We start from the raw sequence: 56,883 nt of genomic DNA on the forward strand, positions 1-56,883 counted from the left end.
CATCCGGGAGCAGGAACAGGTTCATGCCGACCCCTTTCTGGGTCTCCCAGATCGATTCCATGGCCGCGAATTTGGCAGGCTGGGTAACCGCCGTGTTGACCGCATGGGCATCGCCCATCAGGGCTACCAGAACGGCGGAAACAAGGCCGAACAGCGCTGCCTGCCGGAAGGAACGCTTGAAAAAGTCGAGTTCATTGTTCCGGAGCAGATGCCAGGCCGAGACCCCCATCACGAAAAAAGCGGCCACCGTATAGCCGGAGACGATCTGGTGTCCGAATTTTATCAGGCCGGTCGGATTGGTGATCAGGGCCATGAAATCGACCATCTCGGCCCGATTGTTTCGCAGGACGAATCCGACCGGATGCTGCATCCAGCCATTGGCCAGAAGGATCCAGAGGCCGGAGAGGTTGGTGGCGATTGCCACGAGCCAGATCGAGAGCGCATGCACCTTGGGCGAAACCTTTTTCCAGCCGAAGATCCACAGGCCGATGAAGACCGATTCAAGGAAGAAGGCTACCGTGGACTCGATGGCCAGCGGTGCGCCGAAGATGTCCCCCACGTATCGCGAGTACTCGGCCCAGTTCATGCCGAACTGGAATTCCATCGTGATGCCGGTCACGATTCCCAGGGCGAAGTTTATCAGGAACAGCTTGCCCCAGAACTTGGCCATGCGCAGCCACAACTCGTCGCCGCTGATGACGTAGCGCGTCTCCATCCAGGCGATCATGACGGAAATCCCCAGGGTCAGCGGTACGAAAATGAAGTGAAACATGCTGGTGACCGCGAACTGCAGCCGGCTGAGCATCAATGCATCCATACTCCCTCCTTGCTTCGATTGGTGTGGATCTTGAATTCGTGGCAATGGCACGGCTCTGCCTGAAAGGACGGCCGGTTCTGCCGGTCATTCCTTCGCCGGTACCGCGGATTCAGATTTTAGTCAAATAGGATCTTTATTGTCTTCTTTGGTGGCAAAAATTTTTACGCTGCTCCGTTGACTGCCCGGATCGACTACTTGGCAGCCAGATCCTGCAGCGTCACTCCGGCGAGGATATCGCGCACCTGATCCTGCACCTTCATCCAGACCGGGTGCACCTGACAGGTGAAATTACGATTGCAATCGGCTTTGCCGGTTACGCAACGGTTCGGGATAATCGGTCCTTCGACCGCTTCGACCACTTCGAGCAGCGATATTTTTTCGGGAGGCCGGCCAAGCATAAAACCGCCGCCTGTTCCGCGATAGGATCTGACCAGTCCGATCTTGCTGAACTGTTGGAATATTTTGGCGAGAAACGTCTGGGGGACATCTACTGCAACGGCTATTTCACTCAGAAGGCAGACCTGGTCGGAAGGGCGGGAGGCCAGGTACACAATGCCACGAATTGCATATTCACCCTTGCGGGTAAGTTCCATCATGTAAAAACCCCTAAGAGGACTATTTATGTCTTTTTAGGGGTTTTCTATTCATCTGTCAACAAAAATTACGAAAAGGTAACGGATTGTATTCAATTGTCTACATGCACAGCCGGGAAAAATACTGTCGCAGCGTCTTACAGACGCTTTGAACGGTGCGAAATTGAGAGAATCAGCGGCCGAGCATGATGCCCAGGTCTTCGGCCGTCCTGGCGATCTCGCCGTCGGGATCCACCAGATTCAAGTCCCTGGTCGCCTCTTCGATGGGAATCGTGCCGATGGTCCTGCCGCGCAGGCAGGCCATGCGGCCGAATTCGCCCGCAGCGACCATTGCCACCGCCTTTGTGCCAAAGCGGCTTCCCAGGGCGCGGTCAAAGGTCGTGGGCGAACCTCCCCGCTGAAGATGGCCGAGCACCGTCACCCGCACGTCCATGTCCAGACATCCTTCGAACTGTTTGGCAACGTACTGTCCAATGCCTCCCAGGCGCTCGATGGCGTGGCGTTCATCGGCTTCGTGGGCCACCACCCGGCTGCCGCCGGCAGGGTAGGCGCCTTCGGCGGCCACGATGATACTGAAACGGCTGCCCCGTTCCGAGCGCTGCCTGATGGCCGCGCATACCCGCTGAATGTCGAAGGGAATCTCGGGAATCAGGATCACATCGGCACCGCCGGCGATGCCGGACTCCAAGGCTATCCAGCCGGCATAGCGCCCCATCACCTCCAGGATCATCACGCGATGATGGCTTTCGGCGGTGGTGTGCAGCTTGTCCAGCGCATCAGTGGCGGTTTCCAGGGCGGTATTGTAGCCAAAGGTGAAGTCGGTCCCCAACAGGTCGTTGTCGATGGTTTTAGGTACACCTACCACCGGCACCCCCCGTTTCGACAGCTCCAGAGCGATCTTGAGGGAACCCTCGCCCCCTACGGCGACCAGTGCATCCAGGCCGAGCGTGCGGAAGTTTTCCAGCACCCGATCGGAATAATCCACCGTTTTTCCCTCCCGGATCAGGTGGTAGAACAGCGGATTTCCGCGATTGGTGGTGCCGAGGATCGTGCCGCCGCGGGGCAGGATGCCGCGCACGCTCTCCAGTGTCAGCGGCCTGCACCGGTTGAGTTCCAGCAGGCCGTCGAAGCCGTCCTCGATGCCGATCACCTGCCAGCCATGGCGAATGATGGCGCTCTTGACCACGCCCCGGATGACGGCGTTCAACCCGGGGCAGTCGCCGCCGCCGGTAAGGATTCCGATCGTTTTGATGGGACGACCTCCTGGTTTTATGATGCAGGGGCTTCCTGCGCCGCCGGTTTTTTCTTGCCGAAAATGAGCGCGGTCCAGATGCTGATTTCGTACATCAGGTACAGTGGCACCATGATCACGAACATGGTAATCAGATCGGCATGGAAGGCGGCGATGATCGAGCTGGCCAGCAGGGCATACTTGCGTTTGGGGGCCAGCAGGGCGTAGCTGACGATGCCGAATCTCGAGAGGAGCAGTGTCAGTACCGGCAGCTCGAAGATCAGGCCGAAGACCAGGATCAGCCGCAGGCAGAAGTTGATGTAGGCACTGATGTTGAACCAGCTCTGCAGCCCTTCGGCTTCGTAGGAGAGGGAAAAATTAATGATCACCGGCCATATGACGATCAGGAAGAACATGGCTCCGACACAGAAGGTGACCGTGGCGGCCGTGACGAACGGCACCACCATGCGCCGTTCCTTGCGGGTCAGCCCCGGCGCGATGAACAGCCACAACTGATGAAAGACGACCGGCAGAACCAGAATGAAGCCAGCCAGCATGGATATCTTGCACTGGATGAAGAACGGCTCCAACGGGGCGCTGTAGTTGAGGGGACGTCTCTTCTCCGGGGCGTTGATGTCCTGTTCGAGCTTGTACCTGGAATAGAGGGAAGGGGACCAGACCTTGACCTGGGTGTAGATTTTCTTCTTGATGTCGGTCAGGTAGGTTTTGCCGGTGAGCGGTTTCTCGACGAAATTGAGGATGTCGCCGGAGAAGTTCCACGCGACGCCCATGCCGATTACGACGGCGATGACGATGACTACCAGCCGCTTGCGCAGCTCTACCAGGTGTTCGATGAAGGGGAGCACTTTTTCTTCGGTCATGCCTATTCCTATCACAGCGTCGATTGGTTGTGCAACCGCTTTCCGTGCCGGATCAGCTCCGTTTCCTGCCGCCACTCCGTGCCGGTCGCGTACTGCTTTTCCTGGAGGGGGTGCCCGTTCCACGGTCCGGAGATTTTTTCCCGGATCCGCCGGGGCGCTTGCCCCTGATCGGAATCCGTGGATACTCATCAACAGTGCTCTGCACTTCGGCTCCGGCCAGCTGGTGGCGCGTTTCATGGGCGGCCAGTACGAATTCGATCCGGCGGGTAGCCGGGCTGACGGCATCCACCTTGACCCGGGCCGCATCGCCGATGCGATATACCTGCTTGCGGCTGCGGCCGACCAGGGCGTGCTGTTTTTCCTGATAGGTGTACAGATCGTCTCCCAGGCTGGAAACATGCACCAGCCCTTCCACGAAGAGCTCCTCCAACTCCACGAAGAAGCCGAACCCGGTCACACCGGTGATGTAGCCTGCGAATTCTTCGCCCAGGTGCTGCTGCATGAACTGGACCTTGCGCAGATCGATGATATCACGTTCGGCCTCCATGGCAACCCGCTCGCGCCGGCTGGTGTGCTCTGCAATGGCAGGCAGGTTTTCCGTGGCGATCGAGAGTTCCCGTTCGGCCCGGTTGCTGCGCTTGTCCGGGGAGGTGGCCAGCGCTGCTTTCAGGATCCGGTGCACGACAAGGTCGGGATACCGGCGGATCGGGGAGGTGAAATGACAGTAGCAACGGGAGGCGAGACCGAAATGCTGCAGGTTTTCGGCAGCGTAACGGGCCTGCTTCATGCAGCGCAGAAGGGCGAAGTTGAGCATGCGCTCTTCCGGGCGGCCTTCGGCCTGCTTCAGCAGCCGCTGCAGCTCCGCCGGATCGACCCGCTCCCCCTTCAGTTGAAACTCGTAGCCAAAGCCGAAGATGAACTCCTGGAAATCGATCAGCTTGGCAGTGTCCGGGTTTTCGTGCACGCGGAAGAGAAAGGGAAGGCCGCGGCTGGTGATAAACGCGGCCACCGCCTCGTTGGCGGCCAGCATGAACTCTTCGATCAACTGATGGGCAAGGTTCCGCTCGGCCCGGATGATGCTCTCCGTCAGGCCGGTCAGGCCGATGACGATCTCCGGCTCAGGCAGATCGAAGTCGATGCTGCCGCGCGTGCGGCGCATGGCCTGCAGGCACAGGGCCAGTTCCTTCATCTCCAGCAGCATCGGCGTCACCGGCCGGTGTTTGTCTGCCACCTCCTTGTCCAGGTCGACGATGATCCGTTTGACGGTCATGTAGGTCAGGCGTTCGCTGCTTTTGATGATGCTGGGATAGAAGCTGGACTCCAACATCTGCCCGCTCCTGTCGAAAAGCATCTCTGCCGTCACCGTCAGGCGGTCCACTCGTGGGTTCAGGGAACAGATGCCGTTGGAGAGCCGTTCCGGCAGCATGGGGATGCATCGGTCGGGAAAGTACACCGATGTGCCGCGCTGGTAGGCATCGCGGTCCAGGGCGCTGCCCGGTTTGACGTAATGGGAGACGTCGGCGATGGAGACCCACAGGCGGTAGTTGTCCCCTTCCCGGCGGAGCGAGACCGCGTCGTCGAAGTCGCGGGCGGTTTCGCCGTCGATGGTCACCGTCGGCATGCCGCGCAGGTCCACGCGCCCCTTCAATTCCGCTTTGGATACGGTGTCCGAGACAGCCTCCGCCTCGGCCAAGGCATCCGTGCCAAAGACATGGGGCAGATCGAAGCGGCGGATGGCAGACTGCACCTCCACCTCGGGATCGTCCGGCCAGCCGAGCACCTCGACGATGCGTCCCTCTGCCGGCCGCCCCCCAATGGGGTAGGCGGTCAATTCCGCCACCACCTGATGCCCATCCTCTGCTCTGCCGCGCCCCTTGGGCGGAATTGCGACCACCAGGTTGAGACGCTGCTCCTCGGGTATGACGACCCCACCCCGGCGGGTCTCTTCGTACCGCCCCACGATGCGGGTGCTGGCGCGCTCCGTCACTGCCAGGATGCGCCCCTCCCGCCGGTCTCCTCCCATGCGGCTCTGTTCCACCCGTACTTCCACGGTGTCGCCATGCATGGCCCCCTTCACATACCGTTGGGGAATGAAGATGTCTTCACCTCCCCCTTCAGGGGCTACGAAGCCATAGCCGTCACGATGGCTTGACAGTTTTCCGCGGACGGTCGGCGCCGGGGCGTGGGAGGCCAGGGCATAGCTGTTGCCGGGCAGCCGGACCAGTTCTCCGTCGCCGGCCATGTCCTCCAGCATGCGCTTTAGTTCGTGTCTGACATGGCGGCCGCCGAATTCGCGCAGCAGTCCGGCAAAATGGAGCGGTGTTCCGTGTGTCTTGAGAAGCCTGATGATATTCTTCTTGGCCAGTTGCATCGTGGTATCCCGTCACAGTGGTGTTTGGTCGGTGCAGCGGTAATGATAAGTCTTTGGTTTGAATTTTGCGAATTATTTTCAAGGGGGCCGGGCAGGGTGAAACATCTGCCGAGAGGACGGGCGGGGTGATCAAACGGATGGATGGGGGAATGGCAGGGATCTGCCTTTCATGACAGGATTGAAGCGTCCTTCAGTCCCCGGATAATCTCGACCTGACGTTGAAACAGGTATTGTGAGATGATCTGTTCGTCTTTCTTATCCGGAATGAACGACATTCTCAATACCGGGCCATGCTCGCTTTCGTGGATGCCCACATGGCAGGCCGAAAGCCGTATCGCATCGACGGTATTCCTGACAAGATTCGGCAGCATGAACTGGAGCGTGGCTTCGCAGCCGGCTTCGAGAGGCGGCAGGCGGTCCATCCGGATCGCCACTCCCCCCATGGAGATGTTCAGCAGCTTTCCTTTGAACTCCTCGTTCTGGAATGTGACGATTGTCTCCGGGTGGGGGTCCAGGGAAAGACGGACGGTGTTGCGCCTTTCAGCCATGATTTCGGCGAAAAAGAATCTGTCGACGGACACCGCCTGTTTGCGCAGGTTGATGTACCTGACGTGGGCTCCCACGTCGTGTTTGAAGGCGCTGCAGCGAATGAAGGTGAAACGGTCATGGGAGATGGCGACTGCCTGCTGTTGATGGAGGTCCATGTCGAGGGTCGCATGGCTTATGGATACCAGGGTGGCTGGAAAGGCTAGCGGCAGGCCCTGGTAGAAATTGACCAGCTTTACGTTCGTCTTGCCCTGCTTGATGAGATCCTGCAGGGTTTCGACGATTTTGGCGTGGTCTTCGTCATAGGACTTTTCGATCGCTGTATGGTAGAGACTGGAAATATCCATGCGTTTCCTTGTTTACAGGAGATAAGCAGTTCAGCCACCGGGGGATCGGATGGCTCGTTGTAGCACAAACGTTGTTCCCGTCAAAGAAAAATGAGCATACGTTTCGCCTTCTCATTAATATTTCGATCGAAGGGTGCAATCGGCATTCGGGCTCCAAGGTCCGACCGTAGCGTGCAGGCAAAAAGCCGCCGGCCTATGTCCCCGCTTTGCCATCTTGCGCAGCAGCCCGCGATAGGTGGTGGCGTGGCCATTGCCCCAGGAAGAGGTTATCGATAATCCCAGAACCACCAGCTTCATGCTCCCGCCCTCGGGGATGGGTTCGGTGACGCTGACCGCTCAGGCGCAGAATATGGTTTCGAATTGCCGGGCACGGTGGGCGTAGGTATGTTCGGCCCTGACCCGCGCCAGAGCCCTTTTGCCCACCAGGGCCGCCCGTTCAGGCGTCAACCGCTCCAGTATTTCCGCCACCTCGCCCCCTGAACCGGCTACCATGATTTCGCTGTCGGGCTCGAAGAAGTGCTCGATGCCCTCCCAGCGGTCGGTGATGATACAGGCCCCGGCACCAGCCGCTTCGAAGACGCGCGTGGCCGGCGAAAAGCCGTTGTGCGCCATGCTGCTGCGGCTGATGTTGAGGATCGCCCGGGGACTGCAGTTGAAGGCGTTGTGGTCCCGCGTGCCGAGGTGCCCCAGATAGGAGATGTTTTCCCCGCGCCACTTGTCCGCCCAGCCGCTGCCTGCCAGCAGAAATTTCCGGCCGGGCAGGTGTCCGGCCACCGACAGGAAGAAGTCCTCCACGCGGCGCTCGCGGTCCGGAAGACGGTTGCCCAGAAACGAGAGATCGGCGCTGAAGCGCGGATCGGGGGGGACCGGAAAGTGGGTGTCAGGATCGAGCCCGTTGTAAATCGGAACGCAGTCCCTGGCGCCGAAAGACCGGTAGGCGCTGACCACGGGCGCACCGCCGCCGTAGGTCAGGATCATGTCGTAGCGCGGGATCAGGCGTCGGAAGGGATCTTCCCTGTTCGCCGTGATCCGCTCCAGGGTGGCCGGCGCATCCACATCCCAGAAAACCACCCGGGTCGTTCCCCCTTTCAGCAGCACGACCTCCTGTTCGAGCAGTTCGTCAAATACACCGACCCCGCTGGCCTTGATGATCAGGTCCGACCCATGGGCCTGCTCGAGGCAGCGGAACAGCGCCTCTTCCGTGGCGGGGTAGACCACCACCCGGGCCCACTCCGGATCGTCCATGTCGCGGTGCGACTGCCGTTCATAGGCGTCTGGTTCGTAAAACGTTACCCGGTGCCCCTGGCGGTGCAAGGCGCGCACCAGTCCGCGATAATAGGTGGCGGCGCCGTTCCAGTATGAAGAGACAAGGCTTGATCCGAAAAAGCTGATGGAAAGTGCCCCCATGAGTCATTCCTTTCGGAGGTGTCCCGGACCCGCCGGCGCTTCACTGCATCCGGTCTGCCCGCTGATGGCCGCTGCCGGACGGGCATGGATTGCGGTTGTCCCGGGCGCTTCATGCGGCATGCGCGGCAGAGCGGAACCGGCAGCCCGTGCAGAGCCTGAAGCGGAATCGATACCGAGTTCGCGGCAGATGTCCAGTAACTGGTCGATGCGGTGGCCGCAGGTGTGGCGATTCATGATGGTCTCCCTGCCATGGCGGGCCAGTTCCGCAGCCCGGGAGGGCTGATCGAGCAGGGCCAGAGTCAGGCGCTCCATTTCCTGTGAGTTGCGGGCGTAGAGGAAATCCACACCGCCGGAGAACAGTCGCTCGCTGTCGTTCCATGGTGCGGATATCAGCGGAATACCGCAGGCCAGGGCTTCGAAGGGCCTGATGGTGGGGATTCCGGGCAGGGCGGTGGCATAGGGGCGGCGCGGTATATGGACGGTCAGGCGGTATCTGGCAAACACTGCCGGTACTTCGAAGTTGGGCAGCCAGCCGCCATAATGAATGCCGGCCTGTTTCAGCAGTGTCAGGGCCTGGGGGGGATAGCGCACCCCATAGACGGCGGCCCTGAGTCCCAGCCGTTTTACCGGTTCGATCAGGAACTCCCGGATTTCCTCGGTCCGTTCCTCGTCTCCCCAGTTGCCGATCCACACCAGATCACCTTCTTTTTTGACCGCGTTCAGCGGATGGAAAACACGGACATCCGCCGCTTCATGCCAGACCCAGGCTCTGCGTGCCCACCCGCGGGAAAGGTAGATGTCGCGGATCGTGGCGCCGTAAGCCAGCACGCCGTCGAACCCGGACAGGTCATAGACCTGCATGGCAGCGGGGTCCGTGACGGAGCGGTGATGGGTGTCGTGAAACAGCAGGCGGTAGTGTCCGTTTTTCAGACGGTGTCGGCTGAGGCGGCTTACCAGTTCGTGCTCGTTCCATTCGTGGACGATGACGAGATCCGCCCCGGACAGCACGCGATCGAGATCGAGCCGGGAGAGGTCGTACCGGTTGCCCTGCAGTCGGGGGTAAACCCCGCGGAATTTACCGAGGACGATATCCCCCTTTTCGATCATCAGGTTTCTGTAGCTCCAGCCATCCTCAGGCTCGTAGACATCGACGTCATGCCCCCTGGACAACAGCTCGGTCACCACCCCGCGTAGAAAATGGGCATTTCCGTGATTCCAGTCCGAGACGATCGAGTGGTAGAACATGACAATCCGCATCAGGCTTCCTTTCGGGCGGGTCGCTCGGGAACAGCGGCAGAGCCGGTCAACGAGGCATAGGCATCCAGGTATCCTGCAGCCATCTTTTCTACGGAGAAGCTGCGGCTGCGGAAGAAAGCCTTCTCGGCCCACCGCTCCCTCAGCTGCCGGTCCCTGCACAACGCCGTCAGGGTAGCGGCAAGCGCCTCCTGGTCATCCGGAGGGACCAGTATGGCCGCGTCCTGCCACAGCTCCCGCAGGCTGGGAATGTCCCCCAGCACCAGGGCGCATCTCGACATGGCGGCCTCCAGCACCGTCAGGCCAAAGGGCTCGTAACGGGCCGGATGGGCGTAAATGGAGGCGGTTGCGAACCAGGAGGCCAGCCTCGGCGGGGGGAGGTAGCCGAGATGCCTGACGTGGTTGAATCGGACCGGCGAACCCTCCGGATGCTGCTGCTCACCGGCGATGTATATCGGCCAGGGCAGGGAACCGGCCGACTTCGCCACTGCGCCGATGTTTTTGGCCTCGTCCCAGAGACGGCCGACCGTGAGTATGAAATCCGCCTTTTTGCCGGCCTCGAAAAAGCCGCGGCTGCGGCCGTTGTGAATCACCCGGCCCATGGCAGGAGGGCGGTAGAGGGCACCAATGCTCCGCAGCATGGCCGTGGAGGGTGCCGTTACCAGCCCGGCTGCGGTCAATCCCTCGGAAACCCGTTCCCGGTACGTTTTGAAGCTGGACGGCAGTGCCTCTTTCCGTACAGCCTGCCACCAGGAAAGGGCGCATGAGTGGGCGGCCACCAGGCAGGGGCGGCTCCACGGCAGGGCGGCATGGGTAAAGCCGTTGAGATGCACAAGATCCGGGCCAAACCGGTCTGCCAGCGACAGCAGCCAGGTGCCGCTCCGTTCGACATCCTCCCAGGGGTCCTGCATCCATTCCAGTCGAAAGGTGCTTTCATGGAGTGCCAGGGCAGGAATGGCTTGCGCATCGATCCGCTGATTAACAGTGAGCGGTTGCCCCATGGTTGCCAGGACAACCTCGATGCCATGCTCCGAAAGCCCCCGGGCCAGTTCCAGAGCATAGGTCCAGATGCCGCCGATCGCATCGGCCGTCATCAGCACCCGCTGCAGGGATGGAGCGGGTTTCCCGGTTGGAGCGGGGATGGCGGGCTGTACTGTGCAGTGGTCCAGGAAATGCATCGGCCGGTGACCTAACGCCCATATGCGGCGTCAAGGGTAACGGCGACGCCGATCAGGTTCTCTGCCTCCGGATCGAATCTTCCCCCTCCGGTTCTCAGTTGACGGCACCAGGAAACCGCAGCCCGGCCCCCCCAATCATCGGGGGGGACCGCAATGGTTTCGCGGGCAGTCCCTTTGAAGCGTTCCGCAGTGAAATCGTAAAAGGAGCCGTTGACATTCCTGAAGCAGGCGCCCCCCTTTGTGCCGAAGAAGGTCGATTCGATCACTGCATCCTGTCCTGCCGGCAGGTTCCAGGAGCAGGCCAGGCGAACCACGGCGCCGTTTTCCAGGGCCAGCGACACCACGGCATAGTCTTCGACCATCCCTGAAAAACCGTTCAATTGCCGTCCCTGCGCGAATATCGTGCTGGAGACGTTTCTGACAGCAGGGAAATCGAAGAACCACAGGGCAAGATCAACCAGGTGACTGCCGAGGTCCATCAGACACCCCCCGCCGGAGAGTTTCATGTCATAAAGCCAGGGCTTGTCAGGGCCATAGGCATTGTGGAAAACCAGATCGGCCGCGTAGATATCGCCCAGTTCCCCCTTCCGGACCAGGTTGTGCATCTTGCGGATGCCATCCGTAAAACGGTAGGAGTAATCGACAGCCAGCAGGCGGTCGGACCGTCGGGCAGCAGCCACCACCAGCTCGGTTTCACGGGCATTTCTTCCGAGGGGCTTCTGGCAGAACACCGCCAGTCCGTGGTCGAGCGCGCGAATGGCCTCGGAACAGTGACCGGCGCTGGGCGTTGCGATGACGAGGCCATCAAGCTCCATGCCGAGCAGGTCGTCCAGAGTTTCGACTGTCGTGGCAGACGGCACCGTCTTCGCCGCTTCCCGAGCATTTTCGGGCGATATGTCGGCGATGGCGGTAATTTCCGCCTCGCCGGACTGCAGGATGGCGTTCAGGCGATGGCGCCCGATCCAGCCGGTGCCCAGAAAACCCAGCCTGGGGAGTTTTTTTTTGCGGGTCATGGTGCTCCTTTCGAATCGACAGTATTGACGGTCGATCTTCACTGCAGAGCCGAAACATGCAGGTCACGGCATTTTCAGGCCTCGGATAGGACGGCGTTGCTGATTCAGACGATCGGACAGAATCTACTGCGAGGCACTGACTGTGCCCTTCAGGAAACCGTCCGTACATTCGATGAGTGTCCAGTAGGCGGCATTCGTGGCGAAAAAACTCGTCAGACAGGTGTGATCCGAATGAAACCGGCTCCGCCGGTGATTAGAGTTGTGCTGGCCGCATCACGTTCTTTCCCGTATCAAAATTGCTTTGTTTGTATAAAATGCTTTAATTTAAATAACAATTCTAGCAGCGGGTCCGGGGCTGTCAATTGGGTGCCCTAAAAAGAAAGGGGAATGCGAAGCGCCGTAGTGGGGCTCCAATCCCCTTGATCTTATGGTCGATTACTGCCTCCGCAGGTCAGGAGATTCCGTAGTGGTGCTCCGTTTGCGGCAGGAACTCCTGTATCGGGTCCCGAGGATACGGCAAGAGCATATTGAGAGGAGGTTCCATGCGTGTCGAAACCGATCTGAAGCTGGGCTTCCGGAACGTGCTGATCAGGCCGAAGCGTTCCAACCTGAAGAGCCGTTCCCTGGTGGAATTGCAGAGGACCTTTTCCTTTCTTCACAGCCGCCGGGAGTGGAGCGGCATTCCGGTGATCGCCGCCAACATGGACACCATCGGTACCTTCGAGGTTGCCAGGGTTCTCGCTTCCCACGGCCTTCTGACCGCCGTACACAAGCATTACACCTTGGAGCAGTGGGACCGCTTTCTGGAAAGCTGCGACGACGGCATCTACTCCCATATCATGGTCAGCGCCGGCGCCACTGATGACGATTTCAGCAAACTGGGACGGATTCTGGCCGATCATCCCCGGCTGGCCTTCATCTGCCTGGATGTGGCCAACGGCTACACCGAGATCTTTGTCGATTACATCGCCAAGGTGCGCAGCGCCTTTCCGGACAAGACCATCGTGGCGGGCAATGTGGTAACCGGCGAGATGGTGGAGGAGCTGCTGCTTTCGGGTGCGGATATCGTCAAGGTCGGCATCGGCCCCGGTTCGGTCTGCACCACGCGGGTCAAGGCCGGGGTAGGTTATCCGCAGCTCTCGGCGGTAATAGAATGCTCCGATGCGGCACATGGGCTGGGTGGCAGGATCGTGTCAGACGGCGGTTGCATCTGTCCGGGGGACGTGGCCAAAGCCTTTGGCGGCGGCGCCGATTTCGTCATGCTGGGGGGGATGTTCGCCGGTCACGATGAAAGCGCCGGGGACCTGGTTGAAAGGGATGGCCGGCAGTACAAGCTGTTTTACGGTATGAGTTCCGCGACCGCCATGGACAAGCATGCCGGCGGGGTCGCCAATTACCGGGCATCGGAAGGAAAGACGGTGGAGGTTCCCTACCGGGGACCGATCGTCGAAACAGTCAAGGATATCCTGGGAGGAGTGCGTTCCGCCTGCACCTATGTCGGTGCCGCGGCCCTGAAGGAGTTGACCAAGCGGACCACCTTCATCCTGGTGGAGGAACAGGAAAATCAGGCCTTCTCGTGACTTGCGGCTGTAAGGCGACTCTGCTGTCATGAATACCGGATCGCGCCCCCACGAAAAAACCCTCTCCGGCAGGAGAGGGTTTCGGTGCTGATCGGGAAGTCCGCGGCATCAGTACTGGGAAATGGCTTTGAGCTGGGCCGGAGTGAGGGTGTTGAGGAAGCCCATGCCGCCTCTGTTGCCGTTGATGGCATTCTGGATCGAGCTGGCAGAGCTGCCGCGCTTGCTCGCGCCGTGGCATCCGGAACAGTACGTGTTGTAGAGCGAGGCGCCGTCCTGAGCCGATGCCGGTGTTGCTGCCGGTTTCGGTGTGGAGGTCGGCGCTGGGGTCATGGTGGCTTTGGGAATGGTCGAAGGAGTCATGGTCGGTTTAGGAACGGGCGAGGGAGCCCGTAGGGAGCCACCATCGCTCTCGTACGTGCTGCCGCCGGGCGCCGAAGTGTCGCTCTCCGTGGTGGCGGCGACGGCAATGGTTCCGAATTGCACGAGATTGGCGCACATCAGTACCGCAACAAGATTTTTCGCTCTGTTCGACATGCTTCACCTCCATGGTCGTTGACGCCCGGCGAACCGGGCTGTACCCATGCGATTCCGCAACAGGCTTATATCCGCTTTGGAGTTTCATCGGGCCAGCGTCCTTTTCAAAGCTCCTTCCTTGTGGTTGATTAAACAATTGTCATGCTAGAATTTTACTGCCGGGAAGATGGCTGTCAAGCTGACCCCGGGGGTGATGCCGTCGCGGAGCGTCCCATTCTGAGGTATAGTTGCTGGCATGAAGGCGGATGGACGAAAATACGGGCGTCCCGCCGGCGTGCGGACAGCCGCATTGCAGCTGACCAGATTCAACCTGGTCGGAATCGTCAACACCCTCCTGGATTTTGGTCTCTTTTTCCTTCTATCGGGAGCGGGCATGACCTATCTGCTGGCACAGGCATGCTCGTACGGCTGCGGCATCGTCAACAGCTACATGCTCAACAAGTACTGGACCTTTGGGGTGACCGGCACCAGGGTGTCGGAGCTGTTCAGGTTTGTGACTGTCAACCTGTCGGCCCTGGCGGCATCGGTGCTGCTGGTGTATCTCTTTCATTCGCCGCTCCGACTTCCGCTGGTGCATGCCAAGGTGGCCGCGACTCTGCTGACCATGACGATCAGTTTCTGCGGCAGCAAGTTCTGGGTCTTCAGACGGAGCGGACTGACGCTTGAACAGGATAGGGAACGATGAGCGGAGGAAACTGGTCGAGGCCGTTTCGATTCTCCCTGGTGCTGATGCTGCTGATCAGGCTCGTCCTGGCGGTGGTTGTGAAAGGCTACCATACCGATGTGCAGACTTTTCAGGCCTGGGCCCTGCAGGCGGCGGAAAATCTGCCCGGCTTCTACTCGGGCGGAACCTTTGCCGATTACCCCCCCGGCTATATCTATGTGCTCTTTCTGATCGGCACGCTCAAGAAGCTGCTGTTCATCCCCACCGGTTCCCCGGCTTTTCTGGCACTGATAAAGCTGCCGGCGATCATGGCAGACCTGGCGACCGTCATTCTGATCCACCGGCTGGCAGCGGCGCTCAGAGGCGAGCGCTTTGCGCTGGTCATGGCTCTGATGTACGGTTTCAATCCGGCCATTATCGTCAATTCGGCTGCCTGGGGGCAGGTGGATGCGGTCTTTACGCTGTTCATCGCTTCAGCCCTGGTGTGGCTGGTCCAGGACCGGCTCCCGGCTGCCGTTTCAGCCTATTCGGTTGCGCTGCTGATCAAACCTCAGGCACTGATCTTCACGCCGCTGCTGTTGTATGCCCTGGCCGAGCATCTGATGCGTCCCGCGGGCCTGCGGAAGGTGCTGGCAAGCGTTATGTCGGGAATGGGAATCTTCGCAGCCGGCATAGGGTTGTTTGCCCGCAACGGGGGGCCTTTCTGGGTTTTCAGGCACTATGGCACAACCCTGGTTTCCTACCCCTATGCCAGCCTGAATGCCTTCAATCTGTTCGCGCTGACCGGCGGAAATTTCCAGTCTGAAAACGGTGCCTGGCTCCTGTTCTCCTACCGAAGCTGGGGTACCTTCTTCATCGCAGTGACGGCGCTGTCGGCCCTGGCAGTATGCTTCCTGGGACGGGAGAGGTCGAGGGTGCTCTACGCGGGTGCCTTTCTGGCTGCGGCGGTATTCCTGTTTTCGTCCAGAATGCACGAACGGTATCTTTTTCCGGTGCTTGTTCTGATCCTGCTGAACTATCTGTATGCCCGGGATCGCCGATTGCTCGTTCTCTACATCGGTTTCAGCATCACCCACTTCATCAATGTCGCGCAGGTGCTGATCGCCAGCACCGGCGGAGTTTACCATCTGGCGCGCTTCGACCTGGTGCTGCTGTCGGTTTCAGCCGTCAATCTGATGCTCTTCTGTCTGATGGTCGGTCATGGCATCAGGTTTTGGATTCTGCCGGGCCTGCGCGGATACTGTGCCCGCGAAGCCCGTCCGGAGACTGTCGGCGCCGGTGGGGCGGACGTGCGTTGAATCCGGGCGCAGCGCGCCTGCCGCGCGCCTGCCGCCGTTTTCCTCCATGGTAAAGTTCCGCATCTGCCGTACCACGTAGAGTGGCCTGCCCTTGCTCTCGTCATAGATCCGGCCGATGTACTCGCCGGCAATGCCGAGCATCATCAGTACAATCCCGTTGAAAAAAAGGTTGACCATCATGCTGGAGGCCCAGCCGTCGATGATATGGTCGGTGAACAGCTTCCGGTACAGGACGATCAGCAGATAGCTGAAACTGAAAAAGGAGAGCAGTATGCCCAGGTAGGAGGAAAGTTTCAGCGGTTTGAAAGAGAACGAGGTAATGGCATCGAAGGCGAACTTCAGCATTTTCCTGAGCGGATACTTGGTTTCTCCGGCAAAACGTTTTTCCCGGCAGAAATCCACGCCGATCTGTTTGAAGCCGAGCCAGCTTATGATGCCGCGGATGTAGCGGTTTCTCTCCTTGATGGATTTGAGCGCATCACACACCGTCCGGTCGATCAGGCGGAAATCGCCGGTGTCGACCGGGATGTCCACATCGGTCATCTTCTTCATCAGGCGGTAGAAGAAGGATGCGCTGAGTTTCTTGAAAAAGGTCTCACCCTTCCGCTCCCCCCGTTTGCCGTAGACGACGTCATACCCCTCTTCCCAGCGTGCGATCATCTGGGGAATGACCTCAGGCGGGTCCTGGAGATCCGCATCGATTACGATCACGGCCTCTCCCTGCGAATAATCCATCCCTGCCGTTATGGCGGTCTGATGGCCGAAATTCTTGGCAAATTCGATGACTTTTATGGTGCTGTCGCGTCCGCACAGATCGTTCAGGATCGAGAAGGTCCGGTCGGAACTGCCGTCGTTGACGAAGATGATCTCGTAGGTCTGGTGCAGTTTCTCCATCACGGCATGCAGTCTCTGGTACATTTCGACCAGGACCTTTTCTTCGTTGAAGACCGGCACGACAACCGAAAATCGTATGGTTTCCGACATGCTCACCCCCGGTGCTGCTACCCGGCGCCTTCAGATGTACCTGCGGGTTGAAGTCAAAAATTCCAGCTTTTCAGCCACCTCAGTCTGGCTATGGAGGTTTCCGGCGTCTGCATGCCGGACAGAAGCGGGTAGAACAGGACAAAGAGCAGACCGGCCAGTCCCAGGTAGCCATAGACGGCATAGCGCGCCCTGGGCCAGGTCTCGATCGCTTTCTTCATGAGGTAGACCTGGGAGAGGATCACGAACGGCACAACGGAAAAGAAATGGTATATGAACGCCAGCCGCGGAATGACAGCCCAGGGCAGATACTGGCACGCCATCCCGGTAAAGACCACGGTCATCCCCCTGTCCCGCTCCACGGCCGCCAGAACGGCGGCAATGATGACCGCCGGTATGCCGGCCCACCAGATCACCGGATTGCCGAAGCTGGCGATCGTGGATACCTGACCCGGCGGAAGATCGCTTCCCGTGTAAAGCCAGACCGGCCGAATGTCCAGAGGCCATGTCCACCACGGCGACGAGAAGGGATGGATAGCCTTCAGCTGGCTGTGGTAGGCGAACATGTCGCGCTGGTTCCTCAGTACTTCCGACAAGTCGTGGCCCGGGCCCCTGATGAAAAATGGCATATAGGAGAGCAGGTACAATGCTGCCGGCATCACCAGCAGAAACAGCAGGCAATAGCCCGACACCCGCAGCAGGTAGCTTCGCTGATGGTCTCCGGCTGCCTCGTCGTGCGGAGCCGCTTTCACGGTGCGGTGCATGTGCAGGGCCACCAGAAGGGCCAGGCCGACTCCCGCGTACAGGCTGATCCATTTGGAGGCGGCGCCCAGCCCGAAGCAGAGCCCGGTCAGGAACAGCGGAACAACGCATTGTTCCGGATCATCGGAAACGTCCTGCAGGTAGAAATCGCACAAGTAATAAAACATCAGCATCACGAACACTGTCGGGTAGACATCGATGACCGCCAGCCGCGAATGCGTGAAGTGCATGAAATCGACCATCATCAGGAATGCGGCACAGAAGGCGTAGAAACGGGCACCGAACAGCTTCTTGCCGAACAGGTACATGATCGGCAGCATGGCCGCTCCGAAGAGGACCCCCGGCAGGCGCCAGCCGATGGAATTCATCCCGAACAGGGCAATGCCTGCAGCGATCAGCAGCTTCCCCAGGGGGGGGTGCGTCGTCTCATAGGGCTCCATGCCGTGCAGGTATTCGTAGGCTGTGCGGGCGTGGTAGAGCTCGTCGAAATAGAAGCCGCTCCGGAAAGAAGGGACATATTCGAGCGTTTCAGGCTCGTCGAACAGATTCAATGGACTGCCGGCACCGGCGGAACCGTCGGAGATCACTCTGAAATTTCGAAGGGGGGTCCGGCTTCCCCTTTCTATGATGGCAATCTCGTTCAGCGTGCCCCCGGGAGGGTCAGCCACCACTCTCAACCGTGATGTTCTCACCGTCAGTTCGCTGTACCTCCAGATGCCGCACTCCTTCTTCTCGATGTCCGCCAGCGGGAGATAGCTGTCTCCCGTGCGATAGAGGATCAGGAATTTGGCGTTGTCGTAGCGGTTCTCGTTGATGCCGCTGTAATAGTAGATCCGGCTGATGTCTATGTCCCGGCCGAAATCGATCTCGAAGGAGGCTCCGGCCTGCAGCGGCTGCCACGCCGTGGAAGGCACTTTGAAGCTGCCAAGGTCGTAGAGCGCAACCATCAGATACACCAGAGTCATTGCAGCCATGACCAGGATGTCCCACCGGTCGGTCATTGTGGAACAGGGGGCACCGGCGGGTGCTGTCGCGGATTGTGGCGTTGCTTGTGCCATCGAAACCCCGGCGTGACGCACCGGCAAGGAGAGTAGTCTGGTGCTTGCTGCTAAATTCTACCAACTAATCCGATTAAATAAAGCCGGGGCAGCAGCGGAGAAGGGCCGGCAGGTCAATCGCCGGGAGGAGAGGGATGAGGGAAATGTAGAGGGTGCGGCGGCTGGGTGATGATTTGTCACTCCTCCTCAGAGGAGAAACGAAGGGCGCTGAGGCAGGGGATGGGAGAAGCCGGCGCGGTGATCAGGCATCCAGGACGTCCCTCACTGTCCGCAGAAGCGTGTATGGAGCGACAGGCTTGGACAGGAAGTTCAACTGCTGGTCCATAACTCCCCTCCTGTTGAGAACATCGCCCGTGTAGCCGCTGGTAAAGATCGCCTTGACGCCGGGTGCCATCCTGCGGATCTCGTCGAAGGCCTCCTTGCCGTTCTTGCGTGGCATGATCACATCGAGGAGCAGCAGTTGGATCGATTCCCGGAACTCTGCAAAGCGGCTGACAGCCTCGTCGCCGTCCGCCGCTGTCACAATCCGGTAGCCGAATTCCTCCAGGGTCTCCTTGATGGTGCTGCGCACTTCAGGGTTGTCCTCGGCCAGAAGGATGGTTTCGTGTCCTCCACGCGGGATGGGGTTCGATGTGAGGCCGCCATCGCTGATCGCCTCCACGCTGAGCGGCAGATAGATATGGAAGCTGGTTCCCCTGCCCGGTTCGCTGCAGCAGGTGATGTAGCCGTTGTGCTGTTTGACGATGCCGTAGGCCATGGTCAAGCCGAGGCCGGTTCCTTTGCCGATATCCTTGGTGGTGAAAAAGGGCTCGAAGATCCGTGCCATTGTTCCCTGATCCATGCCGATGCCGGTATCGGTAAGGGAAATCAGGGCATACGAACCGGCTTCCCCATAGCCGTGACCGGCAACAAAACTGCCGTCCAGGTCAGTCCGGAAGGTCCTTATGGCCAGCGATCCGCCGTCGGGCATGGCCCCCCTGGCATTGGTGGCGATATTCATCAGCACCTGTTCGATCAGGCCGGCATCCGCCAGGATGGCGAGATCGTCCCCCAGGCCGATGGAGAGTTCAATGTCTTCTCCGATCAGTTTGGGCAGCAGCTGTTCCATTCTTTTTATGATGTCGTTCAAGCTCGTCGGTTTCACCGACATGATCTGCTTGCGGCTGAACGACAGCAGGTTGCGCGTAAGCTTGGTCGCGTTTTCCGCCGACAGAATGATCTGGTCGACATATTTCTTGAGGGGGGAGCCGGGTTCCAGTTTCATTTCCATTATGCCGGCATTGCCGAGCACCCCCATGAGGATGTTGTTGAAATCATGAGCCACGCCCCCGGCGAGCGTTCCGAGCGCTTCCATCTTCTGGGCATGTCTGAGCCTCTCCTCGCTGGCCCTCAGTGCCAGCTCGGCCGCCTGTTTCTCCTCCCGCAGGCGGATGAGCTCAAAGGCCCGTTCCAGAAGCCTCAGCAACTCCACCGGTCTGACAGGCTTGTGCAGGTAATGGAAGGCGCCATTTTCGAGCGCGCTGACCGCCGAATCCACATCAGCGAAGGCCGTGGCTATGATGCAGATGCATTCCGGATCCCGGCGCTTCAATTCGGCCAGCAGCGTTGTACCGAGCCCGTCCGGCAGCTTCTGGTCGATCACCGCGACGGTGGGGCGCTGCTCTTCCGCCAACCGGAGACCTTCGGCATACGAATAGGCCGAACAGGGCTCATACCCGCTGTCTCTGACGATGTCCTCAAGAGAATCGCACAGTGCTGCGTTGTCATCGACAATCAATAATTTTTTATTGGCCATGGTCGTGTCCCGTCAGTGGGTACTCGCGTGCCCGTCGGTGCAGTTGTTTTTCAAAAGCTTCAGCAGTTGAACCATGTCGATCGGCTTTCCCAGGAAACAGAGCGCCTTTTCATCGAGCGCCTGACGTATCAGGATGTCCATTTCCACCGCATAGCCGCTGATGAAAATGGCGACCATGTCCGGCTTGGACCTTTTGATCCGCCGGTAGGCTTCCAGGCCGTTCAGGGCAGGCAGCTTCATGTCGATCAGGAGAACGTCGAACGGGATATTCTCGCCCTGTCTGACCGCTTCTTCGCCGTCATGGGCCGCAACGACCCTGAAGCCTTCCCCGGTCAGCACGTCAACCAGGTTTTCGCAGAAGTCGCAATCGTCGTCCGCCACCAGGATGAGCCCTCCTGTGCCGGTCGTTTTCGCCTTTTCGACGGTAGAGAAGAGCATGCCCATGTTCAGGGGCTTGTTGAGGACAGCGCAGACCCCCTCGTCGATTGCCTGGGTGACCAGCGATGCGACACTGTATGCGGTGACGAGGATCACCCGGAGATCCGGGCGGAGGCGCTTCATTTCGATGAAGCTTTCCACCCCGTTCATCCCGGGCATCTTGATATCCATGATCACCACGTCGAAGGGGGCGCTGACCACCTGGATGAGCGCACCTTCACCGCTCCGGGCCGTGGTGACCTGGTACCCCTCCTCCTCCAGCACATCCTTAGTGCTGTCGAGAAAATCCTCGTTGTCGTCCACCAGCAGAATTCTCGTTCCCATGTATCCCCCGGTTGTGCTCAAAGTGGTCATCACACTCAATTGGTCAGGTTAACCGTGCCATTCGCCTGCAGCTCCCGGGAAGCCATACCGTGGCACGCGTACCGCTGCCGGGCTGGCTGGAGAGAGAGACCGTGCCGTCATGTTCCTCCACGATCTTGCGGACAATGGCAAGGCCGAGGCCGGTGCCGCGGGCCCTCGTCGTAAAAAGCGGTTCAAAGGCGTGGGCTGCCGTTTCTCCATCCATGCCGGTGCCGTTATCCTCCACGACGATCTGCACGCCATCTCCCGTACGCGACGTTGCGATATCCACCCGGGGACGATAGGCCTCCTCCTTTTCCTTCTCCTTCCGCGCAGTCACCGCGTGCAACGCATTCTCCACCAGGTTGGCCACCACGCGGCGCATTTTGTCCCGGTCGAAACGCACCGGGGGAAGCGGAAGGCGGGATTCATGCAGGGTGCAGATCTCCTCGGGAGGCGTCAGTTGCTCCAGCAGCTCCCGCAGCCAGACATTGATGTCCCCCTCGCTCGTGTCGGACAGGCTGCCCCTGGTATACTCCAGCAGGTCTCCCACGATCGAATCGCTCAGGGTTACCTGCTGCTCGATGCGGTGGATATGCTTGTCGACCTTCTCGTCCGTGCCGTGGAGCCGCCGCGCAAGATAAAAGGCGGAAGAACGTATGACTCCGAGCGGATTGCGAAGCTCATGGCTCACGGTTGCGGTCAGCTGGCCCAGGACCGACAGCTTTTCCCTCCTGATGAGTTCTTCTTGCGCCGCTTCGAGGTCTGCGGTACGTTCGCGCACCATTTCTTCGAGGTGTTCGTGCTGTCTGGCCAGTTCCCGCTCGGCCAGGGTGCGTGCCTCTACCTCGGTGACCAGTTCCGCGACTTTTTCGTTAAGTTTCGTCTGGGTGTTCTCAAGATCCCTGTTTTTCGCGTGAAGTTCCTGATAGGAAGTCTTGAGGTCAGAGGCCATCCGGTTGAGGGCCTCTTCGATCATGGACCACTCGTCGCTTCTGCCGAGCCGGATGCGGGTTTCCAGGTTGCCCCCGCTGATGGCTTCAATGCCAGCGCTGATCAGCATCATCGGCTTGCGGATATTGGCGAGAATGAAGAAGACGGTAAATGCAGCCGACAGGAGCACGGCCGCAATCGACAACATCAGGATCAGTCGGCGGGAGGAATGCATGACCGTACGGATTGCATCGCGCATGGTGCTCGTGGAGTAGCTGAGCTGGGCGTCGATCTGCTTCATGCTGTCCATGATGCGCGTCTTCACCTCTTCCAGTTCACGCAGATGCTGCTGCAGTTTGGCGGTTTCCTGGAAAAAAGCGGCCAGCGCATTGCGGTAATGCTTCACTTCAGCGGTCAAGAGCGGACCGTAACCGGCGATGGCCGATTCCGAGGCGGTCAGGGTCTGCATTCTCGGGACCAGTTCGTCCAGACGCGCGATTATCAGCCGTTCGCGTTCTGCCTTGTCGCTGCCGATCTGTTCGGAAGCGGCTTTCGCAAAGAGCAGATTCGTCTCCAGCACCGTCTCGTTGTAGCCGTTGACGAGGTTGCTCAACTGCTCCATGATGGTGGGATCGAACCCCTTCAGGATCAGTTCCATCTTCCTGTCCGATATGGTCTTCTCCAGCTTTTCCAGGGACAGGCGCAGCATTCTGTTATAATCTTCCGTTTGGCGGACGGTCTTGTTGATCCGGGCACACTGGTCGAGAATCGCGCGCAACATGCGGCTGAACTCCGTCAGCGTTTCTGCCAGCCGCTGATCGGTGCTTTGTGCCGCCAACCTGTCCGTTGTTGCGACCAGCTGTTCTCCCTTGGTCTTCAGGTACTCTTCCTTTTTGACAAAAGAGCCGGCCAGCAAGCTGGTATCGCTGAATACGCCGGAGAGTTCGCGCAGCAGTCCTGCATTTTGGAGATTGCGGCTGACGTCGCTGACAACGGTTTTCGTCAGCAGCTCCTCGATGTGGTTGAACGAAAACAGCAGCACCACGCCGATCAGGGCAAACACCACGAGGATCAGCACGTTCATTGCCAGAAGCTTTGCTGTAAGGCCGGTATGACGGAATGTGAATGCGCGGCTCATGTGAACCCCTGCAGGGAGAAAGGCGGTCCGGCAGCTTTGTCTGCCGTGGTGTTTTCGACACATCGACGTTCAGCAGCAGTGCGGGTCGTTATGGATCCGAGGGACCCGAGCATCGAGGTCAGGCACGTGATCTCAGTTTTCCCGTGTCCTTACCAGTTCCACTCCCCGCAAAATTATGGGTTTCGGCTCCATCCCCAGCGATTTCATCACCGTCAGATTGATCATGCGTTTGCCGAAGCGGTTTCGGCCGATGGGGATCTGTCCCGCCGGAGTCCCGGCCATGGCTTTGCGGAGCATGGTTGCGGCGGTGGATCCCTGTTCCTGGCCGGTTTTGATGACGGCGCTCAAAAGGGCGTATTCGACTGCGTAGGCATTGGTGCCGATGGTGGATTTGCCGAACATGCGCGCAATGATGGGCATGACTTCGCGATCCTTCATCGGTTTGCCCTCCTCATCGGTAATGCCCTCCAACGTTTCAACGAATAGGAGATCGCTTTTTCTCCTCAGCTCTGCGGTCATCGTCACTGCCTCTTTCAGGGTAGAGGGGGTTTTGAAGTCGACGACTTTTACTGGATAGCTGTCCGCCTCCTTGCGCACCTGTTGGAATACCAGCGCCGCTACGGGACTTTCCCGCATGATGAAGCCGATCGATTTGATGGAAGGTGCCAACTGACGGGCAAGGGCGATGGATTCGCTGAGGTGGAGGCGTTCAAGTATCCCCGAGACATTGGAGGCGGGATAACCGTACTGTTCCGGTTCGGCATTCACGCCGCAGAACATGACCGGCGTGGAGACCTTGTCCTTGAGATAGGGGACCACGAACATGGATTGGGCATCGTCATCGGCGGCAATTATACCATGGGGTTTGAACTCCTGATAAAGCGCATAGGCTTGCCGCGCTTTATCAGGTCCGCCGGCAAAATTGGTCTTGGTGTTCATGTAAAAATAGCGAATATCGCAGGTGCCCCCCAGTACCGAATCGATACCCTCCTTCTGTTCCCTGACCCACGGGAATGTCTCCTCATAGCTCATGACAACCATTACCCTGCAGTCGGCCGCTTCTCCTATGCCGGCTGCCAGCAACTGGACGAGAACCATGAGCGATAACAGCGTATTGCGAATAATGTTGCCTCGCATGAGGCGCCTCCTCGACATTTTTCTCCGTGTTTACCGGTGCCTTGCCCGGTCGGGGGCCGTGGTGCTGTCCTGGAGCCCGGCTCCAGCGCGGAGTCATGATAACATGTTTTTATTAAAGATAGAGGCAAATTTAATAAAGCTTCGTTACGAAAACGGGAAGAGTGGACCTTCCTTGCCGGGACTCCAGGCGTTTCTCGTGCGGAGGGGTGCCCGGTATGCCACATTTGAATTCGGTGGCAGCCTGGATATACTTCCAGTAGGTCATGGGAAGAGCCGGGTGGCTAAACGAGAGCAGGGAAGGGGGACGAACATGAAGAATCGGGCGTGGTGTGTGCCGGTTGCTATCGCGTTGATTCTGGGAGTGTCAGAACCCGGCAAAGGGCAGGAAGCATTTGTCCAGGCGCCAGGTGGAAACATGGCTGATATGAAATTCACGGCTTTTCCGGGTTTGCCGACCTGCATAATAGGATCGGTCCAGAATGGAGATCCCGCCAAAGGGCCCTCCATCATTCTTGCCAAGGCAGCGGCCGGATGCACGGTTCCATGGCACTGGCACACGCCGAACGAACATATCATGATGGTGTCCGGTGTGGCCAATCTGGAGATGAAGGGTGGACAACCGCTGGCACTTCAGGCGGGAGGCTTTGCGATGATGTCTTCCCGGCATATCCATCAATTCCGCTGCGGAGCGGGGCCATGCGTATTCTACCTTTATACCGATGCTGTCTTTGACATCCATTATGTGGATACGCAGGAGAAGGAAATCACGCCGGACCTGGCGCTGCGGACAGTTGGGGAGACGGTGGTGAAGGAGATGAACAAGGTGCCGTGAGGCTAGACAGGGTGGAGCTGGTCGTTCCCGGATGGCACAAATGCAAAAGGGTCAGCTCTTTATTGGCTGACCCTTGTTCTTCTTTTGGAGGCGGCGAGCGGATTTGAACCGCTGAATAAAGGTTTTGCAGACCTCTGCCTTACCACTTGGCTACGCCGCCATGCATGACGTGAATAGCATTTATATAAAACTTATCATGGTGCTGTCAATCCTTATTTGAACTTTATGGCAGTGCCGGTGGCGCGATACTCGGTGGAGGGCAGGATCAGGTAGGTGGTCGTCGTGCCCGTAACCTCAGACTCAATGACGGCGTCAGCCCCCATCTTCTCAGCCTCGGCCCGGAGGGCGTCCAAGCCCCATTCGCGGATGTCGGGTTTCACCTCGTAATCGAGGATTCCATAAACCTCCCGGGTAACCTGAATGTGTCCCAGCTGCACATAGGGGCGGATCAACTCGTCATGTGACAGAAGCGGGGGCTGCTCACGTGATGGAGCGGGTTTCCCCGTGCTGCAACCGGTCGGCAACACTGTCAGGAGTATCAGAAGGCAGAGAAGGGCTTTGCTTCGTGAGATTTGCATGGCAGTTTCATCCTTTGCGCGGCGAATTTCCCTCTGGACAGCCAGTTGGTGTCCATGCTAATATCTGCCGCTTTTTAAGGCAATAGAAAACATATTTTTTCGAGCTAAAACCTTAGGTCAAGGAGCAAGAAAATGTCAGGCCATAATAAATGGAGCACGATCAAGCATAAGAAGGGTGCTGCTGATGCCAAGCGTGGCAAGATTTTCACCAAGCTGATCAAAGAGATCTCGGTTGCTGCCAAGCTGGGGGGAGGAGACCCGAACGGCAATCCGCGCCTGCGCACGGCGGTCGACAAGGCCAAGGCCGAGAACATGCCCAAGGACAACATCGAGCGGGCCATCAAGAAGGGTACCGGCGGAATGGAAGGGGTCACCTACGAGGAGATCATCTATGAGGGCTACGGCCCGGGGGGCACTGCCGTCCTGGTGGAGGTGATGACCGACAACCGCAACCGTTCGGTTTCTGACATCCGCAGCATTTTCACCAAGAACAACGGCAACATGGGTGAGGCGGGCTGCGTGGCCTGGATGTTCAGCAAGAAGGGGTTGATCACCTTCGAGAAGAGCATTGATTTTGAACAGCTGTTTGAAGCGGCCATCGAAGCGGGTGCCGATGATGTGGCCGAAGAAGACGAACAGTTCGAGGTTACCACCGATCCCTCCGCCTTCATCGAGGTGCGGGAGGCGCTGGAGGCCAAGGGTTTCAAGTTCGCCAATGCCGAGGTGACCATGATTCCCCAGACCATGGTCGCGCTGGAGGGCAAGCATGCAGAGAGCATGCTCAAGCTGATGGACAAGCTGGAGGACAACGACGATGTCCAGAATGTCTATGCCAACTTCGACATATCGGCCGAAGAGATGGAAAAGATGATGTAGAGACAAGGGAGCTTCGGCTCCCTTTCTTGTTGATAGGCCAGACGTTTGCGGCCTGTCCTCTTTCCCTTGCCGTCAGGAACCGGCCGGTCTAGAATGGAATCCCAGAGGAGGTTCGCCATGGATACGGCAATCTTTGCAGCGGGATGTTTCTGGGGTATCGAAGAAGCCTTCCTGCAGGTCCCGGGTGTCGTCGCTACCCGGGTCGGTTATACCGGAGGGCATACCGAGCACCCCACCTACCGTGATGTCTGCGGGCACGACACCGGACATGCCGAGGCGGTCGAGGTTACCTTTGATCCGGAAACCGTTTCGTACGACCGGCTTCTTGATTTCTTCTGGCAGATCCACGACCCGACCCAACTGAATCGCCAGGGGCCGGATATCGGTTCGCAGTACCGGTCGGCCATCTTTTACAATTCCGAACATCAGCAACGCCTGGCCGAAGCATCGCGGGACCGGCTGGATCGTTCCGGCCGCCTGCGCCGGTCGGTGGTGACTGAGATCGTGCCGGTGTCGACATTCTGGCAAGCCGAGGAATATCACCAGAAGTACCATCAGAAGCATGGAGGAGGCTGCGGTTTCTGAATGCCGCGCTTGACCACATCGATGAAGAGCCAGCCAATGATGTTTCTCTTTCTGAACAATACTGAAAACGAGAGGCTCCCGATATGAGGGTGCTGGGCATCGACCCCGGATCCCGCATCACCGGTTACGGCATCGTGGAAAAGCAGGGCAATAGCCTGGTGCACGTCGATAACGGTGCGATTTTCACCGATTGTGCCGCCGATTTTCCTGGACGGCTGAAGAGAGTCTTCGACGGCCTGTGCGCTGTGATCGAAGAGTATCGGCCGGATCAGGTGGCAGTGGAGAACGTCTTCTTTGCCACCAATGCCCAGAGCGCTCTCAAGCTCGGCCAGGCCCGGGGAGCCGCCATCGTTGCGGCAGTCCATGCCGGCCTGCCGGTGGCGGAATACACGGCCTTGCAGGTGAAACAGGCTGTGGTGGGGCACGGCAGGGCTCAGAAGAATCAGGTGCAGAAGATGCTCAAGGCGCTCCTGGGGCTGCCCGAAGTGGCACAGGCAGATGCCTCCGATGCGCTCGCCGTAGCAGTCTGCCATATCAATTCTCACGGCCTGGTGCAGGCCATAGCGCCCGCAGCAGGCAGGCGGGCCACTTCCTGGAGGAACTACAAGCCATGATCGGTATGCTGAGGGGGACCATCGCCCATAAGTCGCCTGACCACATCATCCTCGACGTTGGGGGGGTCGGATATCGGGTGCTGATTCCGTTTTCCACCTATTACGAACTGCCGGAAGAAGGGGGAACGGCAATCCTGCAGATCCATACCGCGGTGCGGGAGGACGCCATCCAGCTGTACGGTTTCCGCACCCGGCTGGAGAAGTCGTTCTTCCAGCTGCTGATTTCGGTCTCCGGGGTTGGCCCCAAGCTGGCGCGGGATATCCTCTCCAACATTCAGCCGGCGCCACTTTCCCAGGCTCTCGTCCAGGGAGACATTCACAAGCTTTCGTCCATTCCCGGCATCGGCAAGAAGACTGCCGAGCGTCTTGTTCTGGAGCTGAAGGAGAAGGTAGGCAAGCTCGATATCGGGGCCATACCGGCTGCCTGGCCTCAGGATCTGCCGCCTGCCGACGTAATGGACGACGTGGCCTCTGCGCTTCTGAACCTGGGATACAAGGAGCCGCAGGTGAAAAAGGCTCTGGGGGGAATGGATGCTTCCGGCGGGGGAACCGTGGAGGAATTGCTCAAGCAGGCTCTCAAGGTACTGATGAAATAGCCGAAGCGAATTTGGCGCAAGAATGAAAAAGCGGGAGAGGCGTATTGCCTTTCCCGCTTTTCTGTGTGGGTCTGGTTGCAGGTGCTATCAGAACTTTACCGTCGGTGCCACCCGCGCCCCGGGATCTGCCTTGAACGGTTCTTTGCGCTGCAGGTGCAGGATCAGCGAATTGGTAACGGAGTTGGGGAAGGTGCGGATACTGGTGTTGAAGACCTGGACCGCCTTGTTGTAACGTTCCCGGGCCACATTAATCCGGTTTTCGGTGCCTTCAAGCTGCTTTTGCAGGTCCATGAAGTTCTGGTTGGCTTTCAGGTCGGGATATTTTTCCACCACCACCATCAGCCGGGAGAGGGCGCCGGACAATTCTCCCTGTGCCTGCTGGAACCTGTCGAGGGTGGCGGGGTTGTTGAGGATATCCTTCGAAACCTGCATCGAACCCACCTTGGCCCGCGCCTCGGTCACTGCCTTGAGAGTTTCGGCCTCATGCTTGGCATATCCCTTGACCACCTCAACCAGGTTCGGGATCAGGTCGGCACGGCGTTGGTATGCAGATTCGACATTGCCCCAGGCGGCAATCACCGACTCTTCATTGGATTGCATCGTGTTGTAGCCGCAGCCAGGCAACAGTGCCAGCAGCAAAAGCAGGTGCAGGTTCTTCAGAAAAAGGTTCATGGCGATTCCTCCTTTTGGTAAAGGCTGATGTATCCGGTTTCGGATTCCGTTTTGCGGTAGTGCAGCTTCAATCCGGTCAGCAGGATGTTGCAGACCAGCGGAATAATGTTGGCCAGGATCAGCGGCAGGTCGTGAATCAGTATGCCGTACAGCATCCAGAGACCGACGCCGCATGCCAGCAGCAATGGCTGCCAGATGGAGATATCTCTGGCATGGCGGGTCCGTAGGGTCTTGATTACCTGCGGAATGGCGGCGACACTGGTCAGGGTGCCGGCCAGCAGGCCGATCTGGGTCGGGTTCATGAGCTTTTCCTGCCGTCGAAATTGGCAGTGGCCCAGTCGATTTGCGTCAACATGCCCCGCAGAATGGCGACTTCGCGGTTGTCCAAGGTAGCCCGGAAAAGGATTCTGCGCATGGACCGCATGATATGAGCAGGATTCTGTTCATTGAGGAAACCGATCTTCTGCAGGCAGGCGTCCAACTGGCCGAACAACGATTCCATCTGCTGCGAGGTGGCCACCTGCTCCAGTCTGCCTCCGCCGGGAGATGCAGCTACCTTGCCCAACTCGTAACAGAAGACGAGCACGGCTTGGGACAGGTTGAGGGAGCCGTATTCGGCGGCTGAGGGAATGGTTGCATGCCAGCGGCAGAGAGAGAGTTCATCGGTGGTCAGCCCGCTGTCCTCCCGGCCGAAAACGATGGCGGCGGGAGAGCCGGGGATGATATTCTCGTTGAACAGGGTGGCAACCTCCACGGGTGAGAGGATTTCCTGACGATACTTGCCGTGCCGTCTGGTGGTGCCGACAGTCAGGGCGCAGTCGGCCAGGGCGGAGGCCAGGTCATCGTACACTTCGGCCCGCTCCAGCAGATCTCTGGCAGAAACCGCGAATTTCAGCGATTCGGGATGAAACCGGTCGCATCCTTTGACAAGCCGCAGGCGAGTCAGGCCCATGTTTTTCATTGCCCGGCAGACCATGCCTATGTTGCCGGGAGACTGCGGTTCAACCAGGACGATGGTTACGTGTTCGTTTATTCCGTTCACTGCTTCTGACTCCGTTCGGCCCGGGCCGCGCGCATTCTGGCGAGCCGATTCCGGGCCGGTTTTTTGAGATTCCAGGCATGATACAGGTGCAACAGCCACGCCACCACCACGAAACCGATCAGTGCCAGCATCAGGTAATGTTCGTACTTGCCGACATCGTCCAGAAAGAGTGTGGCGCTCTTCCCGAAAAGATAACCTGCCAAGGAAAAGACGATAGCCCATGAAAGGGCACTGACCAGGTTTATCCAGAGAAAGGTGACGGGTGGCAGACTTGTTACACCGAGGATGATCGGGAGCACAATCCGGAAACCGTAGGTGTACCGGGAGATGAAGGCCACATACGCGCCATATTTTTCGATCAGGCGCAGCGCTTCGCGGAATTTTCTGGCAATCGTGTGAAAACGCCGCAACAGGGCTTTGCCCCTGTAGTAGCCCAGATAGAAATAGACCTGGTCTCCCAGAAATGAGCCGACAAAAGCGGTGAGAATGACGCCCCTGACGTCCAGGTACCCCTGAAACGCCAGAAAACCTGCCATGATCAGAATGGCTTCACCCTCGAGAAACGTACCGATGAACAGCACCCAGTACCCATGGAGCTCGAGATATTCTCTGAGGAATTGCTGTAAGTGCATGGTTGTCCTCATTGATCAGGAGAGTGGTCTGGTGCGTCAACCGGATATGAAGACCGGCGTGATCGGATGGGCCGTTTCAGCCGGCTGTGATGGGCGTTGCGTGCTTCGAAATGATTTGACCCCTTGAACTCTTTAGCCTAATGTATTTTCCGGGTCATGTCAAAAACATTGAAGGCAGATATTAGTGGCTCTCTGTGTGAAATGGCAGCAAAAACAGTAGGTTGTTGTCGGGATGCCATGTGCGGATATCGAGCGTGACAGCGGATGCCGCGTCATCGCCATGGCGTGAAAGGATGCAGCAGGAGTGAGCTCAAAGAAGGACAAGCTGATAGAAGAGGCTCAGCGCCTGGCCCTTCGCGGCCAGATTGATAGGGCCATCCGGGCGTACGAAGAGGTGATTGCTCTGGATCCCGCCGCCGTCAACCAGCGTCAGAAACTGGCGGAACTGCTCGTCAAGGCTGGGCGCGTCGAGGAGGCCAGGAGAGAGTTCGAAACCATCGGCAATACCTACTCCGCTAGCGGGTTTTATCTGAAGGCCATCTCCGTCTTCAAAAGGTTGCAGGTCATGTTCCCGGATGACGTCGCCATCACCCTAAATCTTGCCGGGATCAACGAAAAACAGGGTCTGGTGGGGAATGCCCTGGCTGAATACAAGCGGGCGTACGACCATTACGAAAAAGCATCAGCCACGGCAGAAGCGCTGAACATCCTCGACAGGATGCAGCAGGTGGACAAGCAGAATGCCGGCATAAAGCTTAAACTGGCCGAAGCATGGTATCAAGCGGGCGAAAGGGAGCGCTCCTACGAGGTGTTCTTCCGCCTGGCCGGTCAACTCCAGGAACAGGGAGACCCTGCCGCCGTGGGCCGGCTCGATGCACGCGTCCGGCAGCTCTTTCCCGATAAAACCGACTTCATGCTGGAGGTACTGGCCCACCAGGTGAGCGAAGGCAATGGTGCCGGTGCAATAAACTCCCTTCAGGCCCTGCTGCGCGGGAATCCGCTCGATAAACGGGTCTGGGAGCTGATCCTGGCGGCGTACCAAAAGCTGAACCGGCAACAGTATCTTAAGGCGGCCTGTCAGCATTATCTCAAGTTGTTCCCCAAGGAACTGTCGGCCCGAAAGTGGATGCTGGACTGCCTCGTTGCCGAGGGGGATGTGGACGGTGCTCTGGCCTTTCTCGAACGGTGCGAATCGGAATTCATCGTGGGATCGTCCGTCGATTTTCTGGTGGCGCTTTATACGGGCCTTGACCAGATCAGGCCATCGGACATCCGCATCCTGAAGGGGTTGCAGCGTGCGCATCTGGCCTCCGGCGATAGCGACAAGGCCTCAGCCATAGCGCTTGCAATCGCCTCCCTGAGTCCGGTTTCCGAGGAAGAACGTCCGGGCGGACAGGCGGTCAGCCGGCCGGGCAACGATATATCGCAGCAGCAGACAGGCGTCCACGCGGGTTTTTCAACGACTGAGACCTGCTCCGCCGGGAAACGCAGTGCTACGGATGACTCTCCCGAAACAGGTTCCTTAACGTGGGAGCCTTGTGATGCTGAGACAGGGATGGAGGTCGAAATCGAAATCGAGCTCGATGAAAATTTCGACTTCGATTCGCTCGGCCCGGAACCGGCGCCGGATCTGGCACCAGATATCCATTGGCTGGATCCGGTCGATGAGATCTTCACTACGGCGATTGCTTCCCGGCGCAGCGTCAAATTCGGAAGCATCTTGGAAACATCGGACGCTCAAACCCATTACGACCTGGGAGTGGCTTTCAAGGAGATGGGACTCTACGATGAGGCCATCAGTGAATTCAGGCAGGCTGCCGAAGATCCCGTCCGGAGACTTGACTGTTTCGTGCTGCAGGGCGCGTGCCTGCGCCATAAAGGGGACGCACCCAACGCCGAAATTCTTCTGCGTTCGCTTCTGAAGCCTGAAGCCGGCCCGGAAGCGACCTGTCTCATAAAATATGAATTGGCTCTGGCGTGCGAGGCGGTCGGCAAGAGTGATGAGGCCGGGAGACTTCTGGCTGATATCGACGCCACCAATCCCGGTTTCCGCGATACCCGTTTACGTCCTGACATGAGCGGAGTCGATTCGCTCGATTTTTCCGATGAAGATCTGCGGAACTTCGAAATCGGCTGATTACCGCATGTCGCTTATCTGAAAAAGTTTCGAGGGGGCAGTCAGGCGCAGGGGCGCCCGGAACTGCTCCAGCTCGTATTTGGCAGGCAGGGGCGGATAGGGAGCCCCCTCGGTCAGTACCTCGATGATGGCCTGATTCACTTCCCGGGAACCGCTCTGTCTGGCAAGCCGCACGTCACGCAGGCTTCCGTCCTTCCCGATCAGTATTTCCACGATGCCTTCCTGCCGCGCCGATTCTCTGAGTGTTTCCGCTTTCTGCCACCAGAGAGCGTTGATATGCTCCAGCAGATTGAAATAGTACTCGCGGATGTCATCCCGTAGTGATTTGCCCTCACCGATACTGCTGAAATGCCCGCTTGCCATGCCCCACCCCAGGTTGTTCCGCGAAAAATCCTTCTGCGTCGTTTCGGCGGGTGCGCTTTCCGCTTCAACCACCGGCTGATTGTGCGGTGTCTGCTGCGGTATTTCGGCATCTTCACGGATCGCTGCAGGTGCATCAGGCGCGGCACCAGCAGGCGAAGACTGTGAAGGCTGCGAAGGCAGCTCAGCCAGGTCCACGAACAGTTGCACGTTTCCTACCGGTCCGGGCATTGCCAGCACCAGCAGTGCCAGCAGGCAGGCTCCGGCGTGCATCACAAGGGAAGCGGCCAGACACTGTCCGAAGATGACAGGTCGTGGGGATGTAGAGGCGGGGGATTGGAACAAGGGCGGGGAATCCTTTTTTAATGTGATTTGAACATGAGCTGCTGAAAACAGGAGACCGTTCAAAAGTCTACCACTTTTTAGAGCGGCTGCAATTCGCCCCACTTTTTCAGGATATCAATTTTGTCGGTGAGGTGAGGAGCGTTCCGGAGAGGTTGTGAGAGGTACGGGAGGTGTGAAATGGTGGGGCGGGGCGGTCAAAAAACAAGGGGGCGGCTGCTATGCCGACCCCCTTGCCCGGAGTTGATGAGTGGTGTGATCAGGCGGTATCAGGCAGTCTGCGCATCCACCACGGCCAGAGCAGCCATCTTGACGATATCGTCGACGCTGTCCCCGCGCTGCAGTACATGCACCGGCTTGTTCATTCCCATCAGGATCGGGCCTATGGCCTCTCCACCCCCCAGATGGTGGAGCAGTTTATAGCAGATGTTGCCCGAGTTCAGGTCGGGGAAGATCAGGATGTTGGCATTGGTTTTGAGTTTGGAGAAGGTGAAGCCTTCCAGAATCTCGGGAACGACCGCCGTGTCAGCCTGCATTTCGCCCTCAACGATCAGGTCGGGTGCCCGCTCCTTGACGATCTCCACGGCACGCTTGACCTTCCTGGTCTGGGGATGATCGACCGAACCGAAGTTGGAGAAGGAAAGCATGGCAACGCGCGGTTCGATATCGAGCATGCGGACCTTTTCCGCGGCCAGTATGGCGGTTTCAGCCAGTTCTTCGGCTGTGGGATCGATGGTGACGGTCGTGTCGGCCAGAAAGTAGACATTATTTTTGAAGACCATCATATACAGGCCGTGCACGCTGGACAGGCCATGCTGCTTGCCGATCACCTCCAGTGCCGGTCTGATGGTTTCCGGATAGTGGGTGTCGATGCCCCCCAGCAAGGCGTCGGCATCTCCCATATGCACCATCATTGAGCCGAAGTGGGTGCGCGATTTCCGGCGCAGTACGCGCTGGGACTCCGAAAGGGTAAGCCCTTTGCGCTGGCGCAGCCGGTACAGTTCCTGGATGTAGGATTCGGTCAGCTCCGATTCGGCCGGGTCGATGACCTCCACATCCAGCTCAAGGCTGAGTTCGTTCAGCTTCTGTGCGATCTTATTGCGATCTCCCACCAGGATCGGTTTGGCGATACCTTCCTCAACCAGCGCCTGAGCAGCCCTGAGAATCTTTTCGTGTTCACCTTCCGGAAACACGATTTTTTTCGGATCACTCTTGGCCTTGTTGATGATCATGCGCATGATCTCTTTCGACTTGCCCTGGGTCGATTCGAGATGTTCGATGTATCTGTCCATGTCCGTGATCGGCTGGCGGGCAACGCCGGTGTCCATGGCAGCCTGGGCGATGGCCGGCGCCACATGCAGCAGCACGCGCGGATCGAACGGTTTCGGGATGATGTAGCGGGGGCCGAAGCAGAATTTTTCGTTGCCGTAGGCCTTGCTGACGGAATCGGGGCATTCCTCGCGGGCCAGTTTGGCCAGGGCATGGACCGCCGCCAGTTTCATTGCCTCGTTGATGCAACTGGCGCGTACATCCAGCGCTCCGCGGAAGATGAAGGGAAAGCCGAGTACGTTGTTGACCTGATTGGGATAGTCGGAGCGTCCGGTAGCCATGATGACATCGCTGCGTACGGCATGCGCCTCTTCAGGGGTGATCTCCGGGTCGGGATTGGCCATGGCGAAGATGATCGGATTGGGAGCCATGCTGGCGACCATCTCCGGAGTGAAGGCCCCTTTGACGGAGAGCCCGAACAGAACATCTGCCCCGGAAGCAGCTTCCTCCAGCGTGCGGAAGTGCGTCTCTGCGGCAAAGAGTTCCTTGTATTTATTCATTCCCTCGACGCGCCCCTTATAGATGACCCCCTTGGTATCGCACATGATCATGTTGTTGGGCTTGACGCCCAGGGCAATGGCAAGTTTGGCGCATGAGTTGGCCGAAGCGCCGGCTCCGTTGACGACAATCCTAATATCCTCGATGTTCTTGCCCACCAGCATCAGGGCGTTGAGCAATGCAGCTGCAGAGATGATGGCGGTGCCATGCTGATCGTCGTGGAAGACCGGGATCTGCATGGTCTTCTTGAGCTCTTCTTCGATGTAAAAGCACTCCGGGGCCTTGATGTCTTCCAGGTTGATTCCGCCGAAGGTCGGCTCCAGGAGTTGGCAGGCCTTGATGATCTCATCGGGGTCCTCGGTATTCAGCTCGATATCGAAAACGTCGATATCGGCAAAGCGTTTGAAAAGGATGCCCTTGCCTTCCATGACCGGCTTGCCGGCCAGTGCGCCGAGGTTGCCCAATCCCAGAACGGCGGTGCCGTTGGAAACCACCGCGACCAGGTTGCCTTTGGCGGTATACTTATAGGCATCATCGGGGTTCTGCTGGATTGCGAGGCATGGTTCGGCCACACCGGGAGAATAGGCCAGTGACAGGTCGGCTGCTGTCTGGCAGGGTTTGGTTGGGACGACTTCAACTTTTCCTTTTCTGCCGCTGGAGTGATACTCGAGGGCATCCTTGAATTTGGCCATTACTTCCTCCGTATTTAGTGATATTGAAAAAAACAGGGTTGTTGTCAAACAAACTTTACTCTAATTGAAAAACAATAGTCTGCAACCGCCATGATTGTCAAGCAGTTAATAATCAGGGTATTATTTTATACCGAAGGGTTTCGTCCCTTGTGTAACGGTGTTGTATGGCTTGTCCCGGCCAGGCTGGCCAAGGGGGTAAAATGGAAAGGATTTGGGCGCCCTGGCGTATGTCCTACGTCCGCTCCGAAGAGCCGAAAGATGGTTGCCCACTATGCCGGGCCAGGGACACGCTGGATGACCGGGAGCACCTGGTGCTGGCGCGGACAGGGCATTCCCTTCTGATGCTGAATCGCTTTCCCTATGCACCCGGGCATCTCATGGTTGCCCCTGTGCGCCACATCGACGAGCCGGATGACCTGAACAAGACGGAAATTCTGGATTTGATGCGAAGTGTCAGACGTGCGCGTGCCGCTCTGCGGCAGACGGCCCGTCCGGATGGGTTCAATATCGGAATGAATCTGGGACGATCCGCCGGAGCAGGGATTGCGGATCACCTGCATATTCATATCGTGCCCCGCTGGCATGGAGATACCAACTATATGCCGATCATCGCCGGAGTGCGGGTTATTCCGGAGGGCTTATTGGAAACCTACGATACTCTTCTGTCAAAACTGACCTGAATCGGCGGGACGGTACTGCGAAGCACCCGGGGCGGGGCGGAGGCGGCCTTTTAGGCGGCGTGAAGATACCACTGATTCGGGATTAATGAAAGGGCAAGCCGCGATGAACGAACTTTTGATCGGTATCGACATAGGGGGCACAAATCTCCGTTTTGCCCTGATCGACAGGGATGGGAAAATTATCTGCCGCACCCGCACGAGCAGTTGTATCGACCAGGGGCGGGACGCCTTTTGCGGACGTCTGCTGGCCGGCATCTCGGAGTTACGCAGCCAAGCACACCTGCGGGGTGCATCGGTTGCCGGGATCGGTGTCGGCGTGCCGGGGCTGGTTGGCAGCGGCGGACTGATTCATGCTTCGGTCAATATGCGTCCGCTGGATGGCTTCAATCTGTCGAGCTACCTCGAGGAAAAGACCGGTATCCGGGCGATGTGCGGCAATGACGCCAATCTGATCGCCCTGGGGGAATGTATCTATGGAGCGGGCCGCGGCATGAAATCCATCATTGTGATCACTGTCGGCACCGGCCTGGGGAGCGGTCTGGTCCTGGAGGGTCGCCTCTGGACTGGCGCCGGCGGCTTTGCATCCGAATTCGGACATGTGACCGTTGAACCGGATGGTCTTGTCTGTCCGTGCGGCAACACCGGCTGTCTTGAACAATACGTTTCCGCCCCGGCAATCGTCCGCGCCGCCCGAACACTGCTTCCGGCCGGGGTGCAGGCACAGAACGGCGACAGTCTGGATGCGGCCGCAGTCGCAACATTGGCCCGGCAGGGGGAGTCTGCCGCTCTGGCCGCCTTTCATCAGGCAGGGCGTTACCTCGGAATAGCCGTGGCCTCCCTGGTAAACACGCTGAACCTCGAGGCCGCCGTCATTGGCGGTGGTGTGGCTGCCAGTTACGATTTGCTGCTGCCCTCCCTGCGCAAGGAGGTCGACCGGCGCTGCTTCACGCAAATGTCCGGGAGTTTTGCCGTCATGGCCGGGGAGCTGGGAGACGATGCCGGACTTCTGGGAGGGGCTGCGCTGGTGCAGACCTCCATGGATCAGACGCGCCGGTCTATTTTACAAACCGGTCCGAGCATGGGGAGCTCATGATCGTATGCGGCCACATCTGCCGGATTGCAGCGGAAGGCATCGCCTGAAGGATACGTTGACTTTGCGGCAGTGATTCTTTATTGTTTTGATCAATTGTAGAATACGGGGTTGTTCGAGACGGAGCAGAATACATGCAAAAAATCCCTCTGATGGTTGCCGAAGCCGGGATGGTTTTGGCCCGTGATGTTTTTCGCAGCGACAACCTATTCGGTATGCCGATCTGCGGCAAGGGCACGGTACTGACCGACTCCCTGATAACGCGCCTGGATCACATGGACGTGAAGTCGATCTGTGTTGAGGGACATCCGGTGTGGCTCGATGGTGATCGCCCCCTTGATGAGATGCTGCGCGACCTCGATCGCCGCTTTGAAAAAGTACGTCAGGATCCTCTGACCAGCAAACTTTACGAAATTCACGCCAGCTATCTGAAAAATTCAATGGGAGAGTACGGTGGGCGAAAAGCGGAGTGAACTGAAAAAGATCATCATGGACACCAAGACGCTTCCAACGTTGCCGGGTGTCGTCCACAAACTCAACTCGCTTTCGGAAAATGACAAGGCTTCCGTCCAGGAGATGGCCAAAATCGTTTCCTCCGATCAAGTGTTGTCCGCCCGAATCCTGCGCCTCGCCAATTCCCCCTCCTACGGCTTTTACAGGGTTTCCACCATTTCCAACGCAATGATCCTGCTGGGCGTTAACGTCATCAGAAGCCTCGCACTGTCTTCCTCCATCTTCGAGATCATGGAAAAGAACAGCGTCGGCTTATGGGAGCATTCTCTGGGGGTGGGGGTGGCTTCCAGTCTGATCGCCCGCAAGCTGGGGCTGCCCGAGTGCGAAGAGATCGCCACGGCCGGTCTGCTGCACGATATCGGCAAGGTGATCATCTCCATTAAATGCAGTGAAGCCGAGGAACGGATCCGCAATGTTGTCCAGGATCAACAGGTGTATATAGGCCAGGCTGAACAGGACGTTCTGGATACCGACCATGCCGAAGTGGGAGCCTGGCTGTCCAAGAGCTGGTTTCTTCCGGACAAGCTCAGCGAACCGATCGCTTTTCATCACGATGTTACCCTATCGGTGAATCACCGTATCAAAACGGCGGTGGTCCATCTCGCCGACGTTCTCATCAAGGCCAGCGGTTTTGGCGACAGCGGGGATTGCTACGTTCCCAAGATCCAAAAGGCTGCCTGGGATGTGCTCAGGCTGAACGACCAATACCTGGCAGAACTGGTGGAGGAACTGGAAGACAAGCTGATCGAGGTCAAGAACTTCAGCATGGAAATGCAGCGTTGAGCCGTCTGCCGGAGTGATCTCCGGATCATCCGCTACGTCTCCCCCCTCGCAGCATCCGATTGTGCAGGCTGCAGATGTCGAATGAATTCAAACCCCTTACGCAAAAAAGGCGCCCCCGAAACCGGGGACGCCTTTTTTGCGTGAATCAATCAGCTGGCTACATCTTGTGACACTTGCCGCAGTCATCCTGGACAGGGAAGGCGTCCTTGCCTTTGTTATGGCAGGCGCCACAAGATTTGCCCTGTTCCATGTCAGCCATGGTGGCCTTTGATGCGCCGGCCTTGTATGGGAAGATCTTGGTGTGGCAATCGGCACATTTGTAGGCCTGCAGATGGAATTCGTGACTGAAGGTGGCAACGCCGGCGTCGGTCTTGAAGGTGATCGTGCCCGGCTTCAGCCCTTTGTGGCACTTGACGCAATCGCCGTTGGAGGAGAATGCTTCCTTGCCGTTGTGGCAGGTGCCGCATGATTTGCCTTTGGCCATGTCAGCCATGGTGGCTTTGCCGACCACGGTGCGATAGGGGAAGACCTTGGTGTGGCAATCACTGCACTTGTATGCTTCCAGATGGAAGGAGTGGCTGAAGGTCGCCGGTGCAACCCCCTTGAGATTGAAGGTGATCTCTTTGGGTTTGCCCCCTTTGTGGCAACGGTCGCAATTGGCAGTCACCGTAAAGGCGCGCTTGCCGTTATGGCAGGCGCCGCACGTGCGGCCTTTCTCCATCTGGGCCATTGTTACGCCTTTGTCTTTGCCGGTGAGCACTTTACCGTTGTGGCAGCTCTTGCAGGCACCTCCGGTTTTTGCGATGTGGGTTGCATGGCTGAAGGTTGCCTCGCCGAATCCGCTGACCCGATAGGTGATGTCACGCGGCTTGCCCTTGTGGCAGCGGACGCAGTCTTTTTCAGATGCTACACTGAAAGCCTTGACGCCGGAATGGCAGGCGCCGCACGATTTTGTCTTTTCCATTTCCGCCATGGTGAAATGGCGGCGGTTTCTCAGATTGAAAATGGCATCATGGCAGATTTTGCAGTTATTGTTGTATCGGGACAGGTGAAATTCGTGGCTGAATACGACCGGCTCGGCGTTCTTGAAGGTGAAGCGGATATCTTTCGTCTCCACGGCAACGGCGCACGCGGCTGTTGCCATGATAAGTGCCATGGCCCAAAGAGAAACTCTTTTCAGCATGTCTCGACTCCTCGTCATCACAGGATTAACTTTTTCAAGCGAGAAAGTATACAGATCGGCCCGTATGACGTCAATCCCAAAGTGAGCCCGGTTCTGCGCCATCCGGTGCCGGTTTTGCGGTTGATACACCCCCACAGCTGTGTTATACAAAATCATTATTTTTAAACAGGTGGATTCTCTTGATGCTCTCACTCGACCGTCTCATCGATCTGGCTCTGGCGGAAGACATTCATACCGGCGATATTACCACTCAGGCTGTCGTGCCGGGCAAGCGCCCGGCCACGGCCCGGCTGATTGCCAAAGAAAACATGGTTCTGGCAGGTCTGTTCGTGGCAGAGCGGGTTTTTCACCGCCTGAGTGCCGACGTATGCTTCACCGCCTGTCAGGCGGAAGGGGCACCGGTGATGAAGGGCGATCTGATCGCCACCATCGCAGGGGATGCCGCCGATCTCCTCATGGGAGAAAGGGTGGCCCTCAACCTGCTCCAGCGCCTCTCCGGCATCGCCACCCTGACCGCACGCTTTGTCGAGGCAGTACGGGGAACAAAAGTCCGCATCGTTGATACCCGCAAAACCACGCCGGGGCTCCGGGAACTTGAAAAGTACGCCGTCAGGCAGGGGGGGGGCATCAACCACCGCACCGGGCTCTATGACGGCATCCTGATCAAGGAAAACCATATCGCCGCAGCCGGCGGCATTGCCGAGGCGATCACCCGCGCCCGCGCCTACATACCCCATACCCTCAAGATCGAAATCGAAACCGAAACACTGGCTCAGGTGGACCAGGCCCTGGCTGCCGGCGCCGATATCATCATGCTGGACAACATGTGTCTGGCAGACATGCGCACCGCTGTGGAAACCGTTGCCGGGCGGGCTCTGCTGGAGGCATCCGGAGGGGTCAATCTTGACACGGTGCGCGCCATCGCCGAGACGGGGGTCGACATCATTTCCGTAGGGGCGCTGACGCATTCCTCACGGGCCATGGACATCTCGATGCTATTGGACTGAGCGGGGCCGGGCGTTTCTCGCATCTTGCCGGAAGCGCCCGAAACGTTGTGACCTCACGCTCTTCAGCGGTTGCGATCTCTTCACCTGCAGGGAGTACTTTCGATGCACCAGAAGGCTGGGACCATACTCCGCCTGTTCCGCGAACAGGGCGGCTTCCTGTCGGGGGAGTCGATCAGCCGGGAACTCAATGTTTCCCGCACGGCGGTATGGAAGCATATCTCGGCGTTGCGTGAAGCGGGTTACGTGATCGAGGCGGTGCCTTCACGCGGCTACCACCTGTTGTCCGCTCCCGATATTCTCAGCGTGGAGGAAGTACAGGCACATCTCAGGGGAACCGTTGTTGGCAGCCGCTTGGTATATCCGGGCGAGACGGTTTCAACCAACACGGACGCCTTCCGGCTGGCAGAACAGGGGGCGAGCGAGGGAACGGTCGTGTTCGCTGACACCCAGAGCGGCGGCAAAGGGCGCCTGGGAAGGCGCTGGAGTTCCCCTCCGGGCGTCAATCTGTACTGTTCCGTAATCCTGCGTCCGAAGATCATGCCCTATGAAGCGCCTCAACTGACCTTTCTTTCCGCCGTGGCGGTGGCACGGGCCATCGAACGGAGCAGCGGCCTGAATCCGCAGATAAAATGGCCGAACGATGTCCTGCTGGAAGGGAAAAAGGTGGCGGGTCTCCTGAACGAGATGAGCGCTGAAACCGATGGTATCAACTTCGTCATTCTGGGCATCGGCGTCAACCTGAACATGACCGCCGTACAGTTCCCCACCGATTTGAGGCATCCCGCAACCTCTCTGCTGCTGGAGGGGGGGCGTCCGGTAGACCGTGCGCGCTATGCCGCCCTGTTGTTCAACGAACTGGACCGTCTCTACGCCGAATTCCTGCTCCGCGGTTTCGGTCCGGTCCGTGAGGAGTGGCAGGTGCGTTGCAATGCGCACGGTAGAAACCTGATCGTCAATGACGGCGACAGGGAGATTATCAGCGGGCGGTTCGCCGGCATCGATGAGGATGGAGCCCTGCTGGTAGGCAGGGAAGACGGAACGACAGAGCGTATTCTCAGTGGAGATGTGAGGGTCATATAAAAAGATGCTTTTGGTAATTGATGTCGGTAACAGCAACATCGTACTCGGGATTTACGATGGAACGGAACTTATCCGCAATTGGCGGCTTTCAACGGACAAATCGCGTACCTCGGACGAGTACGCCGTGCTGCTTCACAGCCTGTTCGCCCAGGCCGGTCTGGTATTCGAATCCATCAAGGCTGCCATCATTTCCTCGGTCGTTCCGCCGCTGACCGGTGTGATGGAGGCCATTGCCCATGATTTTTTTCATTTGACCCCGTATGTCGTGGGGCCCGGGATCAAGACCGGCATGCCGATCCACTACGACAACCCGCGCGAAGTTGGCGCCGACCGGATCGTCAACGCCGTGGCCGGCTATGAGAAGCATCGCTGCGCCCTGGTGATCGTCGATTTCGGTACGGCCACCACGTTCGACTATGTCAATGGGAAAGGAGAATACTGTGGCGGCGCCATCGCACCGGGGCTGGCCATTTCCCTGGAGGCGCTTTTCCAGCGGGCCAGCAAGCTGCCGCGGGTCGATATTGCCAAGCCCCCTCAGATAATCGCCAAAAATACCGTCAACTCGATGCAGGCCGGCATTTTTTACGGATATGTCGGGCTGGTCGACGAAATCGTCAGTCGCATCAAGGCTGAAAGCAGGGATAACCCACGGGTCATCGCCACCGGCGGCCTTGCCAATCTGATTGCTCCGGAATCACACACCATCGAAGAGGTGGACGATTTCCTGACCCTGGACGGGTTACGGATCCTGTACGAAAGGAATAGCTGAGGCTGGCAAACCTCAGGCGCCTCATGCAGTTGCGGTGAATTGTTTATTTGAACTGAGTCGGATACTACGGTTTTCCATTCCAAAGGAGGTAGCTCTATGGGACAGTTCGAGACAAGCAAGATTCGTAACCTGGGTATCATTGCACATGGCGGCGCCGGCAAGACCTCGCTGGCGGAGGCGGTTCTGTTCAACACCGGTATGATCGACCGGTTGGGACGCGTGGATGACGGCACGGCCACGATGGATTTCGAGCCGGAAGAGGTCAAACGCCGCATCTCGATTACCTCCGCCCTCGACCATTGCGAGTGGAACGGGCATTCGATCCACCTGGTGGATACCCCTGGCTACGGCAATTTCATCGCTGATACCCGCGCCTGCATGCGCGCGCTCGATTGCGCGGTCGTGATCCTTTCGGCCATTTCCGGTGTCAAGGCCCAGACTGAAGAGGTGTGGAGCTGGGCCAATGAATTCGAAATCCCGCGCATAGCATTCGTCAACAAAATGGACCGCGAACGGGCCAGCTTCCTGCGCGCCATCGACGATATGGAGAAGACCCTGGGTGCCCGCGGTGTCGCCATACAGATGCCGATCGGGTCCGAGGAGAATTTCAACGGCATCATCGACCTGATTCGCATGAAGGCCTGCTTTTATCCCAAGGATGGTTCCGGCGTCTGCACCGAGAGAGAGATTCCGGCAGATTGCCTGGATGAAGCACAGCGCCTGCGCGAGCACATGATCGAAATCGTGGCGGAAGCCTACGACGCCTTGACCGAAAAATACCTCGAGACCGGAGAGCTGACCGAGGAGGAGATCATCGACGGTCTCCGTGTCGGCAGCATGCGCAATACCTTCACACCAGTGCTGTGCGGTTCCGCCACCGAAAATATCGGCGTCAGGCAGCTCCTGGACGCTGTGTGCGCCTATCTGCCCTCACCGCTGGATCGCACCAGGGCGGTGGGCCAGCATCCCAAGACCGGCGATATCATCGAACGGGCCGCCGACGAAAAGGACCCTTTCTCGGCGCTGGTATTCAAAACCACCTCGGATCCCTACACCGGCAAGATCACCATCTTCCGCGTCTATTCCGGCGTACTGAACTCCGACTCCGTCATCTACAACTCCAGCAAAGGGGTGGAGGAGCGGATCGGCCAGATTTACGAGCTGGAGGGCAAGAAACAACATCCCATCAAACAGGCTGTGGCCGGCGATATCGTGGCCGTGGCCAAGCTGAAGGAGACGGTTACCGGCGATACCCTGTGCGACAATGCCAACCCGATCGTTTACGAGCCGGCCAAACAGCTGTTGCCGGTGATCTCCTATGCCATCGAGCCGAAAACAAAGTCGGATGAGGACAAGATCCACGGGGCGCTTCACCGGATGATCGAGGAGGAGCCGACCCTGGAATCGCATCGCGATCCGCAGACCAAGGAATTCATCATCTCCGGCATGGGGCAGGTGCATCTGGAGGTGATCGTCGAGAAGATGAAGCGGAAATTCGGGGTGGACGTAGTACTGAAGACCCCCAAGGTCCCGTATCTGGAGACGATTCGCGGTTCGGCCAAGGTACAGGGCAAATACAAGAAACAGTCCGGCGGACGGGGCCAGTACGGCGACTGCTGGATCGAGATGGCCCCGAACGGGCGTGGAGAAGGATACCTGTTCGAGGACAAGATCGTGGGTGGGGTCATCCCGCGCCAATATATTCCCGCTGTTGACAAGGGCATCCAGGATGCATCGCTGGAGGGATTCCTGGCAGGGTACCCCGTGGTCGATTTCAGGGTAGGACTGTATGACGGCTCATTCCACACAGTGGATTCATCCGAGATGGCTTTCAAGGTGGCCGGTTCCATGGCATTCAAAAAGGCGATGGAAATATGCAAGCCGGTACTGCTGGAGCCGATCGTAAACCTGAAGGTGACGGTGCCTGATGAGAACATGGGCGATGTCATTGGTGACCTGAACTCCCGCCGTGGCAAGGTGGTGGGGGTAGAGCCGAAAGCGAACTCCCAGATCATCCGTGCCGTGGTGCCGATGTCGGAAGTGCTGGCCTATTCCAATGACCTGAAATCCATGACCAGCGACCGCGGCATGTTCACGACGGAATTTTCACATTACGAAGAATTGCCGACGCATCTTTCGCAGAAGGTGATTGCCGAGGCCAATGCAAAGAAAGAGAAGAACAATCACGCCTGACGAACAGCCCGTTCCCGCACCTGCCGGGCCTTCTGCACGATCTGCCCAGGCGTAGTCACGATGGAGGAATGCGTACAATGGATTTCAAGTTCAGCAAAGATGCGGAAAAACATACGGCCAAGCAGTCCGCTTCCGGTGAGAAGGGACGCCAGAATGCGCTGTTGCTGCTTCTGTTGGTGCTGGTGTGTGGATATTCGTATCTCTACTTCTTCACCGGGCTGATCAGACCGCAGCAAGCCCCGAAACCTGCCGAGGCTCCGGCGCCACAGGTTGTAAAGAAGCCATTGCCCACCCCTGCCGGGCAACCCGGGACTGAAGCCCCGCCGGCCGGAGGCGAGAAAAAGGATGCAGCCACACCGGTAAAGGCCGAATCACCCAAGGCCGTCCCCGGTGAAGCTGCTACTGCACCAGGGACTCCCGCCGCAGTGGGGGGGCAAAAAGCCGATCAGGCCAGACCTGCCGAGAAAAAAGCTGCGCCGGTACCGACGCCGCAGGCAGCACAACAGGTCGCAGAGGCCAAACCGGAAGCGAAGCCGGCTGCCGCAAAGAAGCCCGCTACAGCGCCCGAAAAGAAGCCCGCTGCCGTTGGAACGGAAAAAAAGGCCGCTGGCCCGAAGTCTTCTGAACATCAGAAACATTCGCCGGCTGAGCTAAAGACATCCCAGGCTGTCGCCCAGAAACCGGCCAAGAAGCCGGTAGCGGGAAGTGCCGCTCCTGCTGGGAAATGGACCGTGGTGGTGGGCAATTATATCTTGGAAGATGCCATGGCGACCGATCTGGCCCGTGTCAGGAAAGCCGGTTTCAAGGCCTCCGTCCAACCGGGTGTCCGCAAAAAGGCGCCGATGAATCGTCTCTTCCTGGCCGAGTTTGCCGACCGGCACGCTGCACAGGCTGAACTGGAAAAGCTCAAGCGCTACACCTCCGACGCCTTCATTGTGGATCAGGGGGACAAGCATGCCGTCTATGCCGGCTCCTATCTGCTTGATTCCCGTGCGGCTTCCGAAAAGGAGCGTCTTGCCGCTGCCGGCCTGACTGTGGCGGTACGGCATGTCGAGGTGCCGATCCCCTCCAAGAATTTGATCACAGGGGTATTTGCCGACAAAGGGGCAGCCGAGACGGCGGTAAGAAAGCTGAAAGAGGCGGGTTTGAGCGGCGCCTACATTCGTCAGTAGGAAGATGTCGCAGAAAATCAGACTCAGGGTTTCCCCAGCGGTCGGCCTGTTTGTTGGGCCGGGGGTGAATGCCGAAGAAAAACTGAGAGGAGTTTCCGCTGCCGCGGACATGCCGGTGGTGGAACGCGTATCGCTCTTGTTTTGCATGATGCAGGAGGCGGATGGCCGCGTCAGGACCGCGGCCTCCGCCGCATTTGCCACATTGCCGGTAGAATCGGTCCTGGATTTCATTGCAACCCCGGACGCTCATCCCGCTGTTCTCGACTTCCTGGCCAGATTTCACCATTCCACTCCACAGATCGCAACCGCCCTCCTGGAATCCCCGGGGCTTTCCGCCAGAGCTCGCGAGTTCCTGTCGAAAGCCGTACCGCCGGTCGCAGGCATTAGGCAGGAACAGGGTGTTGACCGGGGTGCCGGCGATCTCGAGAGCGATGCCGATATGTCCGAAGGGGAAAAAGTCCCTGGTGATGAGGAGCCGAAAACTGCCGTTGACGAGAGTGAGGTCAGCGAAGAGGGGGAAGAGTTCCTCAACAAGTACAGGCTTGCCCAGCAGATGGGGGTCGGGGAGAAGATCAAGACAGCACTCACTGGCGACAAGGAATGGCGGGCCATTTTAATCAAAGATACCAACAAACTGGTGTCGGGCAGCGTCATAAAAAATCCGCGCCTTACGGAAGGAGAGGTGCTGACCATCCTCAAGGCCGGCCTCCAGAACGATGAAGTCATTCGCCTGATCTGCGCCAACAAGGATTGGGTCAAAAACTACAAGATCCGTAAAGCCCTGGTGGAGAATCCCAAGACGCCTCTTCCGAATGCACTGCGCTATCTTGCTTCAATGGGGGAAAAGGATATTGCCGCGTATGCAAAAAGCAAAAACATCTCATCCGTACTCTCATCCCAGGCCAAGCGCATCATACTTGCCAAAGGCAACTGAACAGGAGCGCAGATGGCAATAGTCAATCATGCCAAGCGTGAAATCAACGCAAAGATCGTGTATTTTGGAGCGGAAGGGACCGGTAAGGCCACTTCGTTGCGCTATGTGTACGACCGAATCAAGCCATCCCTGCGTGGTGAACTGAAAAGTCTGCCGGCCAGCGGTGCCTCGCTGCTCTTTTTCGATTTCAGTCCCTTCGAGCAGCCGGTATTTTCCGGTTATCGACTGCGGCTCCATATCTACACCTTGCAGGGGAAAGTTGCCAACCCGGCAGCCTGGAAAATGACCCTTAAAGGAGCTGACGGTCTCGTTGTCGTGGCGGATGCCGCACCTGCGAAATTCGCCTCTCTGCAGGAATGTCTCGGTCAACTGCGCCATTATCTTGCGGCATATGGGGTGGGGCGCGAAGATATACCGCTGGTTCTCCAGCTCAACAAGGCCGATCTGGCCGGACCGATTCAACCGGCGGTAATATCGCGCGAAACAGGTATTGCCGAAGAACTGGTCTGTCCGACGTCGGCCCTCTCAGGTGAACGGGTATTGGAGACCCTGGCCACCCTTTCACGACTGATTCTCGAGCGCCTGCGTCATCGTGACGATGTGCAGAAGGCGGAGGCTCCGGCAGACGAAAAGGCGCCGGCAGACGAAAAGGCGCCGGACGACCAGACGGCAGATGAACCGGAGCAGCCGGATTTGGTCGATACCACGGGGCCGGTGGATAATCGGTCTTTCGGGACGGACGGGGACGGTAGGGCTCCGATGCAGGTCACCGTGACGGATGAGGGCATACATGCAGAGGGAAACACGGTAAAGATACCGCTGAAACTGACCGGAGCAGGCGAAGTGCATCATCTGGTCATCACGGTCACGGTGGCGCCGGAAAAACTGAACCCGCAATGACCGGCCGGCTTCAGGGCCTCTGATGATGTATACGCATTACCCTTGTAATGCATAACCACAACATGATATATAGCCCTCGGTAACAGATAATTGCGGGGAGGCTTCGATGCCAGTCATTACCATATCCCGGGAAATGGGAACAGGCGCCTATCAGATTGCCACTGAGGTTGCAAAAAAGCTGAAGTTCACCTTGGTCGATGGTGCATGTATCAACGCCTGTGCTCCCAAATATGGGCTTTCACCTGACATGCTCCAGATGGTCGATGAAAAACCGCCCTCCTACATCACTGCCGAGGATCGGAAGCGTGCCGCAGCTCTCAATACGATTGAGCTGATGCTGCTCGATTTTGCCCGCAAGGGGAATGTAATCCTGTACGGCCGGGGCGGCCAGGATCTGCTGAAAGGGTGCAACAATGTGTTGAGGCTGCGATTTATCGCTGATTTCGAAGAGCGCGTAGAGCGCTTTGCGGAACGCGAATGGATCGATCCCGATCTGGCGCAGTCCATGATCCGCCGCAGCGACCATCAACGTGGCGGTTTCATACATTTTTACTTTGACCGTGCCTGGAATGACCCTCTGGGCTATGATATGACCTTCAATACCTCCCGTCTTTCACCGACCTCAATTGTCGAAAGTATTGTGGCCGCCGCCCGGGACCCCTTCCTGAAAGATGCAGAAAAGGCGGCAGTTGAGCAGATCGATAACACGATTCTTGAGAAAAAAATAGAAACTGCCTTGCTGAACTCTCCTGACCTGGATTACCGGCCATTCAAGATCGAAGTGGAGAAGGGCTGTGCCGTGCTGAGCGGCTACCTTGCGTGCGAAGAGGAAAAGAAGAATGCGATCCGGATCGCTGAATCGATCAAAGGGATCAAAACGGTGAAAGAGGACATTCACATCGTGAATTACAAGGCTTACCGGGACAAGAGTTGATGTTCCCGCTCCAAGAGACGTTCCCTGAGGGGGGCGAGGAGGCCTGCGCTGAAGCGGATACCTCCCCGCCCCCTTCCCATTTCAAGACCATCCTCAATCCCGTGAAAATCGGAACCGGCCGAAACCGCCAGCCCCATTTCCCCGGCCGTGCGCCGCAAAAACTCCATTTCATCGGCATGTGCCAGGTTGTTGTATGCTTCGAGTCCATCGAGGCCCAGCTCGCATAATTCGTGCACGATCAGCCGCAATTCCTGACGATCGACGGTCATGCTGGTGGGATGGGCCAGGATTGCCAATCCGCCCAGTCTCCTGATTTCAGCAATGGCCTCTTCGATTGCCCAGTATTGTTTGGGAACGTTGCAGGGAACGAGGTAGCGTCGGAAGGCATCTTCCATGGAGCCGACGTAGTGCCGCTTCATCAGCGCGCGGGCGATGTGCGGTCGGCCGATCGAGTCATGGGCATAGGCCAGAACTTCCTCGAGATCTATAGTGGCCCGGTTCTCCTCTGTCAGGCGCATGTTCACCAGCGAGAGAATTTTGATGTTGCGGTGTTCTCTCCGTTCGCGAAAGCTGTTCAGCTTTGCCAGGAAAACCGCATCGTCATACTGAATGCCATACCCCAGCAGATGGACATCCTGCCACGTCTTGTAGCTGACCGAAAGCTCCACCGCCGGAATGACCTCGATTTCGCATTTCGCAGCGGCAGTGATCGCCTCTGCTACTCCGGCCACTGTGTCATGATCCGCAATCGCAATGGTTTCAAGTCCTTCCGCCCGGGCACGTTCGACGACTTGAACCGGTGAGAGCACACCATCGGAGCAATTCGAATGGATATGAAGGTCGATATAGTGTGCATTACTGTTCATGCCAATCATACTAACCGCTCCCTCTGCAAAAGTAAAACGCGTATTGCCTGGCCTGCTGCCATCGGGTATGATCGCCGTCATGAAACCAGATGACATTCACGCGGTTATTGCTATTTTGCGGGAACAGTGCCGGGATTGGCGGACACCGGCAGTCACCGTTGTGGCCGACGGCGGCCGGGACCCATTCAAGGTTCTGGTCTCCTGCATCATTTCACTGCGCACCAGGGACGAGGTCACTGCCGTTGCGTCGGCCAGGCTTTTCTCCCGTGCCGCAACCCCCGAGCTGATGCAGCACTTGTCGGTGGATGAGGTCGCTGAGCTCGTGTACCCTGCCGGATTCTACCGGAACAAAGCGTCGCAGATACTGGAAATTTCTCGCCGGTTGGTGGCCGATTACGGCGGAAATGTGCCGGACGACATGGACACCCTGCTGCAATTCAAAGGCGTCGGGCGCAAGACCGCAAATCTCGTGCAGACGCTGGGATTCGGAAAGCCGGGAATCTGTGTCGATACCCATGTCCACCGCATTTGCAACCGATGGGGATATGTCGAAACAAAGTCGCCGGATGAAACCGAGCGCCATTTGCGCATGCTGCTGCCCGTGGACTACTGGATCGAGATCAACGATCTCCTGGTGGCTTTTGGGCAGAACCAATGTTATCCGATCTCACCACGCTGTTCCACCTGCCGGATTGCGAGCTTCTGTGCCCGCAGAGGCGTCCTGAAATCACGCTGATTTTTTTAAGCCAAAGTTAAAATCGAGCCCCTGTTTTATAGCGACTTGAAAGATCGGATTTGGCTGTTGCCAGCACGGCGATTTCTGTGTAAAAGTATTAAACATTATTGGAAAAACGTTCGTTGAAATTGAGGAGGTATTCATGCTCAGAAGAATCGGATTCATAGGTCTCGGGACTGTTGGCAAGCATATGGCAGCCAATCTGACCAAAGCTAATTATGAACTCACCGTCTTCGATCTCAGCCAGTCGGCTGTTGATGACCTGAAAGCTTTGGGGGCAGGCGCTGCGACCAGCGCGGCCGAGGCTGCCAAGGGGCGGGATCTGGTAATTGCCATTGTTCCCGAAGGAAGCGAACTGGCGTCGCTGGTATTCGGAGAGCATGGCATTCTGGCGGGCATCGATCCCGGCACCATATTGGCCGACATGGGATCCCACGCACTTGAAACCACCATGAAGACAGCAGAAGAGGCGGCCAAGAAAAAAGTGATGTACCTCGATGCGCCGGTCTGGGGGAATAAAGACCATGCCGTCAATGGCCTGATGACCATTATCGCCGGCGGCGATCCTGCATTGGTGGGACGCTGCCAGGAACCCTTTTCCTATTTCGGCCTCAATGTAATCCATGTCGGCCGGATCGGTGACGCCACCAAAATGAAGTTTATCGTCAACCTCGTCCAGGCCGAACTGGTACAGGTGTTGGCTGAAGGGCTGGTATTCGGCGAGAAAATGGGTTTTACCGCCGACAGGATTCTCGAAGTGCTCGATACACGAGGCGTGGCCTCACCGCTGTTCCATCAGAAAGGGCGCTCCATGGCCCGGGGAGATTTCTCACGGAGTCTGGCGCTGAAATATGTCAACGACCAGTTGCACATGGTAATGAATGCCGCCCGTTTGACCGGCTTGACACTTCCGGCGGCGGAAGCGGCTTCCAAAGTGTACGAAGAGGCTGTCGGTCGCGGACTGGGCGAAGAAGATTTTTCTGCGGTGATAAAAGTACTGCGGAAGTAGGCTTGAGAGACCGGGGCAGTATGCTACATTTGAAGGCGTCCGATAGAGTGGGACGCCTTTTTTCTTTAAGGGATGGCAGGTTGTCCGTTTGAGCGTTTGAGCGAGCAGGGAGGAAAATCGATGGCTGCTTTATTTCGTCCGCGTCCGGTGTATGTGGCAGCTTCATGGATGGCGCCGGTCGGCCGCTACAATGGCAAGGAGAAGCAAAATCTCTCGTTTCTCGAATTGGCGGAGCGGTGCGGGGAGGTGTTCACCGGAAGTCCGGTGAGGCGCCGCGATATCGAGGCGGTTGTTGTCGGAAGTCAGAATCCGGCAGCATTCTCCGCGGTCGACAATACCGCCGCCAAAATTGCGGGTATTTTAGGCATATCCGGAGCAAAATCGGTCCTGATCGATACGGCATCGTCATCGGGAGCTTCCGCCTTTGAAAATGCCTATCTGGAAGTGGCTTCCGGGCGCAACGACCATGTGCTTGCCATCGGTATCCAGAAAATGAGCGATGTTTCGACCCAGGAATCGACCCGGATCATAGCTGGTGTAATCGATCGTGAAGAATCCGAATTCGGTCTGACCATGCCTGCGTGCGGGGCATTGGTCGCCAGGGCGCTCAAGGAGAAACTGGGGTTGTCGGATGAGGAGTGGACCGCTTATGCCGCCCTTCTGACCCAGCGCAGTCAACGGTTTGCCGCCAACAACCCCAATGCCCACCTTAACATGACGATCGAGGTGAGCGATTACTACAGCCAGATTGCCAACGGCAAAAATTACCGTTACTGGCACCCTCTCCGCTACCACGACTTCTGCCCCATGTCGGACGGTGTCGCAGCGATCATTCTGACTTCGAAACCTCAGGATGTACTGGTGAGTGGGCTCGGCAGCGCCACCGACATCCCCACCATTGCCGACCGGAACTACTTCCATTCGTTTCCGGCCACGGTGATAGCAGCCGGCTATGCCTACGGAATGGCCGGCCTCACCAACGTGCGGAAACTGACCGGAAAAATGCATGTCAACATGCACGATCCTTTCAACGGTTTTGGTCCGATCAACATGGTCGATCTGGGGATTGTCAGTCGAAACCGCCTGATGGATGCTCTTCTGGATGATACGTTGACCGGCCCGGACGGTGCTTTTCCGACGAATCTGACAGGCGGGCTGAAGGGGAGGGGCCATCCCCTGGGCGCCACCGGCATGATTCAGATCGTGGAGAATCACGCGCTGATCCGTGAAAAAGGTTTCATTGCCGGCTTGTCGCATTCGATAGGGGGGCCTATCAACAACAATGTTGTGGTGCTGCTCGAACGGAGCGACCATTTCCAATCCCGGAGGCACGAGCCGTTTAAACCGTGGGGGTTGCCATCCCTGGGAAAATTGAAGCCCAAGCGTGTATCCCTGGATGCATTGCTGGCCGGCGGAGGTTCGGTGGAGGGGGCTTTCGTGACGTCCACGGTCCGCTTCGACTACAAGACCGCCCGGCCGGAAGTGGTTATCCTGATCGTGGCCTGTCGTTTCGAAAAAACCACGTATAAATTCCTTTTCGGTATCGATGGTGAATACTATTCGCGGGTGGCAATCTTCGAGGGAGGCGATCCGGTCGCCATCGAGAGGGTTGATGGCAACATCATGATCAATCGCATTCCTGTCCGCAAGTTTTACACCCGTACCATCAATGGTCTGGTAGAACTGGCCGGGAACGGCTGGAAGCGTTTTATCGGGAAGAATCCGGGCCCGGCCACTACCCAGGAAGTTCCGAAAGAGCCTTGATTTTTTCAGTTTCAGTTGCTATGCTGATTAGCAGTCGAACTATCAGAGTGCTAATTTTTGAAAAGGAGATGACGAGATGGTTGCTCATCTGCCGGTTGTTGCGGACAGCCTGTCCCTGTATCTGGCCGAAATTCGAAAATTTCCACTGATGAGTGAGGAAGAGGAGCATCGCACGGCAGTTGCCTTCTATGAACGAAAAGAGCTGGCTGCGGCCCACGCGCTGATTACCTCCAATCTGCGCTTCGTGGTAAAGGTCGCCCATGAGTACCGTCACTACGGCCTCAAGATGCTCGACCTGATTCAGGAGGGCAACATCGGGTTGATGCTGGCTGTAAGAAAATTCAATCCGTACAAAGGCATCCGCCTGATTTCCTATGCGGTGTGGTGGATCAAAGCCTATATTCAGAATCACATCATTTCCGCCTGGAGCCTGCTCAAGATCGGCACCACACAGGCACAGCGCAAGCTTTTCTTTAAACTGCGCGAGGCCAAAAACGCGATTCTCCGGTTGAGCGACGGTGACGATGACGTTCATTTGACCGCCCAGGCACTGAACGTTTCCGATCGTGAGGTCATCGAGATGGAGCAACGCCTTCATGGTGAGTATTCTCTGGATGCCGAGCTTCCAGGGAGTGACGGCGTGACGGTTCTGGACGGTATAGCCGACGAACGGATGAATCAGGAAGAGCTGCTGTCCGAGTATGAATCGAATCACAGGTTGAAGCAGGAAGTAGCGAACATTGTTGCGGGCCTCAATGAAAAGGAGCGCTTCGTGATCGAAGCCCGGGTCACTGCGGACGAACCGATGACCCTGCAGGAAATCGCCAGCCATTTTTCCATTTCCCGCGAGCGGGTCAGGCAGATTGAGGAAGCAGCGCTGAAAAAGATGAAACAGGCTTTATTGCCTGTGATTGCAGCAGCTTGACGCCGCCGTGTCGCAGGGGGCGATGCGCCGTTTGAAAAAAAATGGCGCATTTTTTATGCACCGTGATAATATTTCTTGACAGTAATACACTTTTGCTTTAAATAACAAATTTCCGTTCGAGGTTATATTGATCGGAGCGCTGGCGTAGCTCAACTGGTAGAGCAGCTGACTTGTAATCAGCAGGTTGCGGGTTCGAGTCCCATCGCCAGCTCCACTAAAAAAAGAAATTCTCCCTGGAGGGATTCCCGAGCGGCCAAAGGGAACAGACTGTAAATCTGTCGTCAGTGACTTCGGAGGTTCGAATCCTCCTCCCTCCACCATATAAATCACCGAAAACCGGCAGCGGTCTTTGATTCCAGGAGACATTGTCGCCAGAACTGGTAAGAAGCTGCTGGACGGTTTTCACACAACTTCATCTGGATGATGCGGGAGTAGCTCAGTTGGCTAGAGCGTCAGCCTTCCAAGCTGAGGGTCGCGGGTTCGAGTCCCGTTTCCCGCTCCAGAATTTAGCCCACATAGCTCAGGAGGTAGAGCACTTCCTTGGTAAGGAAGAGGTCACCGGTTCGAGTCCGGTTGTGGGCTCCATGTCTTTTTAAACTTCAACTCTAGGCTTTACAAACCAGAATCAAGGAGGGCCTGTCATCATGGCGAAGGCTAAATTCGAGCGTACTAAACCTCATGTTAACATTGGCACGATCGGTCACGTAGACCACGGCAAGACCACTCTGACTGCAGCTATCACCAAGGTGCTTGCAGGCAAGGGTCAGGCCGAGTTCAAGGCCTTTGATCAAATCGACAACGCCCCTGAAGAGCGCGAGCGTGGTATCACCATTGCCACCGCCCACGTGGAATACGAAACCGACAAGCGTCACTATGCGCACGTCGACTGCCCCGGCCACGCCGACTACGTAAAGAACATGATCACCGGTGCTGCACAGATGGACGGCGCCATCCTGGTCGTGTCCGCCGCTGACGGCCCCATGCCGCAGACCCGCGAGCACATCCTGCTGGCCCGTCAGGTTGGTGTACCCTACATGGTCGTCTTCCTCAACAAGGCCGACATGGTTGATGACGCCGAACTGCTGGAGCTGGTAGAACTCGAAATCCGCGAGCTGCTCTCCAGCTACGACTTCCCCGGCGACGATATCCCCATCATCAAAGGTTCCGCTCTGCAGGGCCTCAACGGTGAAAAGGGCGAGCTGGCCGAGCCGGCCATCATGGCTCTGATGGACGCTGTCGACGCCTACATTCCGGATCCGGAGCGCGCCATCGACAAACCGTTCCTCATGCCGGTAGAAGACGTCTTCTCGATCTCCGGTCGTGGTACCGTGGCCACCGGTCGCGTTGAGCGCGGCATCGTCAAAGTTGGCGAAGAAGTTGAAATCGTCGGCATGAAAGCCACCGCGAAGACCACCGTCACCGGCGTTGAAATGTTCCGCAAACTGCTCGACGAAGGTCGTGCCGGCGACAACATCGGCGCACTGCTGCGCGGCGTCAAGCGTGAAGATATTGAGCGCGGCCAGGTACTTGCCAAGCCGGGTTCCATCACCCCGCACACCAAATTCAAGGCCGAAGCCTACATCCTCACCAAGGAAGAAGGCGGTCGCCACACCCCGTTCTTCAACGGCTATCGTCCGCAGTTCTACTTCCGTACAACTGACGTAACCGGTGTAGCAGAATTGCCTGCCGGCATCGAAATGGTTATGCCCGGCGACAACGTCGCCATGACCGTCAAACTGATCACCCCGATTGCCATGGACGAAGGTCTGCGTTTCGCCATCCGTGAAGGTGGCCGTACCGTTGGCGCCGGCGTCGTCAGCTCGATTGTTGAATAATAATCCATTCGCGGCGACAGGCCCTTTGTGTCTGTCGCCGCGATTACTGTATAAAGGAAAATGCAATGAGAGATATCATTACCCTCGGATGCACCGAGTGCAAGCAGCGGAATTACACCACTACCAAAAACAAGAAAACTACTCCCGGAAAACTTGAATTCAGCAAGTATTGCCGATTCTGCCGCAAGCATACTCCTCATAAGGAAACCAAATAGTCCCTGCCGTTCGATTTCAGGCTTGCAGGTCAGTAGCTCTAACGGCTAGAGCGCCGGTCTCCAAAACCGGATGTTGTGGGTTCGAATCCCTCCTGGCCTGCCATTTAATTCCAACAGGATTTGCCTGAGCACAGCGACAGAACCGCTGATTATCCATGTAGTAATCCGGGAGAGACTCGTGCAAAACGTAAAATCCTTTTTCGAATCGGTAA

53 protein-coding genes and 6 tRNA genes (2 of these 59 only partly in view) are annotated in these 56,883 nt (G+C 57.8%); 32 read left to right on the forward strand and 27 right to left on the reverse strand.

Annotated features, from left to right (window positions below):
* The 10 genes from GSVR_RS06480 to GSVR_RS06525 all read right to left on the reverse strand — a co-directional run.
* A protein-coding gene (locus tag GSVR_RS06480) for a cytochrome ubiquinol oxidase subunit I (RefSeq protein ID WP_173196892.1) crosses the window boundary here: on the reverse strand, window positions 1–817 show its 5' portion. It extends 530 nt beyond the left edge of the window; only the first 817 of its 1,347 coding nucleotides appear in the window; the start codon lies at window positions 815–817; the stop codon falls past the left edge of the window.
* A 191-nt stretch (window positions 818–1,008) separates the two neighbouring features.
* The gene (locus tag GSVR_RS06485; RefSeq protein WP_173196894.1) at window positions 1,009–1,413 is read right to left on the reverse strand and encodes an Rrf2 family transcriptional regulator; all 405 of its coding nucleotides are present in this window, start codon (window positions 1,411–1,413) and stop codon (window positions 1,009–1,011) included.
* A gap of 169 nt (window positions 1,414–1,582) precedes the next feature.
* Window positions 1,583–2,617 (reverse strand): ATP-dependent 6-phosphofructokinase, encoded by a 1,035-nt coding sequence (locus GSVR_RS06490; RefSeq protein WP_239077476.1) that lies wholly within the window; start codon window positions 2,615–2,617, stop codon window positions 1,583–1,585.
* Between the two features lie 62 nt (window positions 2,618–2,679).
* Entirely contained in the window at window positions 2,680–3,522 is an 843-nt protein-coding gene (tatC, locus tag GSVR_RS06495) for a twin-arginine translocase subunit TatC (RefSeq protein ID WP_173196896.1), read from the reverse strand.
* Between the two features lie 52 nt (window positions 3,523–3,574).
* Window positions 3,575–5,893, reverse strand: coding sequence for a ribonuclease R (gene rnr, locus GSVR_RS06500; protein WP_173196898.1), 2,319 nt, complete (start codon window positions 5,891–5,893; stop codon window positions 3,575–3,577).
* A 167-nt stretch (window positions 5,894–6,060) separates the two neighbouring features.
* The gene (locus GSVR_RS06505) at window positions 6,061–6,786 is read right to left on the reverse strand and encodes a PilZ domain-containing protein (RefSeq protein WP_173196900.1); all 726 of its coding nucleotides are present in this window, start codon (window positions 6,784–6,786) and stop codon (window positions 6,061–6,063) included.
* 336 nt (window positions 6,787–7,122) lie between these two features.
* A complete protein-coding gene (locus GSVR_RS06510) occupies window positions 7,123–8,193 on the reverse strand; it encodes a glycosyltransferase (protein WP_173196902.1) in 1,071 nt (356 codons plus the stop codon).
* Between the two features lie 3 nt (window positions 8,194–8,196).
* Window positions 8,197–9,450, reverse strand: coding sequence for a glycosyltransferase (locus GSVR_RS06515; protein WP_173196904.1), 1,254 nt, complete (start codon window positions 9,448–9,450; stop codon window positions 8,197–8,199).
* Window positions 9,450–10,625, reverse strand: a complete 1,176-nt coding sequence (locus tag GSVR_RS06520; protein ID WP_203978825.1) for a glycosyltransferase family 4 protein — start codon at window positions 10,623–10,625, stop codon at window positions 9,450–9,452. The genes GSVR_RS06515 and GSVR_RS06520 overlap by 1 nt, the downstream gene beginning before the upstream one ends.
* Window positions 10,626–10,636: 11 nt before the next feature.
* Window positions 10,637–11,638, reverse strand: a complete 1,002-nt coding sequence (locus GSVR_RS06525) for a Gfo/Idh/MocA family protein (protein ID WP_173196906.1) — start codon at window positions 11,636–11,638, stop codon at window positions 10,637–10,639.
* Between the two features lie 542 nt (window positions 11,639–12,180).
* Here GSVR_RS06525 and GSVR_RS06530 point away from each other — a divergent pair.
* The gene (locus GSVR_RS06530) at window positions 12,181–13,218 is read left to right on the forward strand and encodes a GMP reductase (protein WP_173196908.1); all 1,038 of its coding nucleotides are present in this window, start codon (window positions 12,181–12,183) and stop codon (window positions 13,216–13,218) included.
* A 108-nt stretch (window positions 13,219–13,326) separates the two neighbouring features.
* Here GSVR_RS06530 and GSVR_RS06535 read toward each other — a convergent pair whose 3' ends face one another.
* Complete coding sequence (locus GSVR_RS06535) at window positions 13,327–13,752, reverse strand: cytochrome c (RefSeq protein ID WP_173196910.1); 426 nt, start codon at window positions 13,750–13,752, stop codon at window positions 13,327–13,329.
* Window positions 13,753–14,041: 289 nt separating this feature from the next.
* Between GSVR_RS06535 and GSVR_RS06540 the strand changes: the two genes are divergently transcribed.
* A complete protein-coding gene (locus GSVR_RS06540; RefSeq protein WP_203978826.1) occupies window positions 14,042–14,437 on the forward strand; it encodes a GtrA family protein in 396 nt (131 codons plus the stop codon).
* A 1,139-nt stretch (window positions 14,438–15,576) separates the two neighbouring features.
* Here the strand turns inward: GSVR_RS06540 and GSVR_RS06545 are convergent.
* The 6 genes from GSVR_RS06545 to GSVR_RS06570 form a co-directional block, all read right to left on the reverse strand.
* Window positions 15,577–16,698, reverse strand: a complete 1,122-nt coding sequence (locus GSVR_RS06545) for a glycosyltransferase family 2 protein (protein ID WP_173196914.1) — start codon at window positions 16,696–16,698, stop codon at window positions 15,577–15,579.
* A gap of 53 nt (window positions 16,699–16,751) precedes the next feature.
* A complete protein-coding gene (locus GSVR_RS06550) occupies window positions 16,752–18,515 on the reverse strand; it encodes a phospholipid carrier-dependent glycosyltransferase (protein WP_173196923.1) in 1,764 nt (587 codons plus the stop codon).
* A gap of 241 nt (window positions 18,516–18,756) precedes the next feature.
* Window positions 18,757–20,310 carry a response regulator gene (locus GSVR_RS06555; protein ID WP_173196925.1) on the reverse strand — a complete coding sequence of 518 codons (1,554 nt, stop codon included), beginning with the start codon at window positions 20,308–20,310 and terminating at the stop codon, window positions 18,757–18,759.
* A 12-nt stretch (window positions 20,311–20,322) separates the two neighbouring features.
* The gene (locus GSVR_RS06560; protein ID WP_173196927.1) at window positions 20,323–21,072 is read right to left on the reverse strand and encodes a response regulator; all 750 of its coding nucleotides are present in this window, start codon (window positions 21,070–21,072) and stop codon (window positions 20,323–20,325) included.
* A gap of 43 nt (window positions 21,073–21,115) precedes the next feature.
* Complete coding sequence (locus GSVR_RS06565) at window positions 21,116–23,161, reverse strand: ATP-binding protein (protein ID WP_173196928.1); 2,046 nt, start codon at window positions 23,159–23,161, stop codon at window positions 21,116–21,118.
* A gap of 132 nt (window positions 23,162–23,293) precedes the next feature.
* Complete coding sequence (locus tag GSVR_RS06570) at window positions 23,294–24,298, reverse strand: ABC transporter substrate-binding protein (protein WP_173196930.1); 1,005 nt, start codon at window positions 24,296–24,298, stop codon at window positions 23,294–23,296.
* Between the two features lie 415 nt (window positions 24,299–24,713).
* Between GSVR_RS06570 and GSVR_RS06575 the strand changes: the two genes are divergently transcribed.
* Window positions 24,714–25,130, forward strand: coding sequence for a cupin domain-containing protein (locus GSVR_RS06575; protein ID WP_173196932.1), 417 nt, complete (start codon window positions 24,714–24,716; stop codon window positions 25,128–25,130).
* An 85-nt stretch (window positions 25,131–25,215) separates the two neighbouring features.
* Here GSVR_RS06575 and GSVR_RS06580 read toward each other — a convergent pair.
* Both GSVR_RS06580 and GSVR_RS06585 read right to left on the reverse strand, forming a co-directional pair.
* Window positions 25,216–25,290: transfer RNA gene (locus GSVR_RS06580), tRNA-Cys, on the reverse strand.
* A 52-nt stretch (window positions 25,291–25,342) separates the two neighbouring features.
* Entirely contained in the window at window positions 25,343–25,708 is a 366-nt protein-coding gene (locus tag GSVR_RS06585; RefSeq protein WP_173196934.1) for a hypothetical protein, read from the reverse strand.
* A gap of 132 nt (window positions 25,709–25,840) precedes the next feature.
* Here GSVR_RS06585 and GSVR_RS06590 point away from each other — a divergent pair, with 132 nt between their 5' ends.
* The 4 genes from GSVR_RS06590 to ruvA all read left to right on the forward strand — a co-directional run bounded on the left by GSVR_RS06590 (window position 25,841) and on the right by ruvA (window position 28,379).
* Complete coding sequence (locus GSVR_RS06590; protein WP_173196936.1) at window positions 25,841–26,584, forward strand: YebC/PmpR family DNA-binding transcriptional regulator; 744 nt, start codon at window positions 25,841–25,843, stop codon at window positions 26,582–26,584.
* 117 nt (window positions 26,585–26,701) lie between these two features.
* Window positions 26,702–27,169 (forward strand): peptide-methionine (S)-S-oxide reductase MsrA, encoded by a 468-nt coding sequence (gene msrA, locus GSVR_RS06595; RefSeq protein ID WP_173196938.1) that lies wholly within the window; start codon window positions 26,702–26,704, stop codon window positions 27,167–27,169.
* 83 nt (window positions 27,170–27,252) lie between these two features.
* On the forward strand, window positions 27,253–27,783 hold the full coding sequence (gene ruvC / locus GSVR_RS06600) for a crossover junction endodeoxyribonuclease RuvC (RefSeq protein WP_173196940.1): 531 nt from the start codon (window positions 27,253–27,255) through the stop codon (window positions 27,781–27,783).
* Window positions 27,780–28,379, forward strand: coding sequence for a Holliday junction branch migration protein RuvA (gene ruvA / locus GSVR_RS06605; protein ID WP_173196942.1), 600 nt, complete (start codon window positions 27,780–27,782; stop codon window positions 28,377–28,379). Before ruvC ends, ruvA begins: the two co-directional genes overlap by 4 nt.
* An 87-nt stretch (window positions 28,380–28,466) precedes the next feature.
* Here ruvA and GSVR_RS06610 read toward each other — a convergent pair whose 3' ends face one another.
* From GSVR_RS06610 to GSVR_RS06625, 4 genes are read right to left on the reverse strand one after another with little or no spacing between them, the layout of a single operon-like run.
* Window positions 28,467–29,051 (reverse strand): LemA family protein, encoded by a 585-nt coding sequence (locus GSVR_RS06610; protein ID WP_173196944.1) that lies wholly within the window; start codon window positions 29,049–29,051, stop codon window positions 28,467–28,469.
* A complete protein-coding gene (locus tag GSVR_RS06615; protein WP_173196946.1) occupies window positions 29,048–29,353 on the reverse strand; it encodes a SemiSWEET family sugar transporter in 306 nt (101 codons plus the stop codon). The genes GSVR_RS06610 and GSVR_RS06615 overlap by 4 nt, the downstream gene beginning before the upstream one ends.
* Complete coding sequence (locus GSVR_RS06620) at window positions 29,350–30,093, reverse strand: RNA methyltransferase (RefSeq protein ID WP_173196948.1); 744 nt, start codon at window positions 30,091–30,093, stop codon at window positions 29,350–29,352. Before GSVR_RS06620 ends, GSVR_RS06615 begins: the two co-directional genes overlap by 4 nt.
* On the reverse strand, window positions 30,090–30,725 hold the full coding sequence (locus GSVR_RS06625) for a DedA family protein (RefSeq protein WP_173196949.1): 636 nt from the start codon (window positions 30,723–30,725) through the stop codon (window positions 30,090–30,092). Before GSVR_RS06625 ends, GSVR_RS06620 begins: the two co-directional genes overlap by 4 nt.
* 304 nt (window positions 30,726–31,029) lie before the next feature.
* Between GSVR_RS06625 and GSVR_RS06630 the strand changes: the two genes are divergently transcribed.
* A complete protein-coding gene (locus GSVR_RS06630; RefSeq protein WP_239077478.1) occupies window positions 31,030–32,862 on the forward strand; it encodes a tetratricopeptide repeat protein in 1,833 nt (610 codons plus the stop codon).
* Here GSVR_RS06630 and GSVR_RS06635 read toward each other — a convergent pair whose 3' ends face one another.
* The gene (locus tag GSVR_RS06635) at window positions 32,863–33,567 is read right to left on the reverse strand and encodes a TonB C-terminal domain-containing protein (protein WP_173196951.1); all 705 of its coding nucleotides are present in this window, start codon (window positions 33,565–33,567) and stop codon (window positions 32,863–32,865) included.
* Between the two features lie 266 nt (window positions 33,568–33,833).
* Window positions 33,834–36,083, reverse strand: coding sequence for an NADP-dependent malic enzyme (locus tag GSVR_RS06640; RefSeq protein WP_173196953.1), 2,250 nt, complete (start codon window positions 36,081–36,083; stop codon window positions 33,834–33,836).
* A gap of 200 nt (window positions 36,084–36,283) precedes the next feature.
* Here GSVR_RS06640 and GSVR_RS06645 point away from each other — a divergent pair, with 200 nt between their 5' ends.
* The 4 genes from GSVR_RS06645 (at window position 36,284) to GSVR_RS06660 (ending at window position 39,149) form a co-directional block, all read left to right on the forward strand.
* A complete protein-coding gene (locus GSVR_RS06645) occupies window positions 36,284–36,763 on the forward strand; it encodes an HIT domain-containing protein (protein WP_173196955.1) in 480 nt (159 codons plus the stop codon).
* Window positions 36,764–36,866: 103 nt separating this feature from the next.
* Entirely contained in the window at window positions 36,867–37,856 is a 990-nt protein-coding gene (locus tag GSVR_RS06650; protein ID WP_173196957.1) for an ROK family protein, read from the forward strand.
* A gap of 131 nt (window positions 37,857–37,987) precedes the next feature.
* Window positions 37,988–38,326, forward strand: a complete 339-nt coding sequence (locus tag GSVR_RS06655; RefSeq protein WP_173196959.1) for a hypothetical protein — start codon at window positions 37,988–37,990, stop codon at window positions 38,324–38,326.
* Window positions 38,307–39,149 carry an HDOD domain-containing protein gene (locus GSVR_RS06660; protein ID WP_173196961.1) on the forward strand — a complete coding sequence of 281 codons (843 nt, stop codon included), beginning with the start codon at window positions 38,307–38,309 and terminating at the stop codon, window positions 39,147–39,149. Before GSVR_RS06655 ends, GSVR_RS06660 begins: the two co-directional genes overlap by 20 nt.
* 157 nt (window positions 39,150–39,306) lie before the next feature.
* Here GSVR_RS06660 and GSVR_RS06665 read toward each other — a convergent pair whose 3' ends face one another.
* Window positions 39,307–40,332: a cytochrome c3 family protein gene (locus GSVR_RS06665; RefSeq protein ID WP_173196963.1), complete on the reverse strand. Its 1,026-nt coding sequence runs from the start codon at window positions 40,330–40,332 to the stop codon at window positions 39,307–39,309.
* A gap of 182 nt (window positions 40,333–40,514) precedes the next feature.
* Here GSVR_RS06665 and nadC point away from each other — a divergent pair, with 182 nt between their 5' ends.
* From nadC to GSVR_RS06705, 8 genes are all read left to right on the forward strand, one after another.
* Window positions 40,515–41,339: a carboxylating nicotinate-nucleotide diphosphorylase gene (gene nadC, locus GSVR_RS06670; RefSeq protein WP_173196965.1), complete on the forward strand. Its 825-nt coding sequence runs from the start codon at window positions 40,515–40,517 to the stop codon at window positions 41,337–41,339.
* Between the two features lie 102 nt (window positions 41,340–41,441).
* The gene (locus GSVR_RS06675) at window positions 41,442–42,419 is read left to right on the forward strand and encodes a biotin--[acetyl-CoA-carboxylase] ligase (protein WP_173196967.1); all 978 of its coding nucleotides are present in this window, start codon (window positions 41,442–41,444) and stop codon (window positions 42,417–42,419) included.
* 4 nt (window positions 42,420–42,423) lie between these two features.
* Window positions 42,424–43,188, forward strand: a complete 765-nt coding sequence (locus tag GSVR_RS06680) for a type III pantothenate kinase (RefSeq protein WP_173196968.1) — start codon at window positions 42,424–42,426, stop codon at window positions 43,186–43,188.
* 96 nt (window positions 43,189–43,284) lie between these two features.
* Window positions 43,285–45,381, forward strand: a complete 2,097-nt coding sequence (gene fusA / locus GSVR_RS06685; protein ID WP_173196970.1) for an elongation factor G — start codon at window positions 43,285–43,287, stop codon at window positions 45,379–45,381.
* 77 nt (window positions 45,382–45,458) lie between these two features.
* Complete coding sequence (locus GSVR_RS06690) at window positions 45,459–46,553, forward strand: SPOR domain-containing protein (RefSeq protein WP_173196972.1); 1,095 nt, start codon at window positions 45,459–45,461, stop codon at window positions 46,551–46,553.
* A gap of 4 nt (window positions 46,554–46,557) precedes the next feature.
* The gene (locus GSVR_RS06695) at window positions 46,558–47,487 is read left to right on the forward strand and encodes a hypothetical protein (RefSeq protein ID WP_239077479.1); all 930 of its coding nucleotides are present in this window, start codon (window positions 46,558–46,560) and stop codon (window positions 47,485–47,487) included.
* Between the two features lie 12 nt (window positions 47,488–47,499).
* Window positions 47,500–48,387: an ATP/GTP-binding protein gene (locus tag GSVR_RS06700; protein WP_173196974.1), complete on the forward strand. Its 888-nt coding sequence runs from the start codon at window positions 47,500–47,502 to the stop codon at window positions 48,385–48,387.
* A gap of 106 nt (window positions 48,388–48,493) precedes the next feature.
* A complete protein-coding gene (locus tag GSVR_RS06705) occupies window positions 48,494–49,321 on the forward strand; it encodes a cytidylate kinase family protein (RefSeq protein ID WP_173196976.1) in 828 nt (275 codons plus the stop codon).
* Here the strand turns inward: GSVR_RS06705 and GSVR_RS06710 are convergent.
* Window positions 49,303–50,187, reverse strand: coding sequence for a PHP domain-containing protein (locus GSVR_RS06710; protein ID WP_173196979.1), 885 nt, complete (start codon window positions 50,185–50,187; stop codon window positions 49,303–49,305). The two genes, GSVR_RS06705 and GSVR_RS06710, sit on opposite strands and share 19 nt — an antisense overlap.
* Window positions 50,188–50,266: 79 nt before the next feature.
* Between GSVR_RS06710 and nth the strand changes: the two genes are divergently transcribed.
* From nth to secE, 12 genes are all read left to right on the forward strand, one after another.
* Window positions 50,267–50,923, forward strand: a complete 657-nt coding sequence (gene nth / locus GSVR_RS06715; protein ID WP_173196981.1) for an endonuclease III — start codon at window positions 50,267–50,269, stop codon at window positions 50,921–50,923.
* 142 nt (window positions 50,924–51,065) lie between these two features.
* The gene (locus GSVR_RS06720) at window positions 51,066–51,932 is read left to right on the forward strand and encodes an NAD(P)-dependent oxidoreductase (protein WP_173196983.1); all 867 of its coding nucleotides are present in this window, start codon (window positions 51,066–51,068) and stop codon (window positions 51,930–51,932) included.
* 120 nt (window positions 51,933–52,052) lie between these two features.
* Entirely contained in the window at window positions 52,053–53,696 is a 1,644-nt protein-coding gene (locus GSVR_RS06725) for a thiolase family protein (RefSeq protein WP_173196986.1), read from the forward strand.
* 76 nt (window positions 53,697–53,772) lie between these two features.
* Window positions 53,773–54,621 (forward strand): RNA polymerase sigma factor RpoH, encoded by an 849-nt coding sequence (rpoH, locus tag GSVR_RS06730; RefSeq protein ID WP_173196988.1) that lies wholly within the window; start codon window positions 53,773–53,775, stop codon window positions 54,619–54,621.
* A gap of 138 nt (window positions 54,622–54,759) precedes the next feature.
* A tRNA-Thr gene (locus tag GSVR_RS06735) sits at window positions 54,760–54,835 on the forward strand.
* A gap of 21 nt (window positions 54,836–54,856) precedes the next feature.
* Window positions 54,857–54,941, forward strand: a tRNA-Tyr gene (locus GSVR_RS06740).
* A 105-nt stretch (window positions 54,942–55,046) separates the two neighbouring features.
* Window positions 55,047–55,123 (forward strand) — tRNA-Gly (locus tag GSVR_RS06745).
* Window positions 55,124–55,130: 7 nt separating this feature from the next.
* Window positions 55,131–55,206 (forward strand) — tRNA-Thr (locus tag GSVR_RS06750).
* Between the two features lie 59 nt (window positions 55,207–55,265).
* Window positions 55,266–56,456 carry an elongation factor Tu gene (gene tuf / locus GSVR_RS06755; protein WP_173196990.1) on the forward strand — a complete coding sequence of 397 codons (1,191 nt, stop codon included), beginning with the start codon at window positions 55,266–55,268 and terminating at the stop codon, window positions 56,454–56,456.
* Window positions 56,457–56,521: 65 nt separating this feature from the next.
* Window positions 56,522–56,671 (forward strand): 50S ribosomal protein L33, encoded by a 150-nt coding sequence (gene rpmG / locus GSVR_RS06760; RefSeq protein WP_173196993.1) that lies wholly within the window; start codon window positions 56,522–56,524, stop codon window positions 56,669–56,671.
* Between the two features lie 26 nt (window positions 56,672–56,697).
* Window positions 56,698–56,774: transfer RNA gene (locus tag GSVR_RS06765), tRNA-Trp, on the forward strand.
* A 75-nt stretch (window positions 56,775–56,849) separates the two neighbouring features.
* Window positions 56,850–56,883, forward strand: the 5' end (the start) of a protein-coding gene (gene secE, locus GSVR_RS22010; RefSeq protein ID WP_239077480.1) for a preprotein translocase subunit SecE. 149 nt of this gene lie beyond the right edge of the window; only the first 34 of its 183 coding nucleotides appear in the window; its start codon is at window positions 56,850–56,852; its stop codon lies beyond the right edge, outside the window.

It is taken from the genome of Geobacter sp. SVR (genome assembly GCF_016865365.1).
Lineage (GTDB): Bacteria > Desulfobacterota > Desulfuromonadia > Geobacterales > Pseudopelobacteraceae > Pelotalea.

What these genes read in the sequence shown, in the direction of transcription:
- GSVR_RS06485 (WP_173196894.1), bottom strand. Translation starts at nt 1,413, where the DNA reads ATGATGGAACTTACCCGCAAGGGTGAATATGCAATTCGTGGCATTGTG.
- tatC (WP_173196896.1), bottom strand. Translation starts at nt 3,522, where the DNA reads ATGACCGAAGAAAAAGTGCTCCCCTTCATCGAACACCTGGTAGAGCTG.
- rnr (WP_173196898.1), bottom strand. Translation starts at nt 5,893, where the DNA reads ATGCAACTGGCCAAGAAGAATATCATCAGGCTTCTCAAGACACACGGA.
- GSVR_RS06505 (WP_173196900.1), bottom strand. Translation starts at nt 6,786, where the DNA reads ATGGATATTTCCAGTCTCTACCATACAGCGATCGAAAAGTCCTATGAC.
- GSVR_RS06510 (WP_173196902.1), bottom strand. Translation starts at nt 8,193, where the DNA reads ATGGGGGCACTTTCCATCAGCTTTTTCGGATCAAGCCTTGTCTCTTCA.
- GSVR_RS06515 (WP_173196904.1), bottom strand. Translation starts at nt 9,450, where the DNA reads ATGCGGATTGTCATGTTCTACCACTCGATCGTCTCGGACTGGAATCAC.
- GSVR_RS06520 (WP_203978825.1), bottom strand. Translation starts at nt 10,625, where the DNA reads ATGCATTTCCTGGACCACTGCACAGTACAGCCCGCCATCCCCGCTCCA.
- GSVR_RS06525 (WP_173196906.1), bottom strand. Translation starts at nt 11,638, where the DNA reads ATGACCCGCAAAAAAAAACTCCCCAGGCTGGGTTTTCTGGGCACCGGC.
- GSVR_RS06530 (WP_173196908.1), top strand. Translation starts at nt 12,181, where the DNA reads ATGCGTGTCGAAACCGATCTGAAGCTGGGCTTCCGGAACGTGCTGATC.
- GSVR_RS06535 (WP_173196910.1), bottom strand. Translation starts at nt 13,752, where the DNA reads ATGTCGAACAGAGCGAAAAATCTTGTTGCGGTACTGATGTGCGCCAAT.
- GSVR_RS06545 (WP_173196914.1), bottom strand. Translation starts at nt 16,698, where the DNA reads ATGTCGGAAACCATACGATTTTCGGTTGTCGTGCCGGTCTTCAACGAA.
- GSVR_RS06550 (WP_173196923.1), bottom strand. Translation starts at nt 18,515, where the DNA reads ATGGCACAAGCAACGCCACAATCCGCGACAGCACCCGCCGGTGCCCCC.
- GSVR_RS06555 (WP_173196925.1), bottom strand. Translation starts at nt 20,310, where the DNA reads ATGGCCAATAAAAAATTATTGATTGTCGATGACAACGCAGCACTGTGC.
- GSVR_RS06560 (WP_173196927.1), bottom strand. Translation starts at nt 21,072, where the DNA reads ATGGGAACGAGAATTCTGCTGGTGGACGACAACGAGGATTTTCTCGAC.
- GSVR_RS06565 (WP_173196928.1), bottom strand. Translation starts at nt 23,161, where the DNA reads ATGAGCCGCGCATTCACATTCCGTCATACCGGCCTTACAGCAAAGCTT.
- GSVR_RS06570 (WP_173196930.1), bottom strand. Translation starts at nt 24,298, where the DNA reads ATGCGAGGCAACATTATTCGCAATACGCTGTTATCGCTCATGGTTCTC.
- GSVR_RS06575 (WP_173196932.1), top strand. Translation starts at nt 24,714, where the DNA reads ATGGCTGATATGAAATTCACGGCTTTTCCGGGTTTGCCGACCTGCATA.
- GSVR_RS06585 (WP_173196934.1), bottom strand. Translation starts at nt 25,708, where the DNA reads ATGCAAATCTCACGAAGCAAAGCCCTTCTCTGCCTTCTGATACTCCTG.
- GSVR_RS06590 (WP_173196936.1), top strand. Translation starts at nt 25,841, where the DNA reads ATGTCAGGCCATAATAAATGGAGCACGATCAAGCATAAGAAGGGTGCT.
- msrA (WP_173196938.1), top strand. Translation starts at nt 26,702, where the DNA reads ATGGATACGGCAATCTTTGCAGCGGGATGTTTCTGGGGTATCGAAGAA.
- ruvC (WP_173196940.1), top strand. Translation starts at nt 27,253, where the DNA reads ATGAGGGTGCTGGGCATCGACCCCGGATCCCGCATCACCGGTTACGGC.
- ruvA (WP_173196942.1), top strand. Translation starts at nt 27,780, where the DNA reads ATGATCGGTATGCTGAGGGGGACCATCGCCCATAAGTCGCCTGACCAC.
- GSVR_RS06610 (WP_173196944.1), bottom strand. Translation starts at nt 29,051, where the DNA reads ATGAACCTTTTTCTGAAGAACCTGCACCTGCTTTTGCTGCTGGCACTG.
- GSVR_RS06615 (WP_173196946.1), bottom strand. Translation starts at nt 29,353, where the DNA reads ATGAACCCGACCCAGATCGGCCTGCTGGCCGGCACCCTGACCAGTGTC.
- GSVR_RS06625 (WP_173196949.1), bottom strand. Translation starts at nt 30,725, where the DNA reads ATGCACTTACAGCAATTCCTCAGAGAATATCTCGAGCTCCATGGGTAC.
- GSVR_RS06640 (WP_173196953.1), bottom strand. Translation starts at nt 36,083, where the DNA reads ATGGCCAAATTCAAGGATGCCCTCGAGTATCACTCCAGCGGCAGAAAA.
- GSVR_RS06645 (WP_173196955.1), top strand. Translation starts at nt 36,284, where the DNA reads ATGGAAAGGATTTGGGCGCCCTGGCGTATGTCCTACGTCCGCTCCGAA.
- GSVR_RS06650 (WP_173196957.1), top strand. Translation starts at nt 36,867, where the DNA reads ATGAACGAACTTTTGATCGGTATCGACATAGGGGGCACAAATCTCCGT.
- GSVR_RS06655 (WP_173196959.1), top strand. Translation starts at nt 37,988, where the DNA reads ATGCAAAAAATCCCTCTGATGGTTGCCGAAGCCGGGATGGTTTTGGCC.
- GSVR_RS06665 (WP_173196963.1), bottom strand. Translation starts at nt 40,332, where the DNA reads ATGCTGAAAAGAGTTTCTCTTTGGGCCATGGCACTTATCATGGCAACA.
- nadC (WP_173196965.1), top strand. Translation starts at nt 40,515, where the DNA reads ATGCTCTCACTCGACCGTCTCATCGATCTGGCTCTGGCGGAAGACATT.
- GSVR_RS06675 (WP_173196967.1), top strand. Translation starts at nt 41,442, where the DNA reads ATGCACCAGAAGGCTGGGACCATACTCCGCCTGTTCCGCGAACAGGGC.
- GSVR_RS06680 (WP_173196968.1), top strand. Translation starts at nt 42,424, where the DNA reads ATGCTTTTGGTAATTGATGTCGGTAACAGCAACATCGTACTCGGGATT.
- fusA (WP_173196970.1), top strand. Translation starts at nt 43,285, where the DNA reads ATGGGACAGTTCGAGACAAGCAAGATTCGTAACCTGGGTATCATTGCA.
- GSVR_RS06690 (WP_173196972.1), top strand. Translation starts at nt 45,459, where the DNA reads ATGGATTTCAAGTTCAGCAAAGATGCGGAAAAACATACGGCCAAGCAG.
- GSVR_RS06695 (WP_239077479.1), top strand. Translation starts at nt 46,558, where the DNA reads ATGTCGCAGAAAATCAGACTCAGGGTTTCCCCAGCGGTCGGCCTGTTT.
- GSVR_RS06700 (WP_173196974.1), top strand. Translation starts at nt 47,500, where the DNA reads ATGGCAATAGTCAATCATGCCAAGCGTGAAATCAACGCAAAGATCGTG.
- GSVR_RS06705 (WP_173196976.1), top strand. Translation starts at nt 48,494, where the DNA reads ATGCCAGTCATTACCATATCCCGGGAAATGGGAACAGGCGCCTATCAG.
- GSVR_RS06710 (WP_173196979.1), bottom strand. Translation starts at nt 50,187, where the DNA reads ATGAACAGTAATGCACACTATATCGACCTTCATATCCATTCGAATTGC.
- nth (WP_173196981.1), top strand. Translation starts at nt 50,267, where the DNA reads ATGAAACCAGATGACATTCACGCGGTTATTGCTATTTTGCGGGAACAG.
- GSVR_RS06720 (WP_173196983.1), top strand. Translation starts at nt 51,066, where the DNA reads ATGCTCAGAAGAATCGGATTCATAGGTCTCGGGACTGTTGGCAAGCAT.
- GSVR_RS06725 (WP_173196986.1), top strand. Translation starts at nt 52,053, where the DNA reads ATGGCTGCTTTATTTCGTCCGCGTCCGGTGTATGTGGCAGCTTCATGG.
- rpoH (WP_173196988.1), top strand. Translation starts at nt 53,773, where the DNA reads ATGGTTGCTCATCTGCCGGTTGTTGCGGACAGCCTGTCCCTGTATCTG.
- tuf (WP_173196990.1), top strand. Translation starts at nt 55,266, where the DNA reads ATGGCGAAGGCTAAATTCGAGCGTACTAAACCTCATGTTAACATTGGC.
- rpmG (WP_173196993.1), top strand. Translation starts at nt 56,522, where the DNA reads ATGAGAGATATCATTACCCTCGGATGCACCGAGTGCAAGCAGCGGAAT.